This is a genomic window from Pantoea sp. ARC270 (genome assembly GCF_003236725.1).
Lineage (GTDB): Bacteria > Pseudomonadota > Gammaproteobacteria > Enterobacterales > Enterobacteriaceae > Pantoea > Pantoea anthophila.
Genome location: NZ_PUGA01000039.1, coordinates 1 through 54,044 on the forward strand (window position 1 = coordinate 1; position 54,044 = coordinate 54,044).

A 54,044-nucleotide genomic window follows, 5' to 3' on the forward strand; every position below is an offset into this window, starting at 1 on the left:
CTTTGAGCAGGTTTCGTTCGCCGGAAGTTTGTTCGATGCGCGAACGGGCTTTGAGCAGGTTTCGTTCGCCGGATGAATCCGGCAGTTTCAGCTTCGCCTCTGCAGGCGACCGACAAGGGGGCGCCAGTCGCCGCGCCCCCTTGACCCCGCGCTCCGGCCTGCCTCACCGCCGCTTCGCGGTCCCTTCGCTTCTTCCGGATTTCTCACGGACCGGCAGGACGCGCCATCCCTGGCGCGACCCTGCCTCTTCGCGACATCCCTGTCGCTCGTCCTGAAATCCCTCATCCGCTCAGCGGCTCAGACGGCCTCCCTCCCCGCTGTTATCTCTTCTTTTTATGTGGCTCTCTTATTGCGGTGAGAATTGTGTAGGAGCCTTGCGCTTTCAGGCCAGCAGATATCTCTGCATCCCGGAAAACATAAGATTTCAAAGGCGGGGGTGTGGGAGAGGCATCCGGCGCGCTGAGGAACAACCGGAGGCCAGGATGAGCCGACAGGACGTCGGCGAGAGGACGGCACGAGCCAGGGATGGCGAGTCCGGACGGTCCGTCGGCCGCAGGGCGTGACGAAGGTACCCCGCAACGCGGGGCGCGGAGGCTGCCGGACGCCGGGATTGTTAAGGGGCGGGCGTCCGCCCCTTGACGCGTCCGCCTGCACGGGCAGGCTGAAACTCCCTCACGCCTGGCGGGCGAAACCCTCTCAGAGCCGGCCCACCGCCAGGCACTCCCCTTTTACTGCGAAACCGCATTCCGCTGCCGCTTAAGCAGCGTCGGAAACAGAAACAGCGACTGCCCCACCCCACGGTTGGTCAGCGACCAGATCGCCACGGAACAGAGCGAGCAGAGCGCCACGATCACTACCGGATAGAAACAGGCCCAGAAGAATGAAAACCACGCCTGTTCAAACAGGTGATGCCGCTGCGCGAAGAGGATCGCAGACATACCAAAGAACTCGATAAAGATGCGGTGAATCACATAAATCTGCAGGGTATTGCGGCCCACCCAGTTGAGATAACGCATGCTGAAATGCTGATTCAGCCAGCGACAGGCCGCAATGCTGAACAACACCGCCAGCACACACAGGAACAGACTCTTATCCAGACCGAAGATCACATGGATACCCGCCACGGCGGCCAGTATCGCCCAGGGCATGACGTTCTCACGGCGCCACTCACTCAGACGCAGCATGGTCTGGCTCCAGAACGCGCCCAACAGGAAGAACAGGAAATACTGGGCCAGGCTCTGTGGTCCCCAGAACGGGATCACTTTCTCGACCGCCAGATAATTAAGCAGGATAGCCACCGCCACCAGGGCCAGCTTATATTCACGGAAAATTTTAGCGCAGAGGAAATAGAGTCCTAAGCCATAGAGATACCAGGAGGTACTCATCGCCATAAAGGTCAGCTTGAGAAACTCAAACAGCGAACCGGCATACGCAGCATTCAGGTTCTGTGAAATACGCTGCCCGGTAATTTCCGTGGAGATACCAATAATGGACCACCACTGAATAAAGCCCCACAGAATATAGAGATAAAAAAGATTGGTAATACGACTGGTAAATACCTGTTTCCAGGGCCGGTTCAGAATACCGTTGGCGGCCAGCAGTCCCGAAACAAAGAAAAAGGCTGGCATCCGTAAGGGTGACAGAACCGTATTAAACTGTATCCATATTTCGGCCGGGAACCATCCGGCGGAGAGATATTTTATTGTCCCTTCAAAACCGGGTAACACGGTGTGGTACAGGACCACCAGCAATATGCAGGCCCCCTTCAGGGTGTCTACCCACAATATCTGGTCTGATTTCGTCTGGCTCATTAATTGACTCCTGCTGCGTAGGTCAGAATGCGGAAAAGGAAAGCGAGGAAATCTCTGTGGCTTTTATGATTATCCAGCGATTATTCGTCATTGATGCCACATTGAATGTAGCGAAACTCCTAAAACCCATTATCTGGCCCTGACGTTACCGTTATTTACTTAGCAGAACGTTTCCTTACACTTATTGATTTTCCCTGCCCTGCGCCCGATATCATCCGCAGCGATGAATTAAAGGAAAATAATCTTTGATAATGCTGAAGACATAAATAAGAGAAAGCGGAAGAAATAAAAACCAGTCAGCCGTTGATGAAAAGAAAAGATTTGTCAGATGTGGCAAAAGGTTTAACCGCTTATCAGCACATTATGGTACGGCGACCTGAAATAGCATGAGAGCGCGCTATTCCGGATTAAACAGGGAGGAGTAAAAAGCAATGCGGCCTTCCGGAGAAGGCCACTGAATTACTGACTGAGGAACTTGTCGAGGAACTGGCGGGTACGCGGCTGCTGCGGGTTACTGAACAACGCTTTCGCGTCGCCCTGCTCCACAATGCGCCCCTGATCCATAAAGATGGCGCGATCTGCCACGTCGCGGGCAAAGCTCATCTCATGCGTGACGATCACCATAGTGCGTTTCTCTTCGGCCAGTGCGCGAATGGTGCTGAGCACCTCCCCCACCAGCTCCGGATCCAGCGCCGAGGTGGGTTCATCGAACAGGATCACCTCCGGTCGCATCGCCAGCGCACGCGCAATGGCCACACGCTGCTGCTGTCCACCCGACAGACGGCGCGGATAGCTTCCCTCTTTGCCGTGCAGGCCGACCTTCTCCAGCAGCGTGCGGGCGCGGGCGACGGCCTCCGCCTTCGCTTCACCTTTTACGATCACCGGTCCTTCAATAATGTTCTCCAGCACCGAACGGTGGGGAAACAGATTGAAGTTCTGGAAGACAAAACCGACCTGCTGACGCAGACGACGCACCTGCTCTTTCTGTTTGCTCTGCGCCAGCGCGGCATCCACCGTAATCTCGCCGACCCGGATAGTGCCGCTGTCCGGCACTTCCAGCAGGTTAATACTGCGCAGCAGCGTGGTTTTACCTGAGCCGCTGGGGCCGATAATCGCCACCACTTCACCGGCGGCCACATCAAGATCGATGTCGTGCAGCACCGTCTGGCCATTAAATGATTTCACCAGCTTTCTGACTTCGATGGCACTCATTTCGACTCCGAATCCTGACGGTTAACATGCTGTTCCAGACGACTCTGCAACGCAGACAACACCGTGGCCATCACCCAGTAGACCAGCGAAGCCGCCAGGTACATGGTAAAGACTTCCAGTGTCCGCGAGGTGATCAGCTGCGCCTGACGGAACAGCTCCGGCACCTGGATGGTCGCGGCCAGCGAGGTATCTTTTACCAGGCTGATAAAGCTGTTGCCCAGCGGTGGCAGTGCGGTGCGCGCCGCCTGCGGCAGGATAACCCGGCGCAGGGTTTGCCAGCGCGTCATGCCGATACTCGCCGCCGCTTCCCACTGTCCGCGCTCAATCGCAGCGATGGCACCACGCAGGGACTCCGAGGCGTAAGCCGCAGTGTTGAGCGAGAGACCAATCATCGCCGAGGGGATCGGGTCCAGCTCAATGCCAAACTGTGGCAGGCCGTAGTAGATCATAAACAGCTGCGCGATCAGCGGGGTGCCGCGAAAAATCGAGACATAGATCCGCGACAGCACGCGAAACGGCCAGAAGTGAGACAGCCGCATCAGCGCCAGCAGAAAGCCCAGCAGCAGGCCGAAGAACATCCCGCCGATGCTGAGCTGCAGCGTGAACAGCGCGCCCTTTAATAAAAAAGGTGCTGAATCCAGCACCAGTTGAAGGCTTTCCTGCATTATTTCGTCACGTCCGCGCCAAACCATTTCTGAGACAGCTTGCTCAGCGAGCCATCTTTCTGCATATCAGCAATGGCCTGGTCGATCGCTTTCAGCAGATCGTCGTTGCCTTTACGCACGGCAACGCCCGCTTCCTGACGGGAGAAAGCGTCACCCGCTACCGCCATGGTATCGCCGGTTTTCTTCACCAGATCCAGCGCCGCCAGACGGTCAACCAGAATGGCATTCAGACGACCTGAGCGCAGATCCTGATATTTGGTCGGGTCATCATCATAGGTACGCACGTCCACGCCCTTCACGTTCTCACGCAGCCACTGCTCGTAGTTGGTGCCGAGACCCACACCAACCTTTTTACCCGCCAGATCAGCCGGTTTGCTGATGGTGCTGGCGTTAGCCTTCATGGTCAGCGCCTGAATACCGGAGATAGTGTAAGGCGTAGAGAAGTCATACTTCTTCTTACGCTCATCGGAAATGGTCACCTGGTTAATCACCACATCGATGCGCTTTGCGTCGAGGGAAGCCAGCATGCCATCCCATTTGGTCGGTTTCAGACTCGCTTTAACGCCCATGTGCTGTGCCAGCTGCTGCGCAAATTCCACTTCAAAACCGGTCAGCTTGCCCTGCTCATCCTGGAAGCTGAACGGCGGATAGGTGCCTTCCAGACCCACCAGCAGCGTGCCGCGCTCTTTAATCTTGTTCAGCAGATTTTCCGCTGCAAAGGTTTTAACGTTGACGCCGGCAATCAGCGCCACGGCCATAACGCCCATCACCATCTGACGACCTGCACGAGAAAAGGACATATTTACCCCATTTTTGACAGTATTGTGTGTGTGTTTTTATAAGGGCAGCACGGCGAGTCGCTGCCAGTCCAGAATGATAACGCCCGGAGTATAAACTGTTTTATTCGCTTGTCTCAGATCGAAGGATGATAAGCAAATAACGCGGGCGCGCCGCCAGTATGAATAAACAGCAACGGGCCTTCGCGACGGAAGCGGTTCTGACTGATGCCATCAATCAGGCCGGCCATCGCCTTGCCGGTATAGACCGGGTCCAGCAAAATGCCTTCCAGCCTTGCCAGCAGTTTCACCGCCTCCATGCCCTCCTCATTGGGCTCACCATAGCGGGGCGCAAAATACTCATCCCACAGCGTGATCGGGGCCGTTGCCTGCACCTCCAGAGAGGCTGCCAGCGACTGACGCAGCCGCTCAACCAGCGGCAACTGCGCGTCGGTCTGACGTGAAACGGTGACGCCCACCAGCTCGGTTTCCGGCAGCAGCTGCTCCAGGCCAACCGCCAGCCCCGCATGGGTGCCCGCACTGCCTGATGCCACCACGACGGCGGCGAAATCCACAACGCCTTCGCTCTGATGTGCAATCTCCTGGGCGCACTCCACATAGCCTAGCGCACCCAGCGCATTTGAGCCGCCGACCGGAACGATATAAGGACGGAATCCCTGCGCTTCCAGACGTGTAGCCTCTTCAGCCAGCTGTTCGGCGGGATTATGCAGCGCATCTACGGCGATCACCTCCACATCCATCAGATCCAGCAGCAGGCGGTTGCCGTTGCTCAGGTAGTTTTCAGCGTGGGTACCCATCGGGTTTTCCAGCAGTGCCACGCACTTCAGGCCGAGGCGGGCTGCCACGGCCGCTGTCTGGCGCACATGATTGGACTGGATCGCGCCCGCCGTCAGCAGCACATCCGCTCCTTCGCGCAGCGCATCGGCCGCCAGGAATTCGAGTTTTCGCAGCTTGTTGCCGCCCATCGCCACTGGCGTGAAGTCATCACGTTTGATGAAAATATCGCGACCCAGATAGTCGGAGAGGCGTGGCAGGTGTTCTAAAGGTGTCGGGGCGCCCAGCAGTTCAAGACGCGGGAATTGGTGTAACAGATGTAAAGACAATGCTGCCTCCGTTCGGGCATTCAAATTATCCTTACAGTGTTGCAGAAGATGCGCAAAGGATCACTCTGATTCAGGTGACCGTCGATGCGGTGAGGAAGCGGCGCCGTGCTCCCCCCTTCTCCGTACCCGGCAGGCGGATAACAGAGTAACGTGCCGCAGGCACGCGGGGGAGCCCTCGGTGCAGACCAGGGTTACCCCTGCTGCCAGCCTAAGAATTGATCGTACTTGCGCAGCGCGATGCGGTAATTATTATTTCCGGCATCCGGCAGATCGCTTTCCAGACACTGATGCCAGCTCTCTCCCTTAAGCCTGTCGGCGGGGAAATTTTTGGCTTTGAGCATCTCATCCAGCCGACGCAGCCGCACCACATATTCACGAATCGTGCTGGGGCTCATTTCTGTCTGTTCAAACAGGTACTGCTTAAACGCCATAATGTCGAAATAATTCGGATGAGTATTGCAAAAAATATCGCTGCAGAAGCGACAGAGCGCGGTCAGCTCTGGCTGAAGTTTCAGCCACAGTTGTTCATCAATCATCTGGTCCATCCGAGCGATGGCCTCTTTATTGATGATCTGACCACGAAAAACGAGCGCCATTCGATCTAATACCTTGCCACAATGCGAACAGTTGCTCTGGCTGTGTTTATAGTCTTTAAGATAACGACTTAACGGTCTGGCCTTGGTCTTGGCTCCCATTACTGAGTCCCCGGTTTCTTATATTTTTGAATCGCCAGGAACTGATACTGCTAGCGCGCTCCCGTAAGCCGGGCCCGCAGGCGTTTAATCGCCTGACTGTGCAGCTGACTGACGCGGGATTCACCCACATCAAGCACCGCGCCAATCTCTTTCAGGTTCAGTTCTTCCTGGTAGTACAGTGTCAGCACCATCTTTTCACGATCGGGTAACGCTTCGATCGCTTCAATGACGCGCTCACGCAGACTCCCTTCAAGCAACTGATGAAGCGGATTAGCCTCCTCATGGCCTTCCGTCACCAGCTCCGCACTGTCGCCGTGCTCTTCCCGATACTCGTCGTAGGAGAAAAGTTGACTGTTGTTGGTGTCCAGCAGGATCTGCCGGTACTCCTCCATGGAAACGTTCAGCTGCTGCGCCACTTCCTGCTCGGAGGCGGAACGCCCCAGCGACTGTTCTACCTTGTGCATCGCTCCGGCCACCTCACGCGCGTTGCGGCGCACGCTGCGCGGTGCCCAGTCCCGACTGCGAAGCTCGTCGAGCATTGCGCCACGAATACGCTGTACGGCGTAGGTGGTAAAGGCTGTTCCCTGTAGCGCGTCATAACGCTCTACGGCATTCAACAGCCCTATCCCCCCGGCCTGCAGCAAATCGTCAAGTTCAACGCTGGCCGGCAGGCGAACCTGCAGACGCAGCGCTTCATGGCGCACCAGCGGCACGTAGCGCTGCCAGAGCGAATGCTTGTCCATCACGCCTTCGGCGGTATAGAAATCGTTCACGTTGACTACCCTGCGTTAATGATGTTATCGGCATGATTATCCAATTCTGTAGCGTTTTCGATTGGAGGAATAGGCGGGGTAAAACGAGGCTATTTCACTTTTGTTACTTCAGAATGCAGATCCTTCTGCACTCTTCAGCGGGGATTATCGACGGGCGCGCAGCCGTTGCCGCGTGGCGGGTGGCACCGCAGCCCACAGGCTGCAAATCCGGCCATCCAGTTCCTGATACCAGGGCGAAATATGTTGTTGTGCATCCTCGCCGGGATGCACGGTGATCTGTCCCGACTCACCATCAATGCTAATCAATCGGTTAATAAACAACCGCTGCAAATCACTGCGTAAAAACAGGCCGTTATCGATGCTGTTGTCCGCCACCAGCCCGTCATCGCTCTCCTGGGTGTCGATATGGCAGGCTTCGACCCAGGGCCAGCTATGCCGTTCGGTCAGCTCTGTGCCGGTCATGACACAGGCACCGTAGCGGGCTTTTACACCGGCGATAAACTCCGCCTGGCTGGCCCGCTGCAGCACCCGCGCCTTGACGCGTCGTCCGACTTCCGTCCCCGGCATCACCGCCGCAGGCACCTTGTGCTCTGGCGTACTCAGCACCACGATAAACTGGATAGTCTGCGACTGCGGAAAACAGGGGTTCGCCTGCGGATTAAAGAGCTGCCAGTAGGCCTCATCCTCATCCTGATGCATCATCACCAGTTTATAGCCGCGACTCTGCAGCAGATTCTGCGCCGTAGCAGATTGCGGATCGATCATGGCAAAAACCTGACTGCTGCCCATCACTTTCCACAGGTTGTCGCGCTTTTCGTTCTCGCTGCGGCGGAAATAGAGGAAAGAGAGATTCTGCTTCAGATAGTGCTCAAAGCGGCGCAGGTAATTCTTGCGCTCGTTATCACTGGAGATAAACAGCAGATCCTCCAGCGGGCTGTTGCTCTCTTCCTGGGCGAAGACCGCGCGTATCTTCAGGGTTCGCAACCCGGTTGAGGGACTCAGCAGTGCACGTGCCGTCAGCTCTTTTTCATCAGGGTATTGCTGGGCATAACGCCGGGCGATCTCTTCAAACGTCAGCCGCTCACCCGGCAGCAGGTCATAGTTGAAGCGCATAGACACTCCACAAAAGTTAACATCGAAAGTTATAGTGTTCTGTGAAGAGTTATCGGCAAGCGTGGCGGGAACTGTAACGGGCGGGGGAAGTTGTGGGGTAATAAAGTACCGGCAGAGGCGACTTCAGGCTCAGTGCATTCTCCGGCTTTCAGCCCGGCGCAGGAGAAAAAGATCAAAAAAAACCCTGCCGAAGCAGGGTTTTGAATTTTGACAGAAGCGATTAGCCCTGCAGCAGAGACAGAACCTGCTGTGGAACCTGGTTCGCTTTGCCCAGCACGGAGTTACCAGCCTGCTGAACGATCTGCGCTTTAGACATGTTTGACACTTCAGTCGCGTAGTCAGCATCCTGAATGCGAGACTGTGCTGCAGACAGGTTGGTGGTGGTGTTGTTCAGGTTAGTGACCGCTGAGTTCAGACGGTTCTGTACCGCACCCAGGCTTGAACGGAAGTTATCAACAGATGCGATAGCTTTGTCCAGCAGTGCCAGTGGGTTAGCAGTCGCTGAACCTTTGTGAGCGTTAGCGTTAGCTGCGTCAGCGATGTCGCCGATGTTGCTTGCAACACCAGTAGTACCACCTGCGCTACCATTGACAATTGCGCCTGCTGCGGTGTTGTAGTCTTTGCCCTGAACAGTCACATAACCCTGAGCTGCGCCAGTTGAATCTGCACCAACTTTAACGAACTGACCAGACATGGTACCAGCAGTCACGCCGTTAGCTGAGTCGGTGTAAGAGACGTCAGTGGTGTTCAGTGAAACGTTACCTGTCGCGTCATCAACAGAAACGGCGTAGTTGTCGTTGCCAGAAGAAACAACGTAAGTTGCAGTGGCTGCGCCAGCTGAAGTCTGTACGTTTCTCAGTGACAGTGAGCTTGCATCTACTTTCAGAGCAGTGGCAACAGCTGACAGGTTAACATCTTTCAGTGAACCGCTTGCGCCAACCTGAGTGATTGCATCGCTGGTTTTCAGTGCGTTTTTAGAGACGCCGAAACCTGACAGACCCAGAGTTGAAGAGTCGATTTTCTTCAGGTCGATGTCGATAGTCTGACCGTCGTTAGAACCAACCTGGATAGACATTTTGCCGTCTTTAGCCAGTACGTTCACGCCGTTGAACTGAGTCTGACCAGAAACGCGGTCAATCTCGTCCAGACGGGATTTGATTTCGTCCTGGATTGAAGAGAGGTCAGAATCAGAGTTAGTGCCGTTCTGAGCCTGTACGGTCAGTTCACGAACACGCTGTAAGTTGTTGTTGATTTCTGACAGCGCGCCTTCAGTAGTCTGCGCAGCAGAGATACCGTCGTTGGCGTTACGGGCAGCCTGAGTCAGACCTTTGATGTTAGAGGTGAAACGGTTGGCAATCGCCTGACCAGCAGCGTCATCTTTCGCGCTGTTGATACGTAAACCAGAAGACAGACGCTCCATTGAAGTAGACAGAGCTGACTGGTTCTTGTTGATGTTGTTCTGAGTGATCAGCGAGAGGCTGTTGGTGTTAATGACTTGGGCCATGATAAATTTTCCTGTTAATCAAGTCTTTCGGTTAAGGTGTGGGCTTCAACCCGCCGGCTTCAGCGCCGTCAAAGTTGTTATCGTCTGTCGTCAAACAACCTTTAGAATTTTTTTAGTACCAGGCGAAATTTTTTGCTTCTGCCTGTCACGTTTGAGGTTATCGCCACCCTTTCCGACTTCTTTAGGCCTGATTCATTAATTTTCTAGCCGCTGAATTACCCTTCTCTATAGTCCTTATTTAACTCATTACCCTAAGGCAAATACCTTTAAACTTTCCGCATTCAAGGCCGATAACCCAGCTATTCACTTTCCCTGTCGACCTTATAAAGGAAGAACTATGGCTAGTTTTAGCAATCTCGGTGTGGGTTCCGGCCTGCCACTCAGTACCATGCTTGATAACCTGCAGACCGCTGAAAAAGCGGCGCTCAAACCGATTTCAACACAGCAGTCTGCTTATACTGCCAAGCTCAGTGCCTACGCTACCATGAAGAGCGCATTGACGACCTTCCAGACTGCCAACACCAAGCTGAACAGTGCCGACCTGTTTACCGCGACCACCGCGACCAGCAGCTCAACGGCATTCAGCGCCACGACCTCTGGCAGCACCGTGGCGGGTAAATACTCCATCAGTGTTACCCAGCTGGCGCAGGCGCAGGTGCTGACATCAGCAGTGCAGAGCAGCAACACCGCCGCACTGGGCGACAGCTCCGCATCCAGCCGCAGCATTGCTATCACCTTAAAAGATGGCACCAGCAAAAGCGTGACGCTGAGCAGCGATCAGACTTCGCTGACCGGCATGCGTGACGCGATTAACGGCGCAGATGCCGGCGTCACCGCGACAATTATCAAGGTGTCAGATGGCAGTTTCCGCCTCTCCATGAGCGCCAACAAAACCGGCAGCGACAATGCGGTGACGAAGATTGCCGTGACCGGTGATGACACCCTGCAGGGGATCGTGGGCTATGATGCCTCCGCCAGCAGCAATGCGATGACGCAAAGCGTCCCGGCGCAGAATGCCCAGCTGACCGTTAACAACGTTGCAATTGAGAACAGCAGCAACCAGATCAGCGATGCGCTGGAAGGGATTACCCTGAATCTTACCGCGCAGACCACTGGCGCCCAGACGCTGACTATCGCCAAGGATACGTCCAAAGCCTCCAGTGCCATCAGCAGCTGGGTTGATGCCTACAATACGTTGCTGGATCAGTTCAATACCCTGACCAAATACACCCAGGTGGATACCAACACCGATTCGCAGGACTCCAGTAATGGCGCCCTGCTGGGTGACAGTACCCTGCGGACCATTGAGACCCAGCTGAAAAGCATGCTGACCAATGCGCAGAGCACATCTGCCTATAAATCTCTGGGGCAGATTGGCATTACCACCGATCCTCAAACCGGCTCTCTGGTCATTGACTCCACCAAGGTGAGTGCCGCATTGGATAAAGACGCTGCAGGCGTCAAAGAGATGATTGTGGGTGACGGTAAGACCACCGGCATTACCACCAAAATTGCGACTAGCGTTACCGGATGGCTCTCATCCACAGGAATCGTTCAGTCTGCTACAGATGGCGTGAGTAAAACGCTGAAAAACCTGACCGCCCTTTACAACACCACCAGCGACCGCATCGACGCGGATATCGCACGCTATAAAACGCAGTTTACTCAGCTGGATCTGGCTATCAGTAAACTTAACTCAACCAGTTCTTATCTGACGCAGCAGTTCGATACGTCAAGTTCTTCTGATAAATCATAGGAGTGACCATGTACACCGCTACAGGCACCAAAGCCTATGCAAAAATTGGCGTCGAAAGCGCCGTGATGAGCGCCAGCCAGCAGCAGCTGGTCGTGATGCTGTTCGACGGCGCACTGAGCGCGCTGATCCGCGCCCGTCTGTTTATGCAGGATGGCAATATTGAAGGTAAAGGCACCTCAATTTCTAAAGCTATCAATATTATCGAAGCTGGCCTGAAAGAGGGGCTTGCTGAAAACAGTGGTGACGAACTGGCAGATAACCTGCTGGATCTTTACAACTACATGACGCGTCGCCTACTGCAGGCCAACCTGCACAACGATGTTGAAGCGGTCGGGGAGGTCGAAGGCCTGCTGCGCAACATCGCGGACGCGTGGAAAGAAGTGGTTCAATCTAACCTGATTCAGGACGCCGTTTAATGACTACTGCACCGCATCTGATTGCCGTTTACCAACAGTTACTCGATCTCAGCCAGGGTATGCTGCGTCACGCAGCACAGGGCGAATGGGATGAATTGATCAGCAGGGAGATGGAGTATGTCAGCGCGGTGCAGAATTTAGCCCAGTCGACAGATAAGGCCTCGCCGTCGGCGCAGACGCAGGAGCAGCTGCGCCCGGTGTTGCGGCATATCCTGGATAACGAAAGTGAAGTGAAACGTCTGCTGCAGGCGCGGATGGATGAGCTGGCCGCGCTGGTGGGTCAGAGCAGCCGCCAGAAATCTGTCATGTCCGCCTATGGTAACCAGGGCGGTGTGGTGATGGTGCCCCGCGAAACCCTCTCCTGATCCCCTGCTCTGCCACGCCGCCAGATTTATTTTTCTGCGCGGCGTCTCTTTTCTGCCGCTTACTCCATACTTGATTTTCATCATCCCCCCTGGAGAGCGGTACATGCAAAACCCAACGTTATTACAGTTTTTCCATTGGTATTACCCGGATGGCAGCAAACTGTGGCCTGAAGTCGCCGATCGCGCGGCGTGGCTCAGCGAAACTGGCATTACGATGGCGTGGTTACCACCGTGTTACAAAGGGGGTTCGGGTGGTTATTCTGTCGGTTACGACAGCTATGATCTTTTTGACCTTGGGGAATTCGATCAGAAAGGCGGGGTTGCCACCAAATATGGCGACAAACAGCAATTACTGGCCGCTACAGAGGCGCTGCGCAGCCATAACATCGGGGTGCTGCTCGATGTGGTGGTGAACCACAAAATGGCCGCGGACGAGAAAGAGGCGATCAGCGTTAACCGCGTCAATCCGGATAACCGCGATGAAATTGACGATGAGGTCGTCGAATGTGAAGCCTGGACGAAATTCACCTTTCCGGCGCGCGCCGGGGAGTATTCGAAATTCATCTGGGATCACAAATGTTTCAGCGGCGTAGACCACATCGAAAATCCGGACGAAAACGGTGTGTTTAAAATCATCAACGATTACACCGCGGAAGGCTGGAACGACCAGGTGGATAACGAGCTGGGTAATTTCGATTATCTGATGGGGGCCAACATCGATTTCCGCAACAATGCGGTCAGAGAGGAGCTGAAATACTGGGCGCGCTGGGTCATGGAACAGGTTCCCTGCACCGGTTTCCGCCTGGATGCGGTAAAACATATCCCGGCGTGGTTCTACAAGGAGTGGATCGACCATATTCAGGAGGTGGCTGAAGAGCCGATGTTTATCGTCGCTGAATACTGGTCGTTTGAAACCGAGAAGCTGCAGGAGTATGTGCATCAGGTGGAGGGCAAAACCATGCTGTTTGATGCCCCGCTGCACATGAACTTCCATCAGGCGTCAACCGCAGGCAGTGCCTACGATATGAGCCAGATTTTTGCCAATTCCCTGGTGGTCGCTGATCCGTGGCACGCCGTGACTATCGTGGCGAACCACGATACTCAGCCGCTGCAGTCGCTGGAGGCGCCGGTTGAAGCCTGGTTCAAACCGCTGGCCTATGCCCTGATCCTGCTGCGTGAACAGGGCGTGCCAACCGTTTTCTATCCTGACCTGTTCGGCGCGACCTACGAAGATGAGGGGGGCGACGGTGAAACGCACAAGATTGAGATGCCGGTGATCCCGGAACTCGAAGGCCTGATCCGGGCGCGGCAGCAGTATGGCTGGGGTGTTCAGACCGACTACTTTGATCATCCCAACTGTGTCGCCTTCAGCCGCAGCGGCACGGAAACCCAGCCGGGTTGCGTGGTGATTATGTCAAACGGTGATGCGGGTGAGAAAAGCGTGCCCATGGGTGAAGGCTTTGCCGGTAAGGTGTGGCGCGACTATCTGGGTAACCGTGAAGAGACAATCACCGCCGATGAGCACGGCACCGCAGTGTTTGCCTGCAACGGCGGCAGCGTCAGCGTCTGGGTAGTGGCGGACTGATTTTCTGCTGACCTCAGTATGAAGCCCCGGCAGACAGAGCATCAGAGTGGCTTTGCCCTGCCGGGGCTGTTTTACAGGTGGGGTTATGACTGGGCGTTGTGCTCGGTAATCGATGTACGCAGCAACTGGGGTTCGATATTCTGGATCACCGTGGCTTTAGGTTGCTTTGCCATCTCCTCCAGCGCCTGCTGACACTCAACCGTCGGACGGGCCACTTTTCGCAGCGTCAGGCCATCGTAGCTAAGCTCGCCATTGTCGACATCCAGCGGCATCACACGCAGCTGACGTGTCACATTAACGTAGTCGCCATTCAGTCGGGTCAGCTTGCCTGGCTTGGCGATCACCCGCTGCCACTGACGACAATCCAGCGTGCTGCCATCCGCATTAATAATGATGCTGCCTGTCGCCTGGCCGCTGATCAGACCGCTCTGCGGTCCGACGGTTTGCCAGTTGCCCTGCAAATCGGCAGGTGCCGGGGTCTGCACCGCATTTTCATAATCGTTGATTTGCGCACAGCCACCCAGTGCCAGCGCCGCAATCAGCATCCACTTTTTCATGTTTAATCCCTAAAATCGCGTTAATGGCGGCTACGTTATAATTTTTTCCCCGCGCTGCGCAAGGTATCTGACGGTTCGGGCTGCTGCTTCCCCCGGATTGCAGCCCATTTCTCACCTTATCCGTTACCGGTCATTCCCGGAACGGCTGTCTGCGGGCGGCCCCCGCCGCGACATTCGGGCGCGACGGTGCCTGACAACCGCGAGACAACCCGTTACACTGGCGCGCTGCAACAGACTTTCAGGAACAGAATGATGAAAACCCCAGAAGCCTACTACGCGCAGGCACGCGAGATGTTTTTTACCGCCCACCCGGACTTTCAGGCTGCCCTTGATGAACTGACTGAGAGCGATGCCCGCGCGGCCAATCTCTCACTGCGAGAGCTGCGCGAATGGCATGCTGAACGCATCTATGCGGCCTTCCTGCGTCAGAAGAATCTGGATGGCATGATTTTTTCTATCCAGCTCGCTGAGCCGGATAAAGCGGTGGCGGCTGAAGCTATCGAGGCTTATCTCAAATCGCATGCTGCGTCACTGGGGATGAGCTGGGAAGAGTTCTGCATTAAAAACGAACTCTGATTGAGGCGACCTCTGAAGACGCGTGCCGGTTAATCTTCTTCAGAGGTCAGTTTCACCCTGCCCGCGCGTTCAGGGGGTCCTGCCCTTCACCTCAACATAACTGGCCACGGCCAGCAGACGATTAATGTGGGTCAGCAGCAAATCAACATCGGACTGCATAAATTCGGCTGAAGAGCGGGAGGCGGTGACAATCGCATCCTGTACGGTTTCGGTAATGGTCAGGGAGTTATCCTGTTTTGCCTGTACCAGCAGCGCCGCAACCAGCAGCGACTGGGCTTCAATCTGAGCGGTCAGCTCTTTCGCATCCACATCCATTTTCGCCAGCTTAAGCAGAATATCGATTACCAGTTGTCGCATCGCGCAGGCCTCCTGAAGAGTAAGCCGCCATTATGTCGCGATGCGCGCGCATTTTTCCAGCTGAAGATGGCGGCCCGTACGGCATAAAAATTTGCGTCAAAACCGGCGCGCAACCTTGCTACTGTTTTTATTTACAGTATTATAGATCAGCGATTTTGCCCTGAATGGATTGCCATCATGTTTGTTGAATTGATTTATGACAAGCGCAACGTTGCCGGTTTACCGGGTGCTCGCGAGATGATTCTTGAGGAGCTGGAAAAGCGGGTGCATCGGGTCTTTCCTGACATTGAAGTTAAGGTTAAGCCGATGGAGCGTAATGCGATTGACACAGATTTGAGTAAGAACGATAAAGCGACGGTTGCGCGTATCGTGGAAGAGATGTTCGACGAAGCGGAAATGTGGCTGGTGGCCGATTAATCCCTGATCGGCCACCGCATCAGTTAGCGGGAGAGGAATCAGCTCTCCTGCTCACTGTGATTGATTTCAATCTCAATATCCTGAATAGCAGCATCCAGGTCGTCCAGCAGTTTACCCTGTTTATTGAGCAACGCGTCGATTCGGTCAGCGTTGGTCTTGTCTTTATATTCACCGGCATCAAAGGCTAACCAGTGGCTGGAGAGAGTTTCAGTATTGGTCTGCGCATAGTGGCGCATCTCTTTCAGCTGCGACGCTACGTCACGCAGATAATCGTTTTTGGTCTTGGTTTCGGTTGAATCGCTCATGCTAATTTTCCTTCTGGTCAGTTTTCCAAAGTGATTAGGCTTTGCGGTTCATCAACCAGCCAATCAGCGGGCCTGCATTTAAGACAGAAAATGTCGCCCGGAGATTTAAACGTAGTTGATAATAGCGAAGCCGCCCTAGGAATAATCGGAAGTTACGGCTATTGCCCCGTTTCGGCCGAAGGTAAATCGCCCTCTTTCACCACCTCTTTGACTTTGTTGACCGTTTTATCTGCTGTGCGATCGGGCAGCGCATCAAGCTTATGCTGCAACGCCGCAACCTGATCCGTGAGCAGATCGACTTTGTCCTCACGGCGGGCGGCGATGACCCGGTAATCCGCCCGGATCTCCTCGACCCGTTTATTTGCGGTGTTGCTGACATAGAGAAAAATGATGGTCATCAGGATGCAGATCATCGAACAGCTCAGCAGAATCCCGCCAAGAATCACTTTTCGCCGGTATGTCAGAACGGTCAAAGGACTATTTATCGGTGTCATCACTGCGATCCTCCAGAGTTGAGATAAGCCGATCAATTTCATTACGAAACTTATCGTTCTGATCGGTTTCGGTCATTGCCAGTAAAATACCCACTGCGTTTTTGATTAACCGGAGATCGGTTTCAAGCGTGGCAATACGCCGCAGATTTCTGTCGTGCCGTTCGCGTAACTCATCATTCTCCTCCCGTATCAGCGCATTGCTCTCTTTCAGCAACACCACCTGCTCTTTGTAACTGGTAATAATTTCGCCGCCTGCCCGATTACTGGTCACGATTGAGGCGATACCCGCCAACAACGGTTTCCAGAAAAGTGCTGCGGCGCCCCCACCCAGAACTAACGCACCCATACTGGTAATCAGACTACTTTCCATGCCACACCCCTTTTTCCGGTAAGGTCTCTGGAACTCACGGCATGCTTAACAGCCACCTTTTCCCCCATGAATTTAAGATTGCTTAAATACCAGGTTTAAGTATACTTAAGTCACTCTTAACCAAAAAGTCAAGCAGATGAAAAACGAAACCCTGGGTGATCGCATCCGACTCCGACGCAAGTCACTGCAGTTAACGCAGAAGCAGCTGGCGCAGCAGGTAAACGTGTCCCATGTGGCCGTTTCGCAATGGGAAAAAGAGGAGACCCTGCCGCGTGGCGAAAACCTGCTTCGGCTCTCTGAAGCACTGGGCTGCGCACCGGCCTTTCTGATAGAGGGTGATGGTCCTGTTTTCAGCGAAAGCGCCTGGGCCGGGCTGCACCAGATTCCTTTGCTGGCGCAGCGCGATGTGGCGCAATGGCTGAGTGATGCCGGTTCTGTCCGGCAGGATCGTCTGATGCATAACGATATGGCGCTGTCTCAGCAGAGTTTTGCCTTTCGGGTAGAGGATCAGTCGATGGCACCGGCGATTCTGCGCGATGATGTGGTGATTATCGATCCCAGCCTGTCACCGCAGCCTGGCGACAGCGTGCTGGCGCTACAGCAACAGGTCGCCCTGCTGCGAACCTGGCGTCAGCGAGGCAGTGAAGAGGGTGTCACGCAGTTTGAACTCGCACCGGTCAATATCAATTTCCCTGAGCTGCACTCCAGGCGCGATAACCTGAAGCTGATTGGTACACTGGTCGAACTGCGCCGCTTTCGTCAGCCATAAAAAAACCCGCCGGGTGCGGGTTATCGATTCTGCATTTAACCGTGGTGGCAATATGTCGGGAAGTCAGAGTGCGTCGGTCAGCCGATCGACAACCACATTACCCTGCAGGTCGGTCTGCATAATCCGGTAGCTGACCGGCCATGAACGGCGGGTTGTGAGTTTATCGAACAGCGTGACGCCGCCCTTTTTAATCCCTTCGCGGTTAACAATAATCCACTCGGTGACCTCTTCCTGACCCCGATTTCGCAGGCTCAGCGACCGCTGCTCGATTAACTGGTCTTCCGCTTCAATCTTTAAATGATCTCGTAACATAATCTCTATCTCCTGGTAACGCAGCTCACTATATGCCTTTTATTAATCAGTTCAATCGAATTTTTTAATCGAAGTTACTGACAGCCTGGTACTGGCGTTACCCGCAGTGAAGAGAGATCCTTTCACGTCGATGTCTCTGACAGGGCCGGAGGCGAGATCTCCGCGCTGGTCTAGACTTACAGCACTGGGAACCAAAAGGAGCGAATGATGTTTAAGCATAAAACGAACGAAGAACGTAAGCATGAAGGTGATGTGAGCAAGAGTCTGCCGGAAGCAGCGCCGCACGTGGGCAACGCTTATGAGGAAGATGATCACCCTGCGACGGATGCCCCAAAAGATCACGGGGAAGTGCCGCGCAAAAATGACGACAGCCAGGATGATAAAAAAGATCCTTTCAAAGCGCAGTAACTCCTGTGAGGCGCGTCCTCCGGGCGCGCTGGTCTGTCACGCTCTCTGTCGCCCTCCTCATTGTAATCGATCGCTGAAGATTGACCGGTCTGATGCGCTGCCCGCTTTCTCCCCTTCTCTTTTACGACGCCTTAACAGCACACGAACATCGTGATGCAGTCGGATTATCATTGTGTAATACGCTATTATCTGTCCGGAATGACAGGGAGCCGTTTTCTTTGTCACGGCGCAGAGCGTCAGCAACGATGAGAGTGTCTGGAATGAAAAAAAGCGTTATTGCCCTGAGCCTGATTCTGCTGAGCGGATGCGTGGACATGGGACGCGTCGGACTGCATCCTCAGGTAAAAATGGCGTATTTTGACGGGCATCCCTGGCAGCTTGAGTCTTGCCTGAGTGAGGCGGCACAGAATCAGCAGCTTTACCTGGCTCAGGATGATCCGCTGCCGGGAGGAACAAAAAGATTTAACCTTGAACAGGATGGCGAAACGGTCGCGTGGGTCGAGATTGACAGGTTTAGCCGCAATCAGACCAGTGCCACCTTCTACGCTGACCCGAAGGCGTCTGACGTTCAGGCCGCGATTTCAGATATGGTCACAGCGTGTAAGACATCACGTTAGTCTGATAGCCTGACCATGATTACGGCGTTTGCACGCAGGCAGCAAAGCATGGCCTGCCCGGGTCCGATGCTGACCACCGGAAGCGGCGACACGCTGACAGAGGCGGCTATGGCAGCCCGGCTTACTCCGCCTGTACACAATCGTAAGATCCGCGTATCCGAATCTGATTCTGGCTGGTTCGGACGATTTCAGCCCTGAGCTCTGCTTTCCCCGCAAGCGTTGTCTGCTCTAAATCAACCATGCCCGGCGCCCGGGCGTTTTTAACCCGCAGCTTTACCGTTGCGTTTTCGTAATCCCCCTTCTCCTTACTGAACGTCACTTTCTGCGTTTTCGCACGTTCGCCATTGACGGAAAACCAGTGATTCTTATCCGCTTTCAGATAGAACGGCCCGCACTGCGTCGCAGAGAAGGCGGGGGCTGACAAGGCGAACAGACAGGCTATCAGGGTGACTCTTTTATTCATAATGCTGGCGTCCTGCTGGAGCGAAGGGAAACAGAGCAGCGATACAGGAGAAAGCGCGTTTCCTCCCTCGCCGCCCGGGATGTGAAGGAGTATAGCGAAGGGTGGCGCGATTGCTGACGCCGTTGTTCTCAGCCCCACCTCTTCTGTGCAGACTCGGGAGGGAGGTCCGTTATGCGACCTCACCCTTCACACGCTGTTTTTATCCGTCCAGCCGGTTCAGCTTTGCTACACCTGCATGCTCGTAATTCACTTTGAATATTTAGCATATCAGGTTGTTATGCATTGAAGCGTTGTTTTGCAGAGACATACTGCAAGTCACAAACTGCCGTAGTGGTGGTTTTAAGATGATTTGCGGTATTTTTTTGTGCTACATGTGTGCTACGGCTAAATGATCGGCCGGTAAGGATCGTACAAAGCCAGAACCTCAGCTGTGACTTTTCCCTGCTCGGCAGTTCCTTCAGGCCAGCCCCCGTTTTTTTATCTCTTACAATCAAAGCCGGGCGGTCAAAACACCACCGGCAGATCAGAGAATCTTGTGGTGTAAGCCGGTGAAAGCATTTCCCGCTTCATCGCCCAGGTGTTCTGAACGCCCTGCCCTGCAAACCACAGATTACCCTTCCCGCTGAGGTTTATGCCGTCCATAACGCGCATCAGCGCCTCGCTGTTGGCCTGTGGTTTGTTTTCATCAAACAGGTTCAGTTGCGATACACCCTGACTGAAGAAGTCACCCAGCATTACACCTGCCTTCATATAGCGGTGTCCGTCGACCCAGATGCGATCAAGCGCCTCAATTGCCACCCGGATAATGTCGCGTGTGTCATTAGTTGGCGTAAGTACCTTGCCTGTGGACTGGTTGCCGTAAAACACTTCACCCACCGCGTGCGGGCTGGTTCTTACGAATACTGCTATCTGACTGCAATACTGGCGCTCTCCGCGTAATTTACCTGCGGCTCGCGCTGCAAAAGTGCACACAGCTTCGCGCATGTCGTCGTACTGCGTGATTCTGGAACCGAATGAGCGGGAGCAGACGATTTGCTGTTTTGTGGGCGCGAACTCTTCCACCTGCAGGCACGGCTCACCGCGTAACTCCCTGACGGTTCGTTCCAGCACAACATTAAAGTGTTTGCGTATGGTGTAGGTGCTTTGCTCTGACAGGTCTTTGGCGGTCAGAATCCCCATCGCGTTGAGTTTCTTGCTGATGCGCCGACCAACGCCCCAGACATCCTCAACCGGCACCAGTGCCATGAGCTTACGCTGACGTTCAACATTCGAAAGGTCAACGACTCCTCCTGTCTGCTTCCATTTTTTTGCAGCATGGTTAGCCAGTTTGGCGAGCGTCTTGGTCTGAGCTATCCCCACGCCAACGGTCAGATGCGTATTACGCTTAACCGTTTCCCGCACCTCCCTGCCGAAGTTTTCAAGAACCATGCAATTGCGAACACCGCTCAGGTCCAGAAACGCCTCATCAATCGAGTAGACTTCCACGCTGGGTGCCATCTGCTCCAGCGTCGTCATCACCCGGTTACTCATATCGGCATAAAGCGCATAGTTACTGCTGAAAACCTGAACCCTGTGCCGGCGAAACTCGTTCTTCAGCTTGAAGTACGGCGCCCCCATGGGTATCCCAAGCGTTTTAGCCTCTGCTGAACGGGCAATAACGCATCCGTCATTGTTGCTAAGCACTACGACCGGTTTTCCCCGTAAATCGGGCCTGAATACTGTTTCGCAACTTGCATAAAACGAATTAACATCGACCAGGGCAAACATCACACAACACCATTCGGGTTGTACAACTGAAACAGGCGCTCTTCGCCGTCAGTGGTTGAGATGTCGCGGAATGCTGTGGTGTGCATCTCGATCCATTTGTTGGCCGCCTTTAGCGTGTAATGCCAGTTAATGCGGTCAAGCTCTCTGATGAAATCCAGTGTGCTGATGGTGTAGCGACCGGCAGTATCGCGCTTTATAGCCTGCCGGAAAGCAATCATGATTTCGTAGTCACGCGGCATGATAAATCCTTCTTTGATGAATACTGTATGGATGAACAGTAATATCTATCGATAGATTTGAGCAAGCTGAAGCGGGACGCAGTTTTGTAAAGCCTCTGAGGTCACTGGGATTTTTGTTGGCTTAGCGGTTGCATTGTGACTAATCTCAAATCACCCACCCCGTATCCTCCATAGAGAGGCGCGGTATAACTCTGCCCCATCGCCGGGGCTTTTTTATTTATCATTTGACGGTAAGCTACTTATTAATCAAAGTATGCGGAAAATCTTAAACCAACAGAACATGGTGTAATTTTGACAGAGCAAAGAAGTAACTTAGCCGGTCACTTCCCGGCAGCCGATGGAATCAGGGGACTAGCAGTGCTGGTTGTTCTGGTTGCCCATGCGTTAGTTATGTTCATACCAGCTACGAGGCCTTATTTAGGAGGAACGGGGAAAATAGGTGTGTGGCTCTTTTTTGTTCTTAGTGCTTTTTTGCTTACAAATAAGTTTTTAAAAAAGGGAATAAATATAAAATCCGTCTCGGAATACTTTCTTGGGAGATTTTTAAGGATATTACCGCTATTTTTTATAGCTTCAGTATTCTATTTTTACATGGGCTATTATAATACAGAAACACTAAAAAACGTCCTGGCTTTTCAGCAAGGATTTGCACACCTTTGGACTATCCCAGTAGAGTTTAAGTTTTATTTCATGCTGCCGATATTCTTGATAGCATTTCAGGCCATTAAAAAACGATTTGGAGCGTTCTCAGTTGCGTTTTTGGCAATTTTAATCACTATTGCATTTAGATACTTCTATCCTGTTAGCCTACTTCAGGAAAACTCAATAGAAACCCGCTGGTATATATCTAGTTTCATCGTCGGGATTATTTTGTCTTACATTCTGAGAAACATGAATATCCCACCTCGAAAATACGGCTTTTACATACTTGCCTTATTGTTTTTAATACTATTAATAATACCATCTTTCTGCAAGCTTATAACTGGTAGAGTTATTGTGCCAAACCTGGCGACAAGTTACCTATCTATAAGCATTGTCTGGGCTATTTTTATCTATTTTTCTTTATTAGACACAGGTGTAACATCAAGTATTCTTTCAAGTTCGCTAATGCGTAAAATTGGAAATCATAGCTTCTCAACCTACTTAGCTCATTGGTTTGTGTTGACTCAGCTTGCAAAAAAGTACACTGACAGCATACCTATGATGCTTCTATCGATAGTAGCCTCATTGCTATTAGGTGCTATCATTTACTTTGTTTTTGAAAAAAATATAGAAACCTTCAGACATAGAGTTCAAAAAGTAATGGCTAGCCCGTCGAAATGACGGGCTTTTAATTCACATCTCAGTGCCGTTTATATATTTAAAAGCTTCTTCATCATAAAAAACACCATCCTTTTCATTATAAAAAATTCCTTTCTGGCAGAAGACCTTATCTGAATCATATTCTATTTAGTAAAAGCCTTCGATTTCAAAATCTGGATCTGCAATGATTGTGTTTAAAACTTCAACTATATCGTTTTGAATGACTGCACAAGAACTCATTATGCATACTCCTCAATAATAACCCGACCTGAAGCACCCGCAACTGACGCATAGCTAGTGGAAGAAGATAAGAGACAGCCCACAGCTTCACCTCCTCCAGGATAACCACCTGTATCTCCGGGTATTGATGAGTGCGGCAATGCACCATATGCACCAAGTCCCGCCAATTATCGATGATAGTGACGAAACATAGCGACCACCCTGGCCTGTTTGTCCAAAAACGTTAAAAATATTACCGCCTGTCGCTATACCTCCAGTCGTACCTGATGCGTTAGTTTTACCTCCCGTGCAGGTAATATAACTACCAAATGAACTTTCTCCCCCTGCTCCACCGAATGCACCAGAGCCCGCTGCAACTGCATTGCCCCCCTACTCCTACAATTACGGGAATACTGCTGCTTGCACCAGATACATCTACATATGATTCCGCCTATGCTCCTGCCGCCCCAGAAGTATAACTTGTGTCAGCAGCGCTTATACCTTGTCCGCCAGCGCCAGCTCCCCAAACCCTGACTCTTAACAGACGTGTTCCCGGTGTTTTAGTGTAAGATCCCGAAGCAGTAAATACTTTCGCAGCTCCCAATTAACGTCCTGTATCTGAAGAGAGAAGCTCTGCTTTTAGATTTGCTAGCAAAGTTGCAGGCGACCCATTGTCTAGGACGTCCACAGCGGCAGCATCACAAATGTATTGAGCCAAAACATAAGCCATAACTGTGGCCTGTCGGAGTGCCTTATTAACTTGGGCAGATGAGGCTTTTCCTGCCTGAAAATTAGTAGCTAAAGCAGCCAGAGCTTCGTAATCAGCCTGGCTAGTGACATTAGCCCCACTGCCAATAGCAAGTGGTTTAAAATTATTTGTAGCCATTAAAGATTCACTCTCCATGCGCATTCGTCAAACCCGGCTATATAGTCATTATCAATATTAAAGCCAAAAAACCACATCCGGTCAGTCATGCAGAAAGACCTGCTCAACCTGCGCATTGAACTTCTCAATGGCAGCTACTTTACCGGCAGGAAGATGAATATAGAAAAGAAAGGCAGGACGGCGGCCACGGTTAATTCCAGCATGGCAGACCTGAAAGCGATCTTCGCCTTTGCTCATGGCAACGGGTATATCGAGGCAAATCCTATGACAGGAATAAAACCTCTCAAAAAATCCAATAAGCGTCCGGATCCGATTACCCGGGAAGAGTACCCTCGCCTCATCGCGGCATGCTCAACACGACAGACGGCGAACATGTGGTCACTTGCCATCCTGACCGGATTACGCCATGGCGAGATATGCGCTCTGGCATGGGAGGATGTGGACCTTGAGGCGAAAAAGCTGACGGTCAGCCGCAACCTTACGCCACAGGGTCTGTTCACGCCGCCGAAGACAGAAGCAGGGAACCGCGTCATATGCCTGATGGATGCAGCTGTCGAAATTCTGCGTGACCAAAGGGAGCTGACCAGAATGTATCCTCAGACCTCTTTCACTTTTCATACCAGGGAGTATGGCGAGCGAATAGAGGAGCAGAAGACATTCGTCTTTAATCCCGGCGTGAACGCAGTCAACGGGAGGTCGGGAGCATATTACTCAACAGAGTCACTGGGACAGATATGGACCGGCGCACTGAGGCGTGCAGGCCTGCGTCACCGGAAAGCATATCAGTCGCGTCACACGTTCGCATGCTGGGCTCTTTCAGCAGGCGCAAACCCGAACTACGTTGCATCGCAAATGGGTCACTCCGATGCGCAGATGGTGTACCGGGTTTATGGCGCCTGGATGTCAGAGAACAACACGGACCAGCTATCACTCATCAACACGAAAATGAGCGATCTTGTGCTACATACGTGCTTCACCAAAGTGGCAGTATGATAAACTTCAGCATCTTCAGATAGTTACCCACCTAAACCTGCATATTCATAATCTCGCTGTACGCCGAGACCAGCTTGTTCCTGACCTGAATCCCCATCTGCATGGAGATAGAGGATTTCTGGAGATCGACCATCACATCATTCAGCGCCACGCCGGGTTTCCCCATCTCAAAATCCTGCGCCTGGGTGCGGGCGGTCGTCTGCGTTTCGCTGATCTTATCCAGTGCGGCCTTCATGGTTGCACCAAAGTCGATCTGATTTGTGGCTTCACTGCTGCGGTTGCTGGCCTGCAGTGAGGTGACCTGAAGCTGCTGGAGTACGCCGTCAATAGCCTGAATAGACATGAACGATACCTTATAAAAGAGGGTGGGATTTTTTCTGTGGGCAAAAGTTAACACGTTGTCAATGAGACAAAGGCGCTAAATGACAGCAAAAAACCTACCTTATCCACGCATCGAATTTTGCTTATCACCTAATAATGCCTGGCATTGAAGTGGAAATTTTATCTACGCAGGTCAGGGAGTCTGTTTTGCCATCTCAACTTACCCGGTCAATTACGTCAGGCAGGAATCGGTCATGAATGCGAGTACAGCCGCCACACCAGATCAAGAAAAGAAAGGCTTCGGTGACCTGCTCGCTCGCCTGCGCGCCAATCCGCGTATTCCTCTTATCGTCGCCGCCGCCGCCGTTATCGCGATCGTCATCGCGATGGTGCTGTGGGCAAAGCAGCCCAGCTACAGCGTGCTTTACAACAACCTCTCTGATGAAGATGGCGGGGCTATCGTCACGCAGCTGACGCAGATGAACATCCCCTATCGCTTCGCTGAAAACGGCGGCGCACTGATGGTGCCTGAGGCTAACGTGCACGAGCTGCGTCTGCGTCTGGCTCAGCAGGGTCTGCCGAAAGGCGGCTCGGTGGGATTTGAACTGCTCGATAAAGAGAAGTTCGGCATCAGCCAGTTCAGCGAGCAGGTTAACTATCAGCGCGCGCTGGAAGGCGAACTGGCCCGCACGATCGAATCACTCGGCCCGGTCAAAAGCGCCCGTGTCCATCTGGCGATGCCAAAACCGACCCTGTTCGTGCGTGAGCAGAAAGCCCCGTCTGCCTCTGTCACCTTAACGCTGCAGCCTGGCCGTGCGCTCGATGAAGGCCAGATTCAGGCCATCGTCCATATGGTCTCCAGCAGCGTCGCCGGTTTACCTCCGGGCAACGTGACGGTCGTTGATCAGACCGGTCGCCTGCTGACCCGCTCCGACTCAGTTGGGCGCGATCTGAATGATGCACAGCTGAAATATGCCTCTGAAGTGGAAGCGCGTTATCAGCAACGTATTGAAGCGATCCTGAACCCTATCGTGGGCCAGGGCAACGTGCATGCGCAGGTCACCGCGCAGATTAACTTCGATACCAGCGAGCAGACTGACGAGAAATATCAGCCTAACGCGAATCCGTCGAATACGGCGATCCGTTCGCGTCAGACCAGCACCAGCGATCAGTCGGGCAGCCCGTATCCGGGTGGCGTGCCGGGCGCACTCTCTAACCAGCCTGCGCCAGCTAACTCTGCGCCGGTCACAACGCCAAATAATACTGCGGCCAATGGCCAGAACGCCAATGGTCAGAATGCTAACGGACAGAACAACGCCGGCCAGACCACCAGCACCGCCACAGCCAGCGCGACGCCGACCAACTCACGTCGTGATGACACGGTGAACTACGAGCTCGACCGCACCATTCGTCATACCAAACTCAACGTGGGTGACGTGCAGCGGCTTTCCGTTGCGGTGGTGGTGAACTTCCGTACCGACGACAAAGGCAAAACGGTCGCGCTGAACGAAGCGCAGCTGAAGCAGATTGAAGATCTGACCCGTGAAGCAATGGGTTACTCCCAGACGCGTGGCGACAGCATCAACGTGGTGAACTCGCAGTTCAACTCAACTGAGCCGGTGAGCACCGACCTGCCCTTCTGGCAGCAGCAGTCCTTCTTTGATCAGCTGATGAGTGCGGGTAAATGGCTGTTGATTGCCCTGGTGGCCTTCATTCTCTACCGCAAGATGGTGCGTCCGCATCTGGTGCGTAAGCAGGCTGCCGAGAAAGCCGCTGCCGAAGCCGTTGCCGCCCGCGCCACGCAGCAGGAAGAAGAGGAAGCCTTTAGTGTGCAGCTCAGCAAAGATGAGCTGGAGCAGGAACGTAAGTCTAACAACCGCATGAGCGCAGAAGTGATGAGTCAACGCATCCGCGACATGTCAGAAAACGATCCGCGCGTTGTTGCGCTGGTGATTCGCGAATGGATGAGTAAAGAGCTATGAGTCTGACCGGAACTGAAAAAAGCGCCATCCTGATGATGACCATTGGCGAAGAGCGCGCCGCGGAAGTGTTTAAACACCTGAACCAGCGCGAAGTGCAGCACCTCAGCGCCGCGATGGCCAGCATGCGTCAGGTGTCACACAAGCAGCTGACCGAGATACTGCGTGAGTTCGAAACCGACGCCGAGCAGTTTGCGGCGCTGAGCCTGAACTCCAACGAATACCTGCGCTCTGTGCTGACCCGTGCGCTGGGCGAGGAGCGTGCCGCCAGTCTGCTGGAAGATATTCTCGAAACGCGGGAAACCACCAGCGGGATGGAAACGCTCAACTTTATGGAGCCGCAGGCCGCTGCCGACCTTATCCGCGACGAGCATCCTCAGATCATCGCCACCATCCTGGTTCACCTCAAACGGGGTCAGGCGGCCGATATTCTGGCGCTGTTCGACGAGCGTCTGCGCCACGATGTGATGCTGCGTATCGCGACCTTTGGTGGGGTGCAGCCTGCCGCGCTGGCCGAGCTGACCGAAGTGCTGAACGGCCTGCTGGATGGCACCAACCTCAAGCGCGCGAAGATGGGCGGCGTGAGAACCGCAGCCGAGATCATCAACCTGATGAAAACCCAGCAGGAAGAGGCGGTTATCGAAGCCGTTCGCGACTTCGATGGCGAGCTGGCGCAGAAAATTATCGACGAGATGTTCCTGTTCGAAAACCTGGTGGAAGTGGACGACCGCAGCATCCAGCGCCTGTTGCAGGAAGTGGAGTCCGAGCAGCTGCTGGTCGCACTGAAAGGGGCCGAACAGCCGCTGCGCGAGAAGTTCCTCAAAAACATGTCAGCCCGTGCGGCCGACATTCTGCGCGACGATCTGGCCAACCGCGGTCCGGTGCGGATGTCTGCTGTAGAGAACGAACAGAAAGCAATCCTGCTGATTGTTCGCCGCCTGGCCGAATCTGGCGAGATGGTGATTGGTGGTGGCGAGGAAACCTATGTCTGATGCATTTTCTGCCCGCCCATGGCAGCTGTGGCAGCCCACCGATCTGGGTCGTTTTGATGAGCCTGAACCGGAGGCACTGCCGGAGATCGCTGAATCTGACGACGGCGTTGATGAGCAGCAGCAGCAGCTTGAACGTCTGCAGCAGCAGATGCGCAAAGAGGCGCAGGGCCAGGGTTACAACGAAGGCTTTCAGCAGGGCGTCACCGAAGGCCAGAAAGCGGGCTACGACGCCGGTTTTCAGCAGGGTCTGGCCGATGCTCAGCAGCAGCAGGCCCCTCTGCAGGCGCGGATGTCCCAGCTGGTCACCGAGTTTCAGAACACGCTGGAGTCGCTGGACAGCGTCATCGCTGCCCGCCTGATGCAGCTGGCGCTGGAAGCCGCGCGCTCGGTGATTGGCCAGGCCACCACGGTGGATGGCACCGCCCTGCTGCGTCAGATTCAGGGTTTACTGCAACAGGAACCGATGTTCAGCGGCAAACCTCAGCTGCGCGTCCACCCTGACGATCTGCAGCGCATTGAACAGACCCTGGGTCCGACGCTGGATCTGCACGGCTGGCGGCTGATCGCTGACAGCACCCTGCACCCTGGCGGCTGCAAGCTCAGCGCGGAAGATGGCGATCTGGATGCCAGCGTCGCGACACGCTGGCAGGAACTCTGCCGCCTCGCCGCACCGGGAGAAATCTGATGACCACCCGTCTGAACCGCTGGCTGGGCTCGCTGGACGCCTTTGAAAAACGCATTTCCCAGGTGCAGCCGGTACGCCGTTATGGCCGTCTGACCCGCGCGACCGGACTGGTGCTGGAAGCCACGGGCTTACAGCTGCCGCTGGGCGCAACCTGCATTATCGAACGCAACGATGGCAAAAACATCAGCGAAATCGAAAGCGAAGTGGTGGGATTCAACGGTCAGAAGCTGCTGATGATGCCACTGGAAGAGGTGGACGGCATTTTACCCGGTGCGCGGGTCTATGCGCGCCAGAGCGGCGACAATCCGCAGGCGGGCAAACAGCTGATGCTTGGCCCCGAACTGCTGGGCCGCGTACTCGACGGCAGTGGCCGACCGCTGGATGGTCTGCCATCACCGGATACCGGCTATCGCGCCCCGCTGATCACGCCGCCTTTTAACCCGCTGCAGCGTACGCCGATTACCGACGTACTGGATACCGGCGTGCGTGCTATTAATGCCCTGCTGACGGTGGGTCGCGGGCAGCGTATGGGCCTGTTTGCCGGTTCAGGCGTGGGTAAAAGCGTGCTGCTTGGCATGATGGCGCGCTACACCAAAGCGGACGTGATCGTGGTTGGTCTGATTGGCGAACGTGGTCGCGAAGTTAAAGATTTTATCGAGAACATTCTCGGGGCTGAAGGCCGCGCCCGTTCGGTGGTCATCGCCGCCCCCGCAGACGTTTCACCGCTGCTGCGTATGCAGGGTGCCGCCTACGCGACCCGCATCGCGGAAGATTTTCGCGACCGCGGCAAGCATGTGCTGCTGATTATGGACTCCCTGACCCGCTACGCCATGGCGCAGCGTGAAATTGCCCTGGCGATCGGCGAACCCCCGGCAACCAAAGGCTATCCGCCTTCCGTGTTCGCCAAACTGCCTGCGCTGGTTGAGCGTGCCGGTAACGGTATCGACGGCGGCGGTTCCATCACCGCGTTCTATACCGTCCTGACCGAAGGTGACGATCAGCAGGACCCGATTGCCGACTCCGCGCGTGCGATTCTCGACGGCCATATCGTGCTGTCGCGCCGGCTCGGTGAAGCGGGTCACTATCCGGCCATTGATATTGAAGCGTCGATCAGTCGTGCGATGACCTCGCTGATCGATGAGAACCACTATGCCCAGGTGCGCCAGTTCAAGCAGTTGCTCTCCAGCTTCCAGCGTAACCGCGATCTGGTCAGCGTAGGGGCCTATGCCGCCGGCAGCGACCCGATGCTGGATAAAGCCATCCGGCTCTATCCGCAGATGGAAGCTTTCCTGCAGCAGGGCATCTTTGAGCGCAGCGATTACGACGACGCCAGCCTGCATCTCCATGCGCTGTTTGGCGCCTCAACCTGATTAACGCGAGGTAATGGCTATGAAAACGGCAAATGCTATCGATACGCTGCGCGACTTAGCGGAGCAGGATCTCGAACGGGCCGCCATCTATCTGGGCGATATGCGCCGCGGCCAGCATGCCGCCAACGAGCAGCTGACGATGTTGCTCGACTATCAGGATGAATATCGCAACAAACTTAACGATGACATGTCGAGCGGCATTGCCAGCACTCGCTGGACTAACTATCACCAGTTTATTCAGACGCTGGAAAAAGCGATTGAGCAGCACCGTAATCAGCTTAATAACTGGAATCAGCGCCTGGAGCAGGCGCTGATCAACTGGCGTGACAAACAGCAGCGGCTGAACGCCTATCAGACCCTGATCACGCGGGCAGCGGAAAATGCATTACGACAGGAAAACCGTCTCGACCAGAAACGGATGGACGAATTTGCCCAACGGGCCGCATTGAGGAGAGGCGAATGATTACGCTGCCAAACATTGCCATGAAAGCGACGGCTAAAACCGACGCAGAACCATCAGTCGCAACCGACGCTGCGGCAGGGTCAGATGCCCTGCCACAGGACTTTCTGACCGCGCTGGGAAACCAGCTGCTTGGCCTGGCAAAACAGCAGGGAAAAGCGGCGCAAACCGCTGACGCAAAAGCAGAAATGGCCGATGAGCGTCGACCGGCTTCTCCGCTCAGTGCGCTGCTGGCAACACGGGATAATCCTGCTGCCCTGGCTGCCCTGCTGAAACCGGAAAATATTAAAGCTGGGTCAAAATCAGCCGATGATAAAGAGAGCCTGGACGCGGCATCCTTAAGCGCCAGCGAGCTGCAGAATGTGCAGGCGCTGTTCGCCATGTTACCAGGTGCGGCTACGGCGACAGCCAGCGCGCCACCGCCCGCCAGCAGTGAATCGGGTGAGGTGATTAGCCAGAGCGATGGCGGCCGTAAAGCGCTGACCGCGCTGACGCAGATGCTGAACACGACACCGGAGAGCAGCTCATCGCAGAGCTCTGCGCCGGGTAAAGATGAGAAGCACGAGATAAAAGGTGCGGCGCTGAACGCCCCTGCGGCGAGCAACGCGGCGAGCCAGAGCAGTAGCACCGCGCAGAGCAGCAACAGCAGCCTGAACCTGGCCTCAGACAGCCATTTCCAGCAGGCGCTGAGTGCGATGATGAAGCAGGATGATCAGGCCGCGACGCACAGCAGCGCCAGCGATACTGGTCTGAACATCAGCGGCCCGATTACGAGCGCCAGCACCCTGCCCGCGCCGGTGACCGCGTCAGCGACCAGCAGCACCCCCTCAACGCCGATGCTGAATGCGCAGCTGGGCAGCGACGAGTGGCAGCAGGCGCTGAGTCAGCAGATTGTGATGTTCAGTCGCAACGGCCAGCAGAACGCGGAGTTGCGTTTACATCCGGAAGACCTCGGCGCTATCCAGATCAGCCTGAAACTGGATAACGACCAGGCACAGATTAGTCTGGTTTCCAGCCACAGCCACGTCAGATCGGCGCTGGAAGCCGCGATACCGCAGCTGCGCAGCGCGCTGGCAGAGAGCGGTATCAACCTGGGCGAGAGTCAGGTGAGCAGTGACAGTTCCGCGCAGAGCCAGAGCTTCCAGAATCAACAGGAGGCGCGCCGCGACGGACAGCATGGCCGCTTCTCCCTCCCCCAGGACAGTGACACCGACATTACGCCGATTGCCGTCCCCGCCGCCCTTCAGGCTCGCGTCAGCGGTAACAGCGCCGTCGACACTTTTGCCTGACAGCGATAAACGCTGAAGGTAAGCGTAAAACCCGCGTCTATTCTGCCCATTGGTTTGACTTAAGACGCGGGATAATCTGTCCCGTGAGCCGAGAGGCTTGCCCATAATTCACAGGAAGTAACTGCAACCATGTCTGATAACGCGAAAGCTAAAGGCCGCAAACGTAAACTCTTAATACCGGTGTTGCTCATTGTGACGCTGGCCGCTTGCAGCGTGGCAGGCTATGCAGTCTGGCGAATGATGAACAAACACGAGGGCGATAAGCCTGAGGTGGCGAAAGTTGAACCGCCTCCCGCTCCGGTCTTTTTTGCACTTGATACATTTACGGTTAACCTGGTCAATCCCGACAACGATCCTGACCGCGTGCTGTACGTAGGCTTTACCCTGCGTCTGGCCGATGAGGATACCCGTCGTCGGATGAATGACTATCTGCCTGAGGTGCGCAGCCGTCTGCTGCTGCTGCTCTCGCGTCAGAGTGCTTCGGCCCTGGCGACAGAGCAGGGAAAACAGGCGCTTGTTGAACAAATTAAACAGGCGCTGACACCTCCGCTGGTGAAAGGTCAACCTCCGCAGGCTGTAAACGACGTGCTGTTTACCGCCTTCATTTTGAGGTGAATCAATGGGCGATAGCATTCTCTCCCAGGCTGAAATTGACGCCCTTTTAAACGGCGACAGTGGCAGCGCGGAAGAAGAAAAGAAACAAAGCGGGCCGGAAGGCGATATTCGTCCTTACGACCCGAACACCCAGCGCCGCGTGGTGCGCGAGCGTTTACAGGCGCTGGAGATCATTAACGAGCGTTTTGCCCGTAGTTTCCGTATGGCGCTGTTTAACCTGCTGCGCCGTAGCCCGGATGTCAGCGTCGGGGCGATCAAGATTCAGCCGTATCATGAGTTTGCCCGCAATCTGCCGGTGCCAACCAACCTGAACCTGATCCACCTGAAACCGCTGCGCGGCACCGCGCTGGTGGTGTTCTCACCCAGCCTGGTCTTTATCGCCGTTGATAACCTGTTTGGTGGCGACGGACGGTTCCCGACCAAGGTCGAGGGCCGTGAGTTCACCCATACCGAGCAGCGGGTGATTCGCCGCATGCTGAAGCTGGCGCTGGATGGTTACAGCGACGCCTGGAAGGCGATTTATCCTCTGGACGTCGAATACGTACGTTCAGAGATGCAGGTAAAGTTCACCAACATTACCACCTCACCGAACGATATCGTGGTTAACACGCCGTTCCAGGTGGAGATTGGTAACCTGGTGGGTGAGTTTAATATCTGCATCCCGTTTTCAATGATTGAACCGCTGCGCGAGCTGCTGGTGAACCCACCGCTCGAAAACTCCCGCCAGGAAGATAACCACTGGCGTGACAACCTGGTAAAACAGGTGCAGCACTCTGAGCTGGAACTGATCGCTCACTTTGCCGAAACCTCGCTGCGTCTGTCACGGATCCTGCAGCTGAAACCCGGCGATGTGCTGCCGATTGAGAAGCCGGAACGCATTATCGCCCATGTCGATAGCGTCCCGGTCTTAACCAGCCAATATGGCACGATGAACGGCCAGTATGCGCTCCGTGTCGAACACCTGATTAACCCGATTTTGAATTCGCTGAACGAGGAACAGCCCCATGACTGACAGTAATAAACCGTCTGACGATATCTCTGCGGACGATCTGTGGGCTGAAGCGATGAATGAGCAGGTCGGCAGCAGCAGCGCGCCGCAAACCGATGACGTCTTTAAGTCATTCGACAGCCCGAATGTGGCAGGCTCACTGCAGGACATCGATCTGATTATGGATATCCCGGTGAAGCTCACCGTGGAACTGGGCCGTACCAAGATGACCATCAAAGAGCTGCTGCGTCTGACGCAGGGTTCCGTGGTGTCACTGGATGGCCTGGCGGGTGAACCGCTTGATATCCTGATTAATGGCTACCTGATCGCTCAGGGTGAAGTCGTGGTCGTGAACGACAAATATGGCGTTCGCATCACCGATATCATCACTCCGTCTGAACGTATGCGTCGTCTGAGTCGCTGAATATGACCAGCCAGAATCAAACGCTGCAACCGGCTGCACCTCAGGCCCAGGCGATCTCCACCGGCTCGATGCTGGCTCAGGTCAGCAGCGTATTAGCGTTAATTATTTTACTGATTCTGGCCTGCGCCTGGCTGGCACGCCGTGTCGGCTTCGCGCCGAAAAAGGTCAGCAGCCAGGAGCTGAAGCTCACAGCCAGCGTCTCCGTGGGCCAGCGTGAGCGGGTGGTGATTGTGGATACCGCCGATGCCCGTCTGGTGCTGGGCATTACCGCACAGCAGATTACTCACCTGCACACCCTGCCGCCGGGTGAACCGGCGTCAGTGACGCCGGTCAACAGTGCACCACAGGATTTTCGTCAGCTGTTACAGAACCTGGTTAAACGTCCCGGAAAAAACCCATGATGCGTCGACTGCTTCCTTTACTGCCACTCCTGTTACTGGCACCGGTTGCCCATGCCCAGCTGCCGGGCCTGGTGAGTCATTCGCTGCCCAATGGCGGTCAGAGCTGGTCGCTGCCGGTGCAGACGCTGGTCTTTATCACGGCGCTGACCTTTATTCCGGCGGTGCTGCTGATGATGACCAGCTTCACCCGTATCATCATTGTGTTTGGTCTGCTGCGTAACGCGCTGGGCACGCCCTCTGCCCCGCCGAATCAGGTGCTGCTTGGCCTGTCGCTGTTCCTGACCTTCTTTATCATGGCGCCGACCTTTGACCGGATTTATCAGGATGCCTATCTGCCCTTCAGTCAGGACAAGATCAGCATGGATGTGGCGATTGAGAAAGGCGCCCAGCCGCTGCGTGATTTTATGCTGCGCCAGACGCGTGAAGCGGACTTAGCCCTGTTTGCCCGGCTGGCAAACGTGGCACCGATTGCCGGTCCGGAAGCCGTGCCGATGCGCATTCTGCTGCCCGCTTACGTGACCAGCGAGCTGAAGACCGCGTTCCAGATTGGCTTTACCGTCTTTATCCCGTTTCTAATCATTGACCTGGTCGTCGCCAGCGTGCTGATGGCGCTGGGGATGATGATGGTGCCGCCCGCGACCATCTCACTGCCGTTTAAACTGATGCTGTTTGTTCTGGTCGATGGCTGGCAGCTGCTGGTCGGTTCACTGGCGCAAAGCTTCTACTCCTGATCCCCTTTTCTTCCCGGAGCAACACATGACACCCGAATCAGTAATGGTAATGGGACAGGAAGCGATGCGCGTCGCCCTGATGCTGGCCGCCCCACTGCTGCTGGCTGCGCTGGTTAGCGGCCTGCTGATCAGCCTGATCCAGGCGGCGACCCAGGTCAACGAACAGACCTTATCCTTTATTCCTAAGATCCTGGCGGTGGCGACCACCGGGATTATTGCCGGCCCGTGGATGCTGAATCTGCTGCTGGACTATATCCGCACCGTCTTTACTAACCTGCCTTACATCATCGGCTGATGATTACTCTCGACAGCAGCCAGCTGGTTCAGTGGGTCAGCCAGTTCTTCTGGCCACTGGTGCGTATCATGGCGTTGTTCGCCACCGCACCGATCCTCAGTGAACGTTCCGTCAGTAAGCGTGTCAAAATCGGACTGGCGGTGATGATCACCTGGCTGCTGATGCCGCTGCTGCCTGCTGTTAATGTCACGCTCTTTTCCCCTGCCGGATTCTGGCTGCTGATCCAGCAGATGCTGATTGGCATCGCACTGGGCTTCACCATGCAGTTTGCCTTCGCAGCCGTGCGCTGCGCCGGGGAAGTGATTGGCCTGCAGATGGGTCTGTCGTTCGCCACCTTTTTCGACCCCGGCAGCCGTCTGAACATGCCGGTGCTGGCCCGCTTTCTCGACATGCTGGCGATGTTACTGTTCCTGACCTTTAACGGACACCTGTGGCTGATGTCGTTACTGGCGGACAGTTTTCATACCCTGCCGATTGGCGGTCACCCGCTGAATGCCAATGCTTTTATGGCGCTGGTAAAGTCGGGCGGATTAATTTTCCTTAATGGCATGATGTTAGCGCTGCCCTTAATCGTTTTGTTACTCATGCTAAATCTGGTACTGGGTTTGTTAAACCGCGTTTCACCACAGTTATCGATCTTCGCAATCGGCTTCCCGATTACCTTATCAGTCGGAATTTTAACCATCAGCCTGCTGATGCCCCTTCTCGCCCCGTTCTGTGAGCATTTGTTCGGTGAAGTATTTGATTTACTCGCCCTGTTCCTGACAGAACTATCCCGAACCTGAACATTAACTTTCTAACTATCTTTCCATCACCACACTTAAGTATCGCAAAACCATCCGTGCATTTTCCGAACCATGTTTTCCAGAATGCAACTAAGGATATTCTGATAAATGTGCTGAGAGTCTGAAAATAATTCTTATTAAACCGGGCTTCGCGTATTTTAGTTGGGTGGTTCACAGAAGCTCTCAGACTGTGAATGTGCAGGCAAATCGGTCAAGCCATTGAAATTACTAAGAAAAAAACTTTAACGAATTTTTCTTGTTAAAAAATGTTTTTTCCGGCATTGTCAACGCACGCTGAGACATCACACTTTCGTAAAACAAATGTTTTTGAGAATTGTCCTATCAGAAAACTCCGGGTTTTCAGGGATAGTGACAAGGCTCCCAAAAATTGAGTAATACTTAACCTCCGGCATTTCACTGGCACTCCCCGCCACAGTCGGAGAATGTGTGACGTCAGGGCAGCACAAATTTTTTGCAGAACGGGTCAGGGATGAAGACTTTTACGGGCGATTGCCTGTTACCACACTGCACGAGCAGAATAAAAAAGTACCTAAGAAATCTCTCTCGTATCGCAACGCGTATTCATCGTTGATTTAAACGGATAACAAATTGGTGAGGGTCGCTATTATGCCAACTATTATTATGGATTCCTGCAACTACACACGCCTGGGATTAACAGACTACATGTCTTTGAAAGGAGTTAAGAAGAAAAATATCTCTTCTGTCTCCGACATTGAGCAACTACAGCAGAAATGTGAGCAATTAAATCCTGGTGTCGTATTTATTAATGAAGATTGTTTCATTCATGAATCCGATTCCAGTGAGCGTATCCGCAGCATTATTACGCAGCATCCCGATACACTCTTCTTTATCTTTATGGCGATTAGCAATATCCATTTTGAGGAATATCTCTACGTTCGTAAGAACCTGATTATTACATCAAAATCGATGAAAACGTCGACCCTGGATTCCTTACTCAGTACCTATTTGCAGAAGAAACTCAACCAGTCTGCGCGCATCTCTTCGGGCATGGATGTTCACCCGCTGACGCTGAGCCAGACCGAGTCAAACATGCTGAAAATGTGGATGTCAGGTCATGACACCATTCAGATCTCAGATAAAATGCAAATTAAGGCCAAAACGGTATCGTCACACAAAGGTAATATTAAACGCAAAATCAAAACCCATAATAAACAGGTGATTTATCATGTGGTGCGTTTAACCGATAATGTGACCTCGGGTATTTACGTTAATATCCGCTGATCGTTAAACCAGAAAAACCGGCTCCGAGGGGCCGGTTTTTTTTGCTCAGAACTGGGAGCCACGTCTCACTCTTACCGCTAAGTCTTTACTCTCTTTTGCCGATGTTAAGCCTTATAACAACAGCCCTGAGAGAGCAAGGATATGAACACTGCATTAGATAATGATGGACAAAAAAGCGCGGGCATCTGGCAGAACCTCCGCCTGGTACCGCTGTTTAGCCTCATCTTCGGCGGCATTCTGCTGCTGTTTGCACTCTGTATTGGCGTCGCCAGTTACTTTCTTACCTTAAGCAATCACTCCCTCGATGATGCCACCGACGAAATTCAGGTTCGTATGGGGCTCGCCAACAGTTCAAACCATCTGCGTACGGCACGTCTGACGATTATTCAGGCCGGTGCGGCCGCCCGCATTGGCGAAATGGATGAGTTTCGCGCGAACGTCGCGGCAGCCGAGAAACGTATCCAGCAGGCCAAAGAGGGCTTTGCGGTCTATGAAGCGCGTAAGGTGAAGTCGCCCTCTGATACCGAACTCGATGCCACGCTGCAGGCCCGCTTCAATAACTACATTACTAAAGGCCTGCTGCCGATGATCAATGCCGGTAAGCAGGGCAGCTTTGAGGGGATCATTGCTCAGGAGACGGATGTCACCCGCAAGCTGGATGATGAATATAATCAGGTGCTGCTGAAGGCGATTAAAATCCGGACCGACCGGGCAAATGCCATTACCGCTGAAGCCGATGCGCAGTCACGCATCGGTTTTATAGCGATGGGCGTCGCGTTTGTGGCTGCACTGGTACTGGTTCTGCTGACCTTTGTCTTCCTGCGGCGGATTGTGATCAATCCTTTACGACAGTCAGTGGAACGCATTGAACGCATCGCGCAGGGCGATCTGACCTCCGCTCCCCTGCCCTGTGGGCGCAGTGAAATCGGTACGCTGATCCATAACCTGCAACTGATGCAGCAGGCACTGGTCATCACGGTCGGAACGGTGCGAGAAGGCGCTGTCGCCATTTATCAGGGGTCCAGCGAAATCTCCGCCGGTAACACCGACCTCTCTTCCCGCACCGAGCAGCAGGCCGCCGCGCTGGAACAGACCGCGGCCAGCATGGAAGAGCTTACCGCCACCGTGAAGCAGAATGCGGAGAACGCGCATCACGCCAGTCAGCTGGCTGCCGATGCCTCCGGCAAGGCCCGCAGCGGCGGCGAGCTGGTCAGCGGTGTGGTGAAAACCATGACCAATATTTCCGGCAGTTCGAAGAAGATTGCGGAGATCACTAACGTCATCAACAGCATTGCGTTTCAGACTAACATCCTGGCGCTGAACGCGGCCGTCGAGGCGGCGCGTGCCGGTGAGCAGGGGCGCGGCTTTGCGGTGGTCGCCAGCGAAGTGCGGAATCTGGCCCAGCGCAGTGCGCAGGCGGCAAAAGAGATTGAGTCTCTGATTGCCGAGTCGGTCGCACTGATTAATGACGGTTCACAGCAGGTGGGCGCAGCCGGGAATACGATGGGTGAGATTGTCGAGGCGGTGCGTCGGGTGACCGATATCATGTCAGAGATTGCGGCCGCCTCCGACGAGCAGAGCCGCGGGATTCAGCAGGTCAGCCAGGCGGTGACCGAGATGGATAACGTCACTCAGCAGAACGCCTCGCTGGTGGAAGAAGCGACAGCCGCCGCCGCGTCACTGGAGGATCAGGCGGGTAAACTGACCCAGGCCGTCGCCGCCTTCCGCCTGCAGGCTTCACCGGCGGCCACCGCGATGGCTTCCCGTCCGGCTGCGCCGGTTAAAACGGTGGCCGTCGCGCCCCGCCCGGCGCTGGCTGGCAGCAACGAAAACTGGGAAACTTTCTGAGTCATTAAGCGGGGTCGCGGGCGACAGCGCTCAGGGCCCTTCTGTGCAAAAAGCCGCCTCCGGGAACGGAAAGGCGGCTTTCTTATGCGCGTCAGGCTCAGGCGTCGTGGTAAGGCTCAACGAAGATCCCATCCGGCTGATGCGTCTCATTAAAAAACCAGATGCCCAGCGGATAATCTTCGAGCGCAACCAGAAACATTGTGCCCTCGTTGAACGGCTCCATCGCCAGAATGGTGCCCACGCGACGCGGGCCGCCATCCGTTCTGACGCTGACGCGGTCATTTACCTTCATGTCGGTTCTCCTGATGATTTACTGCGTACAGTCTAACCGAAGAACCTGAGGGATGCAGCGCGTTAGCGGCGGGCAATGACCCATACGGCATGGATAATGCCGGGGATGTAGCCACAGAGGGTCAGCAGGATATTCAGCCAGAACGCGCCGCCAAACCCGACCTGCATGAACACGCCCAGTGGGGGCAGCAGGATAGCGATAATAATTCTTAAGAGGTCCATAACCATTCCTTTAGGTATTGAAAAAATTCAGCTTTATTCTCAACTATAGCTGAATCTGCTCTGTTAACAGGAAAAGTCAGGTAAATCTGAGTAAGGATGCCCTTTTTCGATTCTTTAACAGTGCACGGCAGGATTTCTTACGCGCCTGACCGTTACACTCTCCTGGCTGCATCGCCCCCCCGGCAGCGCAGCATTCCTGCAATAACAAGGATTTTGCCCGCACTCTGCGGGCTTTTTTTGATCTGCGATTAACCCTTCCTCGCCTTTCTCTGCCGCCTTCTATACTTACAGTTCTGTTTGCTCTCAGGAGTCTGAAAATGACAGAGGAAAAGCACGACAGCGCGGCGCAGCCAGCCGAACTCAGAGTGGATATGGAAGGATTACTGGCGGCGATTCAGGCCAGAACGTCGGGTGAGATTCAGGACGCTATGGAAGCGGGACCGTCGCCACGACGCGAGATTGATGGTCAGGTTTTTCGTTCCGGCGCCGAACTGGGGGAGGCGTTTGAGATCGACATCAGTGACTGTCGCGCCTGTGAAGCTAACCGCTGAAATCGATTTCAAAAAAATACCCGGCATGGAAGCCGGGTAAAAATTCAATTCGTTACACCAGGGAATTCTTAACACCGTTGCAGAATACCTGATTGCCCGGACTGAACAAGTATCAGATATGCACGTTTCTGCAACCGCCCCACTCACGCTGACGCGATACAGGTTAAAAACACCGCGCTGCACAGTCACTTAGCCCTGCACAATTCCTACACGCCCCACTTTCCTGCGGGCCTGTTTTTAAGAATATTCCTGGATTTCTGGCTGGTGTGGCAGGAAAAAAAGTGTGCGCCATATTCAACTATAATATTGAAAAATCGCTGCTTTAGCGGCGAACGTGATGAAAGGAGCCTGTTCATGCCCGATCTTCAGCACCCCTTAATGGTAATTACCGATTTGGATGGTTCACTGCTCGACCATCACAGCTATCGCTGGGATGCGGCCACGGAATGGCTGACCACACTCCGGGAGCATGCGGTGCCGCTGGTCATCTGCTCCAGCAAGACCGCAGCTGAAATTGTCCCGCTGCAGAAAAAGCTCGGCATCGCCGGTTCCCCCTTTATTGCGGAAAACGGTGCCGTGGTGCAGACCCTGGATCAGCAACGGATTCGTCTGCCTGATAGCGCCCTCAGCTATGAGGCGCTCTGTGAGCGTCTGGCTGGACTGAAAAGCCACTTCCGCTTCACCGGGTTTCACGACTTCTCCGATCCGGAGGTGGCCGCCATGACCGGTCTGAGTGAAGCGGATGCGGCCCTCTCCCGTCAGCGGGATGCGTCAGAAGTGGTGGTCTGGCGCGACAGCGATGAGGCCTTTGACCGGTTTCATGAGTCACTGCATGCAGAAGGGCTGGCGCTCACTCAGGGCGGCCGTTTCTGGCATGTGATGCCGGCAGGCAGTGGTAAAGGCGAAGCCCTGCGCTGGCTGCTGGCACACTCTCCCGGCGAGCCACGCGTCACTATCGGGCTGGGGGATGGGCCAAACGACGCCCCGATGCTGGATGCGGTGGATTATGCGGTCGTCATCAAAGGCTACAGTAAAACGCCGGTGACCCTCAGCCGCACCGATCAGCAGCAGGTTTATCACACCGCTCACCACGGCCCTGAAGGCTGGCGTGAAGGGCTCGACTATTTTTTGACTCAACCTCAATGAGCTGCCCACGGGCATGAAAAGGATGAAGCGATGAGTGACTTTTATCAGAATGGCGTAATCACCAACTTCCATAACCTCACCCACCGCAGCGTGGAGTCGCTGGAAAAAGAGATGGTTCGCTTTGCCCGCAAACGCAAAATGGGGCTGATCCTGCCGTCGCTGTTTTCCGAACTTGAAGGTCCGGCGCTGACCAATATCGTCGATGAGCTGGCAAAAGTGCCCTACCTGGATGAAATTGTGATCGGGCTGGATCGGGCCGACCGCGACCAGTTCCTGTTTGCCCGCGACTTCTTCTCCCGGCTGCCGCAGCGCCACCGTATCCTGTGGAACGATGGCCCGCGCCTGAAGGCGATTGATGCGGAGCTGGATAAAGAGGGGCTCTCCCCCACCAATCCGGGTAAGGGGCGCAACGTCTGGTTCTGTACCGGCTACACGCTGGCCTCCGACCGCACCAGCTGTGTGGCCCTGCATGACTGCGATATCGTCACCTATGAGCGCGGCATGCTGGCACGTCTGCTCTATCCGCTGGCGAACCCGGCGTTTCAGTATGAGTTCTGTAAGGGCTTCTATGCGCGCGTGGCCGACGGCAAGCTGAATGGCCGCGTGGGCCGCCTGCTGGTCGGGCCGCTGCTGCGCTCGCTGCAGAAAGTCTATGGCCACTCAGAGTATCTCGATTACCTGTCGAGCTTCCGCTATCCGCTCTCCGGCGAGTTTGCCATGCGCACCCATGTACTCAACGGCATTAAAATTCCTGGCGACTGGGGACTGGAGATCGGCGTGCTGTCGGAGATTTACCGCAACTACACCACCCGCCAGTCGTGTCAGGTCGAGATCGCCGATAACTATGACCATAAACATCAGCCGCTGGCCGAGGATGATGGCACAGGCGGCCTGAAGCGAATGAGCAGCGACATTGTTCAGTCACTGCTGCGCAAGCTGGCCACCATGGGCGTTCCGCTCACCAGCGACTCATTCCGGGTGCTGAAAGCGACCTACTACCGCAATGCGCTGGATATGATGGAGACCTACAACCACGAAGCGGTCATGAATGGCCTGAAGTTCGATCAGCATGTGGAAGAGGCGGCGGTCGAGATGTTTACCCAGTCGATTCTGGAGGCGGGTCAGGCGTTTATCGAGCGTCCCAACGACAAGCCCTTTATTCCGAGCTGGAGCCGCGTCCAGTCAGCGTTTCCTGACGTTCTGCAGCGTATCTATCAGGCGGTAGAGGAGGATAACGACGGCAACGTCTGAGCAGGAGCGGCACAGGGAATGTGTCCGCGTTCAGACGGTGGAGGCGCAGAGCCTCAATAAAGCTTCAGGATAGAAGAACAGGCCTGCGGAGTGGCAGGCCTTTAAGGGATAAAGCGCCGCAGCCTGACGGGCCTGTTCTTCGCGGCGCGCTGCCCGCCTGCGATTCAGCTCGCCAGCTGCTGCTCAGGATTCAGCGCGCAGAGTTCATCGCTGCGAAAGGCTTCCCGGCGCACCGCATAGCCGTCGTACCAGCGACACTCGACCATGCCACTGGCGTAGCCGGTCACCACCATGGTGTGCCCTTCTTCCTTGTGCTGAACCTCTTCACTGATTGCGAAAACCATGCTGCGCTCCTTTTTATTAACCTGAGTGATTATTTTCTTTATAGCAGGCGAATGCGGTTCCTGCCTGTTAAGGCACGCATAAAAAGGGCAAATTCGGAATTAAGCAGATGGATATAGTGAAAATAAAAAAAGCGGATAAAAAATATTATCCGCTTTGATGAGGAACCGACGCTGACGTCAGATTTTACAGCCTTCGCAATCGGCTTCATCACCGAGATCGTCCGGCACTTCGCTGGCTTTTTTCTCGGCTTTCGCTTCCGCCTGCTCAAGCTGTGCGTCAATATCAAATTCAAACATATCGTCGTTCATCGTCATTCTCCTGACCGTAAATCGCAGTGCGCTTTATACCGATTTTCCACGCACTCTGGCAATAAGGTTGACCACTAACAGCACGATCGACCCAATGATAAAACCGAGCACCAGGTTCGCGCCATTGCTGAGCAGCGTCGCAATCCAGCCGCTGAAGCCAGCGCTGACCTCTTCAATCAGGTGATGCAGCGGCGTAATGCCATGCACCACAATGCCGCCGCCCACCAGGAACATGGCGATGGTGCCCACGACCGAAAGGATCTTCATCAGCCAGGGCGCGGCCGCCAGCAGCACGCTGCCGATGCCCTGCGCAACGCGCGACGATTTCTCCCGCAGCCAGAAGCCCAGATCATCAATTTTTACAATGGCCGCCACGATGCCGTAGACGCCAACCGTCACCAGAATGGCGATGCCCGCCAGGATAATCACCTGATTGAGCAGCGGTGATTCGGAAACGATACCTAAGGTAATGGCAACGATTTCGGCCGACAGAATAAAATCGGTGCGCACTGCGCCTTTGATTTTCTTTTTCTCAAACTCTGCCGCGTTCTGCTTCGCCAGTGAATCAAGCCGCTGCTGGCGCGCCTCCGGCGATTTGCTCTGCTTGTCATGCTGCAGGCTGTGCATCACCTTCTCGACCCCTTCATAGCAGAGATAGGCTCCGCCCAGCATCAGCAGCGGCGTAATCAGCCAGGGCGCAAACGCAGAGATAACCAGCGCCAGCGGCACCAGGATCAGTTTGTTCAGAAACGATCCTTTCGCCACGCCCCACACCACCGGCAGCTCCCGGTTGGCTTTCACGCCGGTGACCTGCTGGGCATTCAGTGACAGATCGTCGCCCAGCACGCCGGCCGTTTTTTTCGCCGCCACTTTCCCCATGACGGAAATATCGTCCAGAAGTGTTGCAATATCATCAAGTAAAGTCAGTAAACTGGTTCCCGCCAAAATTGTATCCTTAGTCTGGTTCGTTATGTTGACAACATGGGCAGCGCTCAATTTCCGTTACGGTCATGTCGGCGATGCCCTCACATTCCCACTCCACCCGAATCGTCTCGCCTGCTGTTCCTTCAGCATGCAGGTATTTGCTTACCGGGCTTTCGGTCATGCCGGTGATCTCCTCCGTGGCAATCAGCCTGTCGCCGCTGTAGACCCGCGCAGTGGCGCGGGTATTCACCATCCGCTCGTCGCGAAGCTGGTAAAGGCGTTTTACCGTCAGTTTTATGCTGCTCATCTCAGGCTCCTTCCTGGCCACGGAGAAAAGGCCGATCTAATCAATTATGACTCTGATTAGCAATCAGCGTTGTAATGATGAATGCCCTGATGATCGATTTCGGCACTCTCCGGCATGACCAGCAGCCACTCCTCCAGCCGTTCCAGCAGATCCTGATCCGCCAGCCGCAGTTTGCCGCGCAGCGCGCACTCCCAGATGATCAACACTTTCCAGCCACTCGCCTGCAGTTGCTGCACATAGCGCCGGTCACGTTCAACATTGCTGTTAATCTTGCCCGTCCAGAACTCTGTGCGGGTGGCCGGCAGTTTAAACAGGTAGCAGTGATGGCGATGCCAGAAGCAGCCATGAACAAAAATAATCGCCTGCTGGTCGTTGAGAACAAAATCGGGCCGTCCCGGCAGGTTTTTATCCTGCACACGAAAGCTGAATCCCCGGTCTTTCAGCAACAGCGCAATACGTTGCTCAATGGCCGTATCCTGAGCGCGAATGGCACGCATATTTTTGCTGCGTGTTTCGCTGGAGTGAACATCAGCCATAGCCTCTCCTTTTTTGCTGGTTATTCAACTTTAGTCTGCGCCACGAAAAGCGAAAGCTGGCAGCCGAACCTTCATAACGTGCGCCGCAAAAACAGACGATTCCGGCGCGCCAGCTCAGGGCACATCGGGGCAATTTCCTCACTGCCTCAGGAGTGATAGCATAGGCGCCTCACTGTTAAGGAAAAACGCATGCATCCCGCCGCCCTCGCTGAACCACTTTCTGCTGCACATTCACTTCCTGAAGCGTCCGATCGCTTACAGCAGGTCCTGGCAATCTATTCGGTTCGTGATCTTACGGCCCGCCTGCAGCAGGCGGGCTTCTCCCGCTGGAGTCCCGCGCTCCTGAACCGGATCCGCCAGGGCAAATGCGCCGTGCCGCCGCTGAGTGAAGCCGAACAGCTTCTGCTGCAGGATCTGCTGCCGGCCCGGCCCGCCCATTATGATAATCCTGAATTTCGCTTTATCGATCTCTTTGCCGGGATTGGCGGCATTCGCAAAGGATTTGAGGCGATAGGCGGCAAGTGTGTCTTCACCAGTGAATGGAACAAAGAGGCGGTTCGCACTTATAAAGCTAACCACTACAGCGATCCGCTGGAGCATCACTTCAATACCGATATCCGTGAGGTCACACAGCCAGCGGGCCTGAGCGACGATGAGGCGATCTATCGCGCTATCGATGCTGCCATCCCCGATCATCAGGTGCTGCTGGCGGGCTTTCCCTGCCAGCCCTTCTCACTGGCGGGTGTCAGCAAAAAGAATGCGCTGGGCCGCGCACACGGGTTTGAATGCCAGGTGCAGGGGACGCTGTTTTTCGACGTGGCGCGCATCCTTGCCGCAAAGAAACCGCCCTTTTTCGTGCTGGAGAACGTGAAGAATCTCAAGAGCCACGATAAGGGCCGCACCTTCGCCATTATCATGGAGACGCTGGATGAACTGGGCTATGAGGTCGCGGATGCCGGTGACACCAGCCCGGATGCCAAAGTGATCGATGCGCGTCATTTCCTGCCGCAGCATCGCGAACGCATTGTGCTGGTCGGGATCCGCCGTGACCTGAAAAAACAGGATTTCACCCTGCGCGATATCCGCCGCTTCTTCCCGGCTCAGGTCCCTGCGCTGCAGAGCCTGCTGGAGAGCGACCCGGATGACAAATATATCCTCTCGCCGGTGCTCTGGCGCTATCTCTATCAGTATGCGAAAAAGCATAAGGCGAAAGGCAATGGCTTTGGCTTTGGCCTCAACGATCCGCGTAATCCGCACTGCTGCGTGCGCACCCTATCGGCGCGCTACTACAAAGATGGCTCGGAGATCTTGATTGACCGCGGCTGGGACAGCGCGCTGGGGGAAGCGGAGTTTCACGATGCCGCAAACATGGCGCGCAGACCGCGCCGTTTGTCACCACGCGAATGTGCGCGGCTGATGGGCTTTGATGTACCGGGCCACGAGCCGTTCCGCATTCCGGTCTCAGACACGCAGGCTTACAAGCAGTTTGGTAACTCGGTGGTGGTCCCGGTGTTCGCCGCGGTAGCGCAGCTGCTGCTGCCCCATATCCGTCAGCTGAAACCCTGATTCCTGAAAAGAAAAACCACCTGATGATGCAGGCCCAGACAAAGCGAGTTTAACAGCAACGAATAAGCTCAACGCGCAGGGAACAGGATCAGAAGAGGAAAGCGTCCCGCGCCAGGGATGGCGCGGGTCGAGCGTGTCAGGGATGACGGTTTTTGCGTCTTTCCGATCTGACCCTGTTCTCTTCGCAGGCACAGTCTCACCACAAAACAGTCCAGCCTGATGCAAAAAAACCCGTCTGGCGACGGGTTTCATGTTTATTTCTTCTTCTTGCTCTGCTTTTTCAGCAGCAACCGTATCTGTTTCAGTTCGCTGGCGCTTAATCCATCGGCCTGTGCATCAGAAGCGGCTGAGGCTTCCGCCGCCGCTTCGGTAATGTCCTGATTATCAATCGCCGGATGCGGATGCGTTTCCAGACTGGCCTGCAACCGCTGCACAATCTCCTGACTCATGGAAATCTGGTTTTCCAGCGCCAGCTGTTTAATCGTTTCTTTTAATTCAGGATCAATTTTAATCGTTAAATTAACAGTTTCGGTCATCAGGCAGCTCCTTTTTTGTTATTGCTCACACGCTACCGGATGACCGTTTCGATTAACATACTGTCATAAAAATTTAATATTCACTGCGCAGCGGCGTGAAATCCCGCAGTACGGCCTCGTCCATTCCCACCAGATTTCCCTGAAGCTCTGCATAGAGTTTCGCCATGTAGCGCACCAGGAAATCTGCGTTATGTTCAGCCAGCATCCGCCCCGCTTCCGTGTGCATCGTTTCCGGCAGACGCAACAGCTTTTTCTGGAAATGATCCAGCGTCCACAGCGCATCATTCAGTTCGCGATCTTTTGCCAGCGGGTCCTGACTGTCGAACAGCGGACGGTTCAGGGCCCCGGCGGTATAGAAAACCCGAGCCAGACCGATGGCGCCCAGCGATTCCAGCCGGTCAGCATCCTGAACGATTTTCGCTTCCAGCGTCTGAGGCGGGATACCGGCGCTGAAACTGTGAGTTTTCACAGCGTGCATTACCGCCTCTATCTTTTCAGCCGGGAAATCGAGGAAATCCTGCTGCAGAATGCGCTGGGTTTCCGTGGCGGCATAGGTGGAGGCCAGATGACGTTCCGGATGATTCTTCGGCAGATTGACCACATCGTGAAAATAGCAGGCGGTGAGCACCACCAGCGGATCAGCGGGAGTACCGTTCAGGATACGCTGTGCGCTCATCCAGACACGGCGCAGATGGGCGATATCGTGCGCGCCGTCGTCATGGATCCAGTTCGCCTGAAACCAGCTTTCATAACGGGATTGCCAGAGTGTAAGTGACATAGTCTATCTCCCTGTGGTGATCGACAGCAGTTCTCTGTCGTGATCGGTGCGCGAACGTCAGGCCATCATAGCGACTGGCTAATGACATTTTTTTTACAGAGCGGTGGATAAGAGCGGGGCTGCCAGCAATTTCCGGCAGAAAAATGAGATCTGGATCATCTGTATAGCATCTCTGTCAGACAATAACCGCAATTTCATCGGTTTTCAGCCTTTCCTTAATAAATTGTGGCTAAGAAGATTAGTTTAACGGGGGTAATGTTTAATCTGAACAGGATAGCCTTGCCAGAGGGTACGGAAGAGGCTTTTGTCACGTCATTATTTGTAAAAGTGTGGCCGCTGACAGGGGAAAAAATCTGAAAAGGTTCCCATTTTTACCGTTATAACGTACTGTATCCCGGCTATTCGTCGTCTGGCGAAGGTTGCATGATAAGCTCTGGTGCACTTTTTGCATTTTGCGGAATACTGACTACCTCTGTGACAATTTTAAAGTGACTGTCAGGCGACAAATTATTAAGCAAAATGATTTAAAGCTTTTATGATAGTTATGAGATGTGAAGCAAATGGACGTATACAGCAGTAACCGGGTTTTACTAATAACAAGAGGTATTCCATGAAAGAACGGCCGATTCTTTTTTCCGAACAGCGTGTCCGTGCCCTGTTGGTTGGCCAGCAAACGCAAACCCGGCGCATTATGAAAACTCAGGCTTTTGGTCCGGGTCAGGATCATCATGAAGGCGTACACGCTTTTGATGTCAGTGCGAATCATCTGCACGGCTATAAACTGATGTCGATGAGCGACATCAGCTATCACTGTCCTTATGGTAAACCGGGTGATCTGCTGTGGGTACGCGAAACCTGGCGCGGTCCGATGGTGCCGGAGAGCGATCTGGCCGAATATGAGCGTGACCCGACGCCGTTCCGCCTGCCGGAATATTGTCAGTACCGCGCCGACAGCAATGAGCTGGGTCAGCACGCGATGAGCACCCCGGAAGCGGAAGAGTTTGGCTGGCAGACCGCCATCCACATGCCGCGCTGGGCCAGCCGCATCAATCTGGAGATCACCGGCGTTCGCGCTGAGAAGATTCAGGATATCAGCGAAGATGACATTATGGCGGAGGGCGTACAGACCGATTCGCACTTCCTCAATAACTTCTTCACCATGAACGTAAACTCAGAGTCGCCGAAAGAGGCCTATCGCAAAGCCTGGCAAAAACAGTATGGCGCGACCAGCTGGGAAGTGAATCCCTGGGTCTGGGTGATTGAGTTTCAGCGGGTGGGTCGCAACTAGCCCTTCAGCCCTGCGCTTTGCGGGCTGTATCACAGACAACGGCCGCGCTAACGGGTTGAATAGACAGCCCTCAGGCCTGCAGCCGGATCAAAGGTGCCAGCATTCGATGCTGGCATTTTTATATCTGGCGAGTCAGGATAGCGAAAGAGTCCGGTTCTGTGCAGGAGTTGCGATGTTTAAATGGCCCTGGAAAACGCAAAACGACACCCTTCTGGCTGCGCTGCCCTGGCAGCAGGGGCTGGCCCAGCCCATCTTCAGCCTGCTTAGTGAAGACGAACAGCAGGCGCTTACAGCGCTGGCGCAACGCTTCCTGCAACAGAAGAAGCTGGTGCCGCTGGAAGGAACAGCGCTGGATGAACTGCGCAGCGTGCGCATCGCCCTGCTCTTCTCTCTGCCGGTGCTGAAACTGGGTCTGGAATGGCTGGACGGTTTTCATGATGTGCTGATCTATCCAGAGCCGTTTAAGGTGGACGATCAGTGGCAGGATGAGGATGGGCTGGTTCACAGTGCGCCTGCCGTTCACGCCGGTCAGAGCTGGACGCAGGGGCCGGTGGTGCTTAACTGGCTCGATATTCAGGACTCTTTCGATCTCTCTGGCTTCAATCTGGTGATCCACGAAGTCGCCCACAAACTTGATGCGCGCGGCAGTGGCTACACCAGCGGTGTGCCGGTGATCCCGCTGCGCGACGTGGCGCAATGGGAAAAGGATTTACATGCTGCGATGGCGGAGATAGAGAGTGAAGTCGAGCTGGTCGGAGAACAGGCGGCGACTATCGATCCCTACGCCGCCAGCGATCCGGCTGAGTGCTTCGCCGTACTCTCCGAATACTTTTTTACCGCTCCGGTTCTGCTGGCTGAGCGCTTTCCGGCCATGTATCAGCATCTGCGTCAGTTCTATCAGCAGGATCCTCTGAGCCGAATCGCCACTGACAGCGTACAAATTGCTTAAATCGCGATCGCTTTGTGTTAATCCTAGCCAGTTGAATGATAAACCCTTTTTTAGCTGTTGCCACTTCAGAGCGTCGCCGTTAATATTCGCCTCGTTCCAGCGATTCCTCTGTAGTTCAGTCGGTAGAACGGCGGACTGTTAATCCGTATGTCACTGGTTCGAGTCCAGTCAGAGGAGCCAGAATTAGAAAAGCCCGCTCAGGGAAACCTGAGCGGGCTTTTTGCTTTCCGATCCTGTTTTACTCTTTACCTGACGTTCCTTCATCACCGCGACTATTTTAACCCCATCACATCTGCTCGCCATTGTTGCTCAGGACAGGGAACCAAACGCTTTTTCTGTTCACTCACTCTTTCATACTTTGCTGGCCGGGCTGCCCTTGCCATGCCGGTTTGCTATCCGAAACAAATAAGTAAGGAAGAATGATGTCGACATCTTTAAGCAGTGCACTGACTCCTTTATTCCGTTACCTGAGTTTTATGCCTGAGATACGGGGCGATGAGGAAGCCTTTGAACTCGTGATGTGGTCAGACTTATCGCTACGGCTTTTACATTATCCCGCTAACCACATCACCTTTAGCTGCCTGCTTCCTTTCAGGACACCCGATGACATCTCCACCAGGCTTCTCTGGGAACTTCTGCAGGTAAATCTGATGAACGAAGGTAATCCTGCCATTGTGCTGGCGGCTTCGGCAAACAGTGATGAGCTGGTTGTATGGTCACGTTTGCCGATGAACATCGCTGATCCTCAGACCCTGATTGCCCTCTACGAAAACATGGCTTTTTATACTCATACGCTTGGACAGCGTCTGGGCATTATCAGCCAGCATATTACTGGTGAAGCCGGAGCCTGATTATGATGCGTATATTTTCAACTGGCAGCAGCCGCCAGACGCCACAGAGCCAGCCTGCTCACCAGAGCCTCAGTGCCACGCAAATGCAGGCATCCGGCCCCTTTCAGCATCAGGTCAGGGTAGTTTCTCCACAAACGCTGCAAAGCATGGATCTGGCGGCGCAAGTCCAGCAGGAAGTATGCAGGCAAGCAGGATCTGGGGGTAATCAGTGGTTACCGCTTGTTGCTGATAAGGGAGAGAGTGCAATGCGCGGTATCATGGCCGTGCGCGCAGCAGAGCGCTTCAGTGATGAAGCCAGAGAAAGCTTTGCACAACGGTTTCCTACTGCTACGACAGGCCTGGATCGGGCTTATGCCAGTGGACACAGCGCCCTGAGAGTGCAGGGAGGACATTGTCAGGAATTTGCCGATCTGGCCTATACACAGGTGGCAGCCAGAGGAGCCGGTAAGCCCGTTTTTAATACGCTCTACAATAATGACCACGTTCTGGTGCTGTTAGGAGACAAACGTCAGGAAGATCCGGTCGTGCTTGATGCATGGCAACATCTGCCGATAGTGACCACGCTGGAAAACAGCAAACTCGATCCGGGCAGGCTTGACGTTATCCAGCAACGAAACGACCCCCGCCCCGATCCGCACGCCCAGTGGGCGCTGCGTCATGTACGTACCATGCCAATGTCGGAGATCGAAAGTATATTGACTTCGACAACCTACCCCCCCGTGGGGAAAAAGTTTGTCAGACATATGGTCGAAAAAGCGCGTGCGGAGGAACCTGGACGTTATGACGTACGCTCGCTGGCGAACGATCCCAGCACCCGCTTCACTGACGATCCCGCCCATCCGGCAAAGCCTTATGACGTCATGTCTGCATCATCATTATCCAGTGCCCGCCGAACGATTGAGAAATATGAACAGGCTGCCGCCGCCGATCCCGGGGGCTATGGCAAAGCAAAGCGTTTCTGAAAAGAGCGTCAGTAACGGATCGCCGTTCGCTAAAAGGCGGTAGCATGCCAGAAGAAATCTGTCTGGTCTTATTTAATGATCCGGAGGGAGGAACACCTTCTAACCTAAGGAAATCTCAGGAAAATGCTGATTTATTCAGCAGCCAGTCATAAAGGTGCAATCAGGCTTTGACATCCCCTCGCCCGCTGGATATTATGCGCCTCGTTCCAACGATTCCTCTGTAGTTCAGTCGGTAGAACGGCGGACTGTTAATCCGTATGTCACTGGTTCGAGTCCAGTCAGAGGAGCCAGATTAGAAAAAGCAGCTATCCCCGGATAGCTGCTTTTTTGCTTTTCAGATGCCCCACTCTTTGTTCATCTCAACAGCCCTGTTCTCTCGCAAAGCTGACTAAACCAGAACACCGTAAATGCTCTCTGCCCTGTCAGAAATCCTTTATCACTGTAAGCGGCAAATAAAAACCAGCAGGCCATGCTCTGTGAACTGCTGGCTGCTGATTATTCCGGAATGATTAACACCTGACCTGGCGCGATGTTATCCGGATTGCTGAGAATATTTTTGTTGGCCTCAAAGATTTTCATATAATGAGAGGCATCGCTGTAGAATGCTTTTGCAATGGCGCTGAGCGTGTCACCGGATTTTACCGTGTAGGTTCGCTTGCCTGCTGCGGTGATATCAGGCTTATTTTCAACATTCTTATTATCGGTATTTAACAACTCCTCACCTATATTTTTAATACTATCCAGAATGCTCATAATTCTTCTCCCGTTGTTTCCGATACGTTTAATTTAATTAAGAAAACACCATTGCCAGATAAAAGGCAGGCGGCGTACGATACACCCGCTCTTAATTGACGAATTAAACCACAGTTAAACGCTGATAGGATTAATAAAAAATAAAGGATGCAGGAAATGGGTCTATTGTCATGGGTAGTATTTGGGTTGCTGGCTGGCATCATCGCCAGATGTATTATGCCGGGTAAGGAACATATGGGTATTTTCATGACCATGATACTCGGTATTGTGGGTGCGTTGACTGGCGGGTTAGTCAGCACCTTTCTGGGCTTTGGCAAGGTCAGCGGTTTCAATATTTTCAGCATTGCTATTGCGACAGCGGGATCAGTTATCGTGCTGTTCATCATTCATAAAATCAGAGCCTTCAGGCAGTCCTGATATCTTTTAAATCGGGGAATAACGGAATGGTTTTACTGGACCAGGTGCTGGCCATGTGCGGCCTGAATAATCAGACCAGTCAGGAAGTAAAAGGTGTGCTGGAGTGGGTTGAGCAGCAAGGCGGTTTACACGCGATTGTGAACCATCTTCAGAGTGGTGAGTACAGTGAGGTAGTGAACTCCTGGCTCAGCAATGAGGAGAATGTTGCCCTGAGCCGTGACATGGTGCAGAAGATGATTCACTCAGAAGCGATTGAACAGCTCGCTTCACGCCTGGGTATCAACACCGATGATGCACTGAATCTGCTGGTGAAATACCTGCCACAGCTGGTGGACAAGGCTTCAGCGGAAGGTGTCGTTAATAAAAAATTCGACGTGACCGGTGTGATTAGCCAGTTGATGCACTGAGGATGAGGTAAAAGGACGATAAAAGCCTGCTGCGAAAGTATGAGGCTTTTATCTTTTAAATGAGTCAGGATGAATTAAGACAATTACTGAAAAACCCTGCTAAAGGTTAATGAAAGGCATTCATTTACTTTTATAAAAAAATTTTTATCTTATCCTTCACTCTCTGCCAGACGAAATCTATAAATTATTTTACTACCCACCTGAATGAATGATACTGCTTTTTCCTACCTTTTGGTCAGGCACATAATAATATTTAGTTTAGGAAATAATTAAGGCTGACACGTATCATAATCAGTGATATGCATGCCCAAAACCGCCGCCAGCAGATCACGATCGCATGATTACGCAGCAGGATGCCGGGCTA

At 54.1% G+C, this 54,044-nt stretch carries 66 protein-coding genes, 2 tRNA genes and 1 pseudogene (1 of these 69 running past the window's edge); 39 read left to right on the top strand and 30 right to left on the bottom strand.

Annotated features, from left to right (window positions below; all coding sequences use genetic code 11):
- Nucleotides 1-728: 728 nt before the first annotated feature.
- The 9 genes from CKF42_RS16635 to CKF42_RS16680 form a co-directional block, all read right to left on the bottom strand.
- Nucleotides 729-1,811: an acyltransferase family protein gene (locus CKF42_RS16635; protein WP_111208683.1), complete on the bottom strand. Its 1,083-nt coding sequence runs from the start codon at nt 1,809-1,811 to the stop codon at nt 729-731.
- A gap of 459 nt (nt 1,812-2,270) precedes the next feature.
- Entirely contained in the window at nt 2,271-3,023 is a 753-nt protein-coding gene (tcyN, locus tag CKF42_RS16645) for an L-cystine ABC transporter ATP-binding protein TcyN (RefSeq protein ID WP_009089631.1), read from the bottom strand.
- Nucleotides 3,020-3,688: a cystine ABC transporter permease gene (gene tcyL / locus CKF42_RS16650; RefSeq protein WP_111208685.1), complete on the bottom strand. Its 669-nt coding sequence runs from the start codon at nt 3,686-3,688 to the stop codon at nt 3,020-3,022. Before tcyL ends, tcyN begins: the two co-directional genes overlap by 4 nt.
- Nucleotides 3,688-4,488 carry a cystine ABC transporter substrate-binding protein gene (tcyJ, locus tag CKF42_RS16655; RefSeq protein WP_009089627.1) on the bottom strand — a complete coding sequence of 267 codons (801 nt, stop codon included), beginning with the start codon at nt 4,486-4,488 and terminating at the stop codon, nt 3,688-3,690. Before tcyJ ends, tcyL begins: the two co-directional genes overlap by 1 nt.
- Before the next feature lie 113 nt (nt 4,489-4,601).
- Nucleotides 4,602-5,588: a D-cysteine desulfhydrase gene (locus CKF42_RS16660; protein WP_111208686.1), complete on the bottom strand. Its 987-nt coding sequence runs from the start codon at nt 5,586-5,588 to the stop codon at nt 4,602-4,604.
- Nucleotides 5,589-5,779: 191 nt separating this feature from the next.
- A complete protein-coding gene (fliZ, locus tag CKF42_RS16665; protein WP_009089624.1) occupies nt 5,780-6,283 on the bottom strand; it encodes a flagella biosynthesis regulatory protein FliZ in 504 nt (167 codons plus the stop codon).
- 50 nt (nt 6,284-6,333) lie between these two features.
- A complete protein-coding gene (locus tag CKF42_RS16670; RefSeq protein ID WP_058958307.1) occupies nt 6,334-7,056 on the bottom strand; it encodes an RNA polymerase sigma factor FliA in 723 nt (240 codons plus the stop codon).
- 144 nt (nt 7,057-7,200) lie between these two features.
- Nucleotides 7,201-8,169, bottom strand: coding sequence for an HNH endonuclease signature motif containing protein (locus CKF42_RS16675; RefSeq protein ID WP_009089620.1), 969 nt, complete (start codon nt 8,167-8,169; stop codon nt 7,201-7,203).
- A 220-nt stretch (nt 8,170-8,389) separates the two neighbouring features.
- A complete protein-coding gene (locus tag CKF42_RS16680; protein ID WP_111208687.1) occupies nt 8,390-9,673 on the bottom strand; it encodes a FliC/FljB family flagellin in 1,284 nt (427 codons plus the stop codon).
- A gap of 337 nt (nt 9,674-10,010) precedes the next feature.
- Here CKF42_RS16680 and fliD point away from each other — a divergent pair, with 337 nt between their 5' ends.
- The 4 genes from fliD (at nt 10,011) to amyA (ending at nt 13,795) form a co-directional block, all read left to right on the top strand.
- Nucleotides 10,011-11,429: a flagellar filament capping protein FliD gene (gene fliD, locus CKF42_RS16685; protein WP_111208688.1), complete on the top strand. Its 1,419-nt coding sequence runs from the start codon at nt 10,011-10,013 to the stop codon at nt 11,427-11,429.
- A gap of 8 nt (nt 11,430-11,437) precedes the next feature.
- Nucleotides 11,438-11,845, top strand: coding sequence for a flagellar export chaperone FliS (fliS, locus tag CKF42_RS16690; protein ID WP_009089611.1), 408 nt, complete (start codon nt 11,438-11,440; stop codon nt 11,843-11,845).
- Nucleotides 11,845-12,210 carry a flagella biosynthesis regulatory protein FliT gene (gene fliT, locus CKF42_RS16695; RefSeq protein WP_009089609.1) on the top strand — a complete coding sequence of 122 codons (366 nt, stop codon included), beginning with the start codon at nt 11,845-11,847 and terminating at the stop codon, nt 12,208-12,210. The genes fliS and fliT overlap by 1 nt, the downstream gene beginning before the upstream one ends.
- 103 nt (nt 12,211-12,313) lie before the next feature.
- A complete protein-coding gene (amyA, locus tag CKF42_RS16700; protein WP_111208689.1) occupies nt 12,314-13,795 on the top strand; it encodes an alpha-amylase in 1,482 nt (493 codons plus the stop codon).
- Nucleotides 13,796-13,878: 83 nt separating this feature from the next.
- On the opposite strand, the gene yedD is transcribed toward amyA, so the two are convergent.
- The gene (gene yedD / locus CKF42_RS16705) at nt 13,879-14,352 is read right to left on the bottom strand and encodes a lipoprotein YedD (protein WP_009089605.1); all 474 of its coding nucleotides are present in this window, start codon (nt 14,350-14,352) and stop codon (nt 13,879-13,881) included.
- A 252-nt stretch (nt 14,353-14,604) separates the two neighbouring features.
- Here yedD and CKF42_RS16710 point away from each other — a divergent pair, with 252 nt between their 5' ends.
- Nucleotides 14,605-14,928, top strand: coding sequence for a DUF6388 family protein (locus CKF42_RS16710; RefSeq protein ID WP_009089604.1), 324 nt, complete (start codon nt 14,605-14,607; stop codon nt 14,926-14,928).
- 69 nt (nt 14,929-14,997) lie between these two features.
- Here the strand turns inward: CKF42_RS16710 and iraP are convergent, their stop codons facing one another.
- Nucleotides 14,998-15,285, bottom strand: a complete 288-nt coding sequence (iraP, locus tag CKF42_RS16715) for an anti-adapter protein IraP (RefSeq protein WP_009089602.1) — start codon at nt 15,283-15,285, stop codon at nt 14,998-15,000.
- Between the two features lie 177 nt (nt 15,286-15,462).
- Between iraP and CKF42_RS16720 the strand changes: the two genes are divergently transcribed.
- Nucleotides 15,463-15,702 (top strand): DinI-like family protein, encoded by a 240-nt coding sequence (locus CKF42_RS16720; protein ID WP_009089600.1) that lies wholly within the window; start codon nt 15,463-15,465, stop codon nt 15,700-15,702.
- Between the two features lie 38 nt (nt 15,703-15,740).
- Here CKF42_RS16720 and CKF42_RS16725 read toward each other — a convergent pair whose 3' ends face one another.
- The 3 genes from CKF42_RS16725 to CKF42_RS16735 all read right to left on the bottom strand — a co-directional run bounded on the left by CKF42_RS16725 (nt 15,741) and on the right by CKF42_RS16735 (nt 16,871).
- On the bottom strand, nt 15,741-16,007 hold the full coding sequence (locus CKF42_RS16725; protein ID WP_009089598.1) for a hypothetical protein: 267 nt from the start codon (nt 16,005-16,007) through the stop codon (nt 15,741-15,743).
- Nucleotides 16,008-16,165: 158 nt separating this feature from the next.
- On the bottom strand, nt 16,166-16,501 hold the full coding sequence (locus CKF42_RS16730) for a hypothetical protein (RefSeq protein ID WP_033736205.1): 336 nt from the start codon (nt 16,499-16,501) through the stop codon (nt 16,166-16,168).
- Entirely contained in the window at nt 16,485-16,871 is a 387-nt protein-coding gene (locus CKF42_RS16735; RefSeq protein ID WP_009089595.1) for a hypothetical protein, read from the bottom strand. The genes CKF42_RS16730 and CKF42_RS16735 overlap by 17 nt, the downstream gene beginning before the upstream one ends.
- 136 nt (nt 16,872-17,007) lie before the next feature.
- Between CKF42_RS16735 and CKF42_RS16740 the strand changes: the two genes are divergently transcribed.
- Nucleotides 17,008-17,640: a helix-turn-helix domain-containing protein gene (locus CKF42_RS16740; RefSeq protein WP_111208690.1), complete on the top strand. Its 633-nt coding sequence runs from the start codon at nt 17,008-17,010 to the stop codon at nt 17,638-17,640.
- 63 nt (nt 17,641-17,703) lie between these two features.
- Here the strand turns inward: CKF42_RS16740 and CKF42_RS16745 are convergent, their stop codons facing one another.
- A complete protein-coding gene (locus CKF42_RS16745; protein WP_009089591.1) occupies nt 17,704-17,952 on the bottom strand; it encodes a hypothetical protein in 249 nt (82 codons plus the stop codon).
- A gap of 207 nt (nt 17,953-18,159) precedes the next feature.
- On the opposite strand from CKF42_RS16745, the gene CKF42_RS16750 reads away from it, so the two are divergent.
- Together CKF42_RS16750 and CKF42_RS16755 are read left to right on the top strand one after the other, a co-directional pair.
- Entirely contained in the window at nt 18,160-18,360 is a 201-nt protein-coding gene (locus tag CKF42_RS16750) for a hypothetical protein (RefSeq protein WP_046102075.1), read from the top strand.
- 260 nt (nt 18,361-18,620) lie between these two features.
- On the top strand, nt 18,621-18,977 hold the full coding sequence (locus CKF42_RS16755; protein WP_046102076.1) for a hypothetical protein: 357 nt from the start codon (nt 18,621-18,623) through the stop codon (nt 18,975-18,977).
- 121 nt (nt 18,978-19,098) lie between these two features.
- Here CKF42_RS16755 and CKF42_RS16760 read toward each other — a convergent pair whose 3' ends face one another.
- The 3 genes from CKF42_RS16760 to CKF42_RS16770 form a co-directional block, all read right to left on the bottom strand.
- Nucleotides 19,099-19,440, bottom strand: coding sequence for a hypothetical protein (locus CKF42_RS16760; protein ID WP_058958309.1), 342 nt, complete (start codon nt 19,438-19,440; stop codon nt 19,099-19,101).
- Between the two features lie 504 nt (nt 19,441-19,944).
- Nucleotides 19,945-21,207, bottom strand: a complete 1,263-nt coding sequence (umuC, locus tag CKF42_RS16765; RefSeq protein WP_111208691.1) for a translesion error-prone DNA polymerase V subunit UmuC — start codon at nt 21,205-21,207, stop codon at nt 19,945-19,947.
- The gene (locus CKF42_RS16770; RefSeq protein ID WP_058957687.1) at nt 21,207-21,446 is read right to left on the bottom strand and encodes a hypothetical protein; all 240 of its coding nucleotides are present in this window, start codon (nt 21,444-21,446) and stop codon (nt 21,207-21,209) included. Before CKF42_RS16770 ends, umuC begins: the two co-directional genes overlap by 1 nt.
- A 291-nt stretch (nt 21,447-21,737) precedes the next feature.
- Here CKF42_RS16770 and CKF42_RS16775 point away from each other — a divergent pair, with 291 nt between their 5' ends.
- On the top strand, nt 21,738-22,769 hold the full coding sequence (locus CKF42_RS16775) for an acyltransferase (RefSeq protein WP_158526769.1): 1,032 nt from the start codon (nt 21,738-21,740) through the stop codon (nt 22,767-22,769).
- 802 nt (nt 22,770-23,571) lie between these two features.
- Here the strand turns inward: CKF42_RS16775 and CKF42_RS21370 are convergent.
- Nucleotides 23,572-23,853: a hypothetical protein gene (locus CKF42_RS21370; protein ID WP_233501050.1), complete on the bottom strand. Its 282-nt coding sequence runs from the start codon at nt 23,851-23,853 to the stop codon at nt 23,572-23,574.
- Nucleotides 23,854-23,940: 87 nt separating this feature from the next.
- On the opposite strand from CKF42_RS21370, the gene CKF42_RS16780 reads away from it, so the two are divergent.
- Nucleotides 23,941-24,846: a site-specific integrase gene (locus tag CKF42_RS16780; RefSeq protein ID WP_233501051.1), complete on the top strand. Its 906-nt coding sequence runs from the start codon at nt 23,941-23,943 to the stop codon at nt 24,844-24,846.
- Between the two features lie 31 nt (nt 24,847-24,877).
- Here the strand turns inward: CKF42_RS16780 and fliE are convergent, their stop codons facing one another.
- The gene (gene fliE / locus CKF42_RS16785) at nt 24,878-25,189 is read right to left on the bottom strand and encodes a flagellar hook-basal body complex protein FliE (protein ID WP_009089566.1); all 312 of its coding nucleotides are present in this window, start codon (nt 25,187-25,189) and stop codon (nt 24,878-24,880) included.
- 232 nt (nt 25,190-25,421) lie between these two features.
- Between fliE and fliF the strand changes: the two genes are divergently transcribed.
- From fliF to CKF42_RS16860, 15 genes are all read left to right on the top strand, one after another.
- Nucleotides 25,422-27,149, top strand: a complete 1,728-nt coding sequence (gene fliF, locus CKF42_RS16790; RefSeq protein WP_111208693.1) for a flagellar basal-body MS-ring/collar protein FliF — start codon at nt 25,422-25,424, stop codon at nt 27,147-27,149.
- Nucleotides 27,146-28,138 carry a flagellar motor switch protein FliG gene (gene fliG, locus CKF42_RS16795; protein WP_009089561.1) on the top strand — a complete coding sequence of 331 codons (993 nt, stop codon included), beginning with the start codon at nt 27,146-27,148 and terminating at the stop codon, nt 28,136-28,138. Before fliF ends, fliG begins: the two co-directional genes overlap by 4 nt.
- A complete protein-coding gene (gene fliH, locus CKF42_RS16800; protein WP_046102078.1) occupies nt 28,131-28,823 on the top strand; it encodes a flagellar assembly protein FliH in 693 nt (230 codons plus the stop codon). Before fliG ends, fliH begins: the two co-directional genes overlap by 8 nt.
- Nucleotides 28,823-30,193 carry a flagellar protein export ATPase FliI gene (fliI, locus tag CKF42_RS16805; protein WP_009089558.1) on the top strand — a complete coding sequence of 457 codons (1,371 nt, stop codon included), beginning with the start codon at nt 28,823-28,825 and terminating at the stop codon, nt 30,191-30,193. Before fliH ends, fliI begins: the two co-directional genes overlap by 1 nt.
- A 19-nt stretch (nt 30,194-30,212) precedes the next feature.
- A complete protein-coding gene (gene fliJ, locus CKF42_RS16810) occupies nt 30,213-30,656 on the top strand; it encodes a flagellar export protein FliJ (protein WP_009089556.1) in 444 nt (147 codons plus the stop codon).
- Nucleotides 30,653-31,942, top strand: coding sequence for a flagellar hook-length control protein FliK (locus CKF42_RS16815; RefSeq protein ID WP_111208694.1), 1,290 nt, complete (start codon nt 30,653-30,655; stop codon nt 31,940-31,942). The genes fliJ and CKF42_RS16815 overlap by 4 nt, the downstream gene beginning before the upstream one ends.
- A gap of 129 nt (nt 31,943-32,071) precedes the next feature.
- Entirely contained in the window at nt 32,072-32,557 is a 486-nt protein-coding gene (gene fliL / locus CKF42_RS16820) for a flagellar basal body-associated protein FliL (protein ID WP_009089553.1), read from the top strand.
- A 4-nt stretch (nt 32,558-32,561) separates the two neighbouring features.
- Nucleotides 32,562-33,569 (top strand): flagellar motor switch protein FliM, encoded by a 1,008-nt coding sequence (fliM, locus tag CKF42_RS16825; RefSeq protein WP_009089551.1) that lies wholly within the window; start codon nt 32,562-32,564, stop codon nt 33,567-33,569.
- Nucleotides 33,562-33,969 carry a flagellar motor switch protein FliN gene (gene fliN / locus CKF42_RS16830; protein ID WP_058957683.1) on the top strand — a complete coding sequence of 136 codons (408 nt, stop codon included), beginning with the start codon at nt 33,562-33,564 and terminating at the stop codon, nt 33,967-33,969. The genes fliM and fliN overlap by 8 nt, the downstream gene beginning before the upstream one ends.
- A 2-nt stretch (nt 33,970-33,971) precedes the next feature.
- Nucleotides 33,972-34,370, top strand: coding sequence for a flagellar biosynthetic protein FliO (fliO, locus tag CKF42_RS16835; protein WP_046102081.1), 399 nt, complete (start codon nt 33,972-33,974; stop codon nt 34,368-34,370).
- Nucleotides 34,370-35,101, top strand: a complete 732-nt coding sequence (fliP, locus tag CKF42_RS16840; RefSeq protein ID WP_009089546.1) for a flagellar type III secretion system pore protein FliP — start codon at nt 34,370-34,372, stop codon at nt 35,099-35,101. The genes fliO and fliP overlap by 1 nt, the downstream gene beginning before the upstream one ends.
- A 25-nt stretch (nt 35,102-35,126) precedes the next feature.
- On the top strand, nt 35,127-35,396 hold the full coding sequence (gene fliQ / locus CKF42_RS16845) for a flagellar biosynthesis protein FliQ (RefSeq protein ID WP_003854466.1): 270 nt from the start codon (nt 35,127-35,129) through the stop codon (nt 35,394-35,396).
- Nucleotides 35,396-36,181, top strand: a complete 786-nt coding sequence (fliR, locus tag CKF42_RS16850) for a flagellar biosynthetic protein FliR (RefSeq protein ID WP_009089544.1) — start codon at nt 35,396-35,398, stop codon at nt 36,179-36,181. The genes fliQ and fliR overlap by 1 nt, the downstream gene beginning before the upstream one ends.
- Nucleotides 36,182-36,808: 627 nt before the next feature.
- A complete protein-coding gene (gene rcsA, locus CKF42_RS16855; protein WP_009089542.1) occupies nt 36,809-37,444 on the top strand; it encodes a transcriptional regulator RcsA in 636 nt (211 codons plus the stop codon).
- 141 nt (nt 37,445-37,585) lie between these two features.
- A complete protein-coding gene (locus tag CKF42_RS16860; RefSeq protein WP_111208695.1) occupies nt 37,586-39,292 on the top strand; it encodes a methyl-accepting chemotaxis protein in 1,707 nt (568 codons plus the stop codon).
- 97 nt (nt 39,293-39,389) lie between these two features.
- Here the strand turns inward: CKF42_RS16860 and dsrB are convergent, their stop codons facing one another.
- Both dsrB and CKF42_RS16870 read right to left on the bottom strand, forming a co-directional pair.
- On the bottom strand, nt 39,390-39,584 hold the full coding sequence (dsrB, locus tag CKF42_RS16865; protein ID WP_009089538.1) for a protein DsrB: 195 nt from the start codon (nt 39,582-39,584) through the stop codon (nt 39,390-39,392).
- 62 nt (nt 39,585-39,646) lie between these two features.
- Nucleotides 39,647-39,805, bottom strand: coding sequence for a YqaE/Pmp3 family membrane protein (locus CKF42_RS16870; RefSeq protein ID WP_009089537.1), 159 nt, complete (start codon nt 39,803-39,805; stop codon nt 39,647-39,649).
- Between the two features lie 317 nt (nt 39,806-40,122).
- Here CKF42_RS16870 and CKF42_RS16875 point away from each other — a divergent pair, with 317 nt between their 5' ends.
- The 3 genes from CKF42_RS16875 to CKF42_RS16885 all read left to right on the top strand — a co-directional run bounded on the left by CKF42_RS16875 (nt 40,123) and on the right by CKF42_RS16885 (nt 42,753).
- A complete protein-coding gene (locus CKF42_RS16875) occupies nt 40,123-40,356 on the top strand; it encodes a DUF2525 domain-containing protein (RefSeq protein WP_111208696.1) in 234 nt (77 codons plus the stop codon).
- A gap of 354 nt (nt 40,357-40,710) precedes the next feature.
- A complete protein-coding gene (locus CKF42_RS16880; protein ID WP_111208697.1) occupies nt 40,711-41,502 on the top strand; it encodes a mannosyl-3-phosphoglycerate phosphatase-related protein in 792 nt (263 codons plus the stop codon).
- Between the two features lie 30 nt (nt 41,503-41,532).
- Complete coding sequence (locus CKF42_RS16885) at nt 41,533-42,753, top strand: glycosyl transferase (RefSeq protein WP_009089531.1); 1,221 nt, start codon at nt 41,533-41,535, stop codon at nt 42,751-42,753.
- A 164-nt stretch (nt 42,754-42,917) separates the two neighbouring features.
- Here the strand turns inward: CKF42_RS16885 and CKF42_RS16890 are convergent, their stop codons facing one another.
- From CKF42_RS16890 to CKF42_RS16905, 5 genes are all read right to left on the bottom strand, one after another.
- Nucleotides 42,918-43,097, bottom strand: coding sequence for a YodC family protein (locus tag CKF42_RS16890; RefSeq protein WP_009089530.1), 180 nt, complete (start codon nt 43,095-43,097; stop codon nt 42,918-42,920).
- Between the two features lie 177 nt (nt 43,098-43,274).
- Nucleotides 43,275-43,406 carry a hypothetical protein gene (locus tag CKF42_RS21450; protein WP_003854444.1) on the bottom strand — a complete coding sequence of 44 codons (132 nt, stop codon included), beginning with the start codon at nt 43,404-43,406 and terminating at the stop codon, nt 43,275-43,277.
- A gap of 33 nt (nt 43,407-43,439) precedes the next feature.
- On the bottom strand, nt 43,440-44,351 hold the full coding sequence (locus tag CKF42_RS16895) for a DUF808 domain-containing protein (protein ID WP_046102085.1): 912 nt from the start codon (nt 44,349-44,351) through the stop codon (nt 43,440-43,442).
- A 10-nt stretch (nt 44,352-44,361) separates the two neighbouring features.
- Nucleotides 44,362-44,637 (bottom strand): hypothetical protein, encoded by a 276-nt coding sequence (locus tag CKF42_RS16900; protein WP_009089527.1) that lies wholly within the window; start codon nt 44,635-44,637, stop codon nt 44,362-44,364.
- Nucleotides 44,638-44,693: 56 nt separating this feature from the next.
- Entirely contained in the window at nt 44,694-45,173 is a 480-nt protein-coding gene (locus tag CKF42_RS16905; protein WP_009089525.1) for a very short patch repair endonuclease, read from the bottom strand.
- A gap of 189 nt (nt 45,174-45,362) precedes the next feature.
- Here CKF42_RS16905 and dcm point away from each other — a divergent pair, with 189 nt between their 5' ends.
- Nucleotides 45,363-46,739, top strand: a complete 1,377-nt coding sequence (dcm, locus tag CKF42_RS16910) for a DNA (cytosine-5-)-methyltransferase (RefSeq protein ID WP_111208698.1) — start codon at nt 45,363-45,365, stop codon at nt 46,737-46,739.
- A gap of 254 nt (nt 46,740-46,993) precedes the next feature.
- Here the strand turns inward: dcm and CKF42_RS16915 are convergent, their stop codons facing one another.
- On the bottom strand, nt 46,994-47,275 hold the full coding sequence (locus tag CKF42_RS16915; RefSeq protein WP_046102088.1) for an Arc family DNA-binding protein: 282 nt from the start codon (nt 47,273-47,275) through the stop codon (nt 46,994-46,996).
- Nucleotides 47,276-47,348: 73 nt separating this feature from the next.
- Nucleotides 47,349-48,053, bottom strand: a complete 705-nt coding sequence (locus tag CKF42_RS16920) for a phosphohydrolase (protein ID WP_111208699.1) — start codon at nt 48,051-48,053, stop codon at nt 47,349-47,351.
- Nucleotides 48,054-48,663: 610 nt separating this feature from the next.
- On the opposite strand from CKF42_RS16920, the gene CKF42_RS16925 reads away from it, so the two are divergent.
- The 6 genes from CKF42_RS16925 to CKF42_RS16950 all read left to right on the top strand — a co-directional run bounded on the left by CKF42_RS16925 (nt 48,664) and on the right by CKF42_RS16950 (nt 52,393).
- Nucleotides 48,664-49,341, top strand: coding sequence for a hypothetical protein (locus tag CKF42_RS16925; protein ID WP_046102090.1), 678 nt, complete (start codon nt 48,664-48,666; stop codon nt 49,339-49,341).
- 172 nt (nt 49,342-49,513) lie between these two features.
- Nucleotides 49,514-50,290 carry a DgsA anti-repressor MtfA gene (gene mtfA / locus CKF42_RS16930; protein ID WP_009089517.1) on the top strand — a complete coding sequence of 259 codons (777 nt, stop codon included), beginning with the start codon at nt 49,514-49,516 and terminating at the stop codon, nt 50,288-50,290.
- Nucleotides 50,291-50,394: 104 nt separating this feature from the next.
- Nucleotides 50,395-50,470 (top strand) — tRNA-Asn (locus CKF42_RS16935).
- A gap of 239 nt (nt 50,471-50,709) precedes the next feature.
- Nucleotides 50,710-51,141: a CesT family type III secretion system chaperone gene (locus tag CKF42_RS16940; RefSeq protein WP_111208701.1), complete on the top strand. Its 432-nt coding sequence runs from the start codon at nt 50,710-50,712 to the stop codon at nt 51,139-51,141.
- 2 nt (nt 51,142-51,143) lie between these two features.
- On the top strand, nt 51,144-52,103 hold the full coding sequence (locus CKF42_RS16945) for a hypothetical protein (protein ID WP_111208702.1): 960 nt from the start codon (nt 51,144-51,146) through the stop codon (nt 52,101-52,103).
- A 214-nt stretch (nt 52,104-52,317) separates the two neighbouring features.
- A tRNA-Asn gene (locus tag CKF42_RS16950) sits at nt 52,318-52,393 on the top strand.
- Between the two features lie 205 nt (nt 52,394-52,598).
- Here CKF42_RS16950 and CKF42_RS21375 read toward each other — a convergent pair.
- Nucleotides 52,599-52,772, bottom strand: a pseudogene (locus CKF42_RS21375) (LysM peptidoglycan-binding domain-containing protein); the annotation flags it as partial.
- A gap of 240 nt (nt 52,773-53,012) precedes the next feature.
- Between CKF42_RS21375 and CKF42_RS16960 the strand changes: the two are divergent.
- From CKF42_RS16960 to CKF42_RS16970, 3 genes are all read left to right on the top strand, one after another.
- Nucleotides 53,013-53,273 (top strand): GlsB/YeaQ/YmgE family stress response membrane protein, encoded by a 261-nt coding sequence (locus CKF42_RS16960; RefSeq protein ID WP_111208704.1) that lies wholly within the window; start codon nt 53,013-53,015, stop codon nt 53,271-53,273.
- Nucleotides 53,273-53,680, top strand: a complete 408-nt coding sequence (locus CKF42_RS16965; RefSeq protein ID WP_369974605.1) for a YidB family protein — start codon at nt 53,273-53,275, stop codon at nt 53,678-53,680. Before CKF42_RS16960 ends, CKF42_RS16965 begins: the two co-directional genes overlap by 1 nt.
- 303 nt (nt 53,681-53,983) lie before the next feature.
- Nucleotides 53,984-54,044, top strand: the start of a protein-coding gene (locus CKF42_RS16970) for a SymE family type I addiction module toxin (RefSeq protein ID WP_111208706.1). It continues 200 nt past the right edge of the window; the window shows 61 of its 261 coding nt (coding positions 1-61); its start codon is at nt 53,984-53,986; the stop codon falls past the right edge of the window.

Coding starts and splice junctions, on each gene's coding strand:
- CKF42_RS16905 (WP_009089525.1), bottom strand. CDS start 45,173: ATGGCTGATGTTCACTCCAGCGAAACACGCAGCAAAAATATGCGTGCC.
- CKF42_RS16945 (WP_111208702.1), top strand. CDS start 51,144: ATGATGCGTATATTTTCAACTGGCAGCAGCCGCCAGACGCCACAGAGC.
- CKF42_RS16860 (WP_111208695.1), top strand. CDS start 37,586: ATGAACACTGCATTAGATAATGATGGACAAAAAAGCGCGGGCATCTGG.
- fliR (WP_009089544.1), top strand. CDS start 35,396: ATGATTACTCTCGACAGCAGCCAGCTGGTTCAGTGGGTCAGCCAGTTC.
- CKF42_RS21450 (WP_003854444.1), bottom strand. CDS start 43,406: ATGAACGACGATATGTTTGAATTTGATATTGACGCACAGCTTGAGCAG.
- tcyJ (WP_009089627.1), bottom strand. CDS start 4,488: ATGTCCTTTTCTCGTGCAGGTCGTCAGATGGTGATGGGCGTTATGGCC.
- CKF42_RS16635 (WP_111208683.1), bottom strand. CDS start 1,811: ATGAGCCAGACGAAATCAGACCAGATATTGTGGGTAGACACCCTGAAG.
- CKF42_RS16730 (WP_033736205.1), bottom strand. CDS start 16,501: ATGACACCGATAAATAGTCCTTTGACCGTTCTGACATACCGGCGAAAA.
- CKF42_RS16760 (WP_058958309.1), bottom strand. CDS start 19,440: ATGAATAAAAGAGTCACCCTGATAGCCTGTCTGTTCGCCTTGTCAGCC.
- CKF42_RS16755 (WP_046102076.1), top strand. CDS start 18,621: ATGAAAAAAAGCGTTATTGCCCTGAGCCTGATTCTGCTGAGCGGATGC.
- CKF42_RS16680 (WP_111208687.1), bottom strand. CDS start 9,673: ATGGCCCAAGTCATTAACACCAACAGCCTCTCGCTGATCACTCAGAAC.
- CKF42_RS16725 (WP_009089598.1), bottom strand. CDS start 16,007: ATGAGCGATTCAACCGAAACCAAGACCAAAAACGATTATCTGCGTGAC.
- fliL (WP_009089553.1), top strand. CDS start 32,072: ATGTCTGATAACGCGAAAGCTAAAGGCCGCAAACGTAAACTCTTAATA.
- CKF42_RS16745 (WP_009089591.1), bottom strand. CDS start 17,952: ATGTTACGAGATCATTTAAAGATTGAAGCGGAAGACCAGTTAATCGAG.
- fliM (WP_009089551.1), top strand. CDS start 32,562: ATGGGCGATAGCATTCTCTCCCAGGCTGAAATTGACGCCCTTTTAAAC.
- CKF42_RS16890 (WP_009089530.1), bottom strand. CDS start 43,097: ATGGTTTTCGCAATCAGTGAAGAGGTTCAGCACAAGGAAGAAGGGCAC.
- fliN (WP_058957683.1), top strand. CDS start 33,562: ATGACTGACAGTAATAAACCGTCTGACGATATCTCTGCGGACGATCTG.
- fliJ (WP_009089556.1), top strand. CDS start 30,213: ATGAAAACGGCAAATGCTATCGATACGCTGCGCGACTTAGCGGAGCAG.
- fliE (WP_009089566.1), bottom strand. CDS start 25,189: ATGTCTATTCAGGCTATTGACGGCGTACTCCAGCAGCTTCAGGTCACC.
- CKF42_RS16900 (WP_009089527.1), bottom strand. CDS start 44,637: ATGAGCAGCATAAAACTGACGGTAAAACGCCTTTACCAGCTTCGCGAC.
- CKF42_RS16880 (WP_111208697.1), top strand. CDS start 40,711: ATGCCCGATCTTCAGCACCCCTTAATGGTAATTACCGATTTGGATGGT.
- CKF42_RS16915 (WP_046102088.1), bottom strand. CDS start 47,275: ATGACCGAAACTGTTAATTTAACGATTAAAATTGATCCTGAATTAAAA.
- mtfA (WP_009089517.1), top strand. CDS start 49,514: ATGTTTAAATGGCCCTGGAAAACGCAAAACGACACCCTTCTGGCTGCG.
- fliG (WP_009089561.1), top strand. CDS start 27,146: ATGAGTCTGACCGGAACTGAAAAAAGCGCCATCCTGATGATGACCATT.
- fliO (WP_046102081.1), top strand. CDS start 33,972: ATGACCAGCCAGAATCAAACGCTGCAACCGGCTGCACCTCAGGCCCAG.
- yedD (WP_009089605.1), bottom strand. CDS start 14,352: ATGAAAAAGTGGATGCTGATTGCGGCGCTGGCACTGGGTGGCTGTGCG.
- CKF42_RS16870 (WP_009089537.1), bottom strand. CDS start 39,805: ATGGACCTCTTAAGAATTATTATCGCTATCCTGCTGCCCCCACTGGGC.
- fliQ (WP_003854466.1), top strand. CDS start 35,127: ATGACACCCGAATCAGTAATGGTAATGGGACAGGAAGCGATGCGCGTC.
- tcyN (WP_009089631.1), bottom strand. CDS start 3,023: ATGAGTGCCATCGAAGTCAGAAAGCTGGTGAAATCATTTAATGGCCAG.
- fliS (WP_009089611.1), top strand. CDS start 11,438: ATGTACACCGCTACAGGCACCAAAGCCTATGCAAAAATTGGCGTCGAA.
- iraP (WP_009089602.1), bottom strand. CDS start 15,285: ATGCGACAACTGGTAATCGATATTCTGCTTAAGCTGGCGAAAATGGAT.
- fliH (WP_046102078.1), top strand. CDS start 28,131: ATGTCTGATGCATTTTCTGCCCGCCCATGGCAGCTGTGGCAGCCCACC.
- CKF42_RS16960 (WP_111208704.1), top strand. CDS start 53,013: ATGGGTCTATTGTCATGGGTAGTATTTGGGTTGCTGGCTGGCATCATC.
- fliP (WP_009089546.1), top strand. CDS start 34,370: ATGCGTCGACTGCTTCCTTTACTGCCACTCCTGTTACTGGCACCGGTT.
- CKF42_RS16720 (WP_009089600.1), top strand. CDS start 15,463: ATGTTTGTTGAATTGATTTATGACAAGCGCAACGTTGCCGGTTTACCG.
- dcm (WP_111208698.1), top strand. CDS start 45,363: ATGCATCCCGCCGCCCTCGCTGAACCACTTTCTGCTGCACATTCACTT.
- CKF42_RS16940 (WP_111208701.1), top strand. CDS start 50,710: ATGATGTCGACATCTTTAAGCAGTGCACTGACTCCTTTATTCCGTTAC.
- CKF42_RS16770 (WP_058957687.1), bottom strand. CDS start 21,446: ATGCCGCGTGACTACGAAATCATGATTGCTTTCCGGCAGGCTATAAAG.
- CKF42_RS16750 (WP_046102075.1), top strand. CDS start 18,160: ATGTTTAAGCATAAAACGAACGAAGAACGTAAGCATGAAGGTGATGTG.
- amyA (WP_111208689.1), top strand. CDS start 12,314: ATGCAAAACCCAACGTTATTACAGTTTTTCCATTGGTATTACCCGGAT.
- fliT (WP_009089609.1), top strand. CDS start 11,845: ATGACTACTGCACCGCATCTGATTGCCGTTTACCAACAGTTACTCGAT.
- CKF42_RS16675 (WP_009089620.1), bottom strand. CDS start 8,169: ATGCGCTTCAACTATGACCTGCTGCCGGGTGAGCGGCTGACGTTTGAA.
- CKF42_RS16735 (WP_009089595.1), bottom strand. CDS start 16,871: ATGGAAAGTAGTCTGATTACCAGTATGGGTGCGTTAGTTCTGGGTGGG.
- CKF42_RS16925 (WP_046102090.1), top strand. CDS start 48,664: ATGAAAGAACGGCCGATTCTTTTTTCCGAACAGCGTGTCCGTGCCCTG.
- fliZ (WP_009089624.1), bottom strand. CDS start 6,283: ATGGGAGCCAAGACCAAGGCCAGACCGTTAAGTCGTTATCTTAAAGAC.
- CKF42_RS16885 (WP_009089531.1), top strand. CDS start 41,533: ATGAGTGACTTTTATCAGAATGGCGTAATCACCAACTTCCATAACCTC.
- umuC (WP_111208691.1), bottom strand. CDS start 21,207: ATGTTTGCCCTGGTCGATGTTAATTCGTTTTATGCAAGTTGCGAAACA.
- CKF42_RS16780 (WP_233501051.1), top strand. CDS start 23,941: ATGCAGAAAGACCTGCTCAACCTGCGCATTGAACTTCTCAATGGCAGC.
- fliD (WP_111208688.1), top strand. CDS start 10,011: ATGGCTAGTTTTAGCAATCTCGGTGTGGGTTCCGGCCTGCCACTCAGT.
- CKF42_RS16710 (WP_009089604.1), top strand. CDS start 14,605: ATGAAAACCCCAGAAGCCTACTACGCGCAGGCACGCGAGATGTTTTTT.
- CKF42_RS21370 (WP_233501050.1), bottom strand. CDS start 23,853: ATGGCTACAAATAATTTTAAACCACTTGCTATTGGCAGTGGGGCTAAT.
- dsrB (WP_009089538.1), bottom strand. CDS start 39,584: ATGAAGGTAAATGACCGCGTCAGCGTCAGAACGGATGGCGGCCCGCGT.
- rcsA (WP_009089542.1), top strand. CDS start 36,809: ATGCCAACTATTATTATGGATTCCTGCAACTACACACGCCTGGGATTA.
- CKF42_RS16740 (WP_111208690.1), top strand. CDS start 17,008: ATGAAAAACGAAACCCTGGGTGATCGCATCCGACTCCGACGCAAGTCA.
- CKF42_RS16920 (WP_111208699.1), bottom strand. CDS start 48,053: ATGTCACTTACACTCTGGCAATCCCGTTATGAAAGCTGGTTTCAGGCG.
- fliF (WP_111208693.1), top strand. CDS start 25,422: ATGAATGCGAGTACAGCCGCCACACCAGATCAAGAAAAGAAAGGCTTC.
- tcyL (WP_111208685.1), bottom strand. CDS start 3,688: ATGCAGGAAAGCCTTCAACTGGTGCTGGATTCAGCACCTTTTTTATTA.
- CKF42_RS16815 (WP_111208694.1), top strand. CDS start 30,653: ATGATTACGCTGCCAAACATTGCCATGAAAGCGACGGCTAAAACCGAC.
- CKF42_RS16875 (WP_111208696.1), top strand. CDS start 40,123: ATGACAGAGGAAAAGCACGACAGCGCGGCGCAGCCAGCCGAACTCAGA.
- fliI (WP_009089558.1), top strand. CDS start 28,823: ATGACCACCCGTCTGAACCGCTGGCTGGGCTCGCTGGACGCCTTTGAA.